58 protein-coding genes and 1 tRNA gene (2 of these 59 running past the window's edge) are annotated in these 54,650 nt (G+C 68.0%); 28 read left to right on the forward strand and 31 right to left on the reverse strand.

Annotated elements, in window-relative coordinates; genetic code table 11:
* The 3 genes in view from AC07Q9_RS28825 to AC07Q9_RS28835 are tightly spaced (at most 10 nt apart) and all read left to right on the forward strand, a layout consistent with a single transcriptional unit that may run on beyond the window.
* Positions 1-763: the 3' portion of an alpha/beta hydrolase gene (locus AC07Q9_RS28825; protein ID WP_495312654.1), read on the forward strand. Its footprint begins 80 nt before the window's first position; 763 of the gene's 843 nt are visible here — the last part of the coding sequence; its start codon lies beyond the left edge, outside the window; it ends in the stop codon at positions 761-763.
* Complete coding sequence (locus tag AC07Q9_RS28830) at positions 760-1,350, forward strand: malonic semialdehyde reductase (RefSeq protein ID WP_095950090.1); 591 nt, start codon at positions 760-762, stop codon at positions 1,348-1,350. The genes AC07Q9_RS28825 and AC07Q9_RS28830 overlap by 4 nt, the downstream gene beginning before the upstream one ends.
* Positions 1,351-1,360: 10 nt before the next feature.
* On the forward strand, positions 1,361-2,104 hold the full coding sequence (locus AC07Q9_RS28835) for a sulfite exporter TauE/SafE family protein (RefSeq protein ID WP_495312655.1): 744 nt from the start codon (positions 1,361-1,363) through the stop codon (positions 2,102-2,104).
* Between the two features lie 46 nt (positions 2,105-2,150).
* Here the strand turns inward: AC07Q9_RS28835 and AC07Q9_RS28840 are convergent, their stop codons facing one another.
* A complete protein-coding gene (locus tag AC07Q9_RS28840; protein ID WP_495312656.1) occupies positions 2,151-3,086 on the reverse strand; it encodes a LysR substrate-binding domain-containing protein in 936 nt (311 codons plus the stop codon).
* A gap of 68 nt (positions 3,087-3,154) precedes the next feature.
* On the opposite strand from AC07Q9_RS28840, the gene AC07Q9_RS28845 reads away from it, so the two are divergent.
* Positions 3,155-4,360, forward strand: coding sequence for a pyridoxal-phosphate dependent enzyme (locus AC07Q9_RS28845; protein WP_495312657.1), 1,206 nt, complete (start codon positions 3,155-3,157; stop codon positions 4,358-4,360).
* Complete coding sequence (locus AC07Q9_RS28850) at positions 4,357-5,325, forward strand: Bug family tripartite tricarboxylate transporter substrate binding protein (RefSeq protein WP_495312658.1); 969 nt, start codon at positions 4,357-4,359, stop codon at positions 5,323-5,325. The genes AC07Q9_RS28845 and AC07Q9_RS28850 overlap by 4 nt, the downstream gene beginning before the upstream one ends.
* Before the next feature lie 21 nt (positions 5,326-5,346).
* On the opposite strand, the gene AC07Q9_RS28855 is transcribed toward AC07Q9_RS28850, so the two are convergent.
* Entirely contained in the window at positions 5,347-6,048 is a 702-nt protein-coding gene (locus AC07Q9_RS28855) for a YggS family pyridoxal phosphate-dependent enzyme (protein ID WP_495312659.1), read from the reverse strand.
* Positions 6,049-6,099: 51 nt separating this feature from the next.
* On the opposite strand from AC07Q9_RS28855, the gene AC07Q9_RS28860 reads away from it, so the two are divergent.
* From AC07Q9_RS28860 to AC07Q9_RS28870, 3 genes are all read left to right on the forward strand, one after another.
* Positions 6,100-7,143: a type IV pilus twitching motility protein PilT gene (locus AC07Q9_RS28860; protein WP_056576373.1), complete on the forward strand. Its 1,044-nt coding sequence runs from the start codon at positions 6,100-6,102 to the stop codon at positions 7,141-7,143.
* A gap of 134 nt (positions 7,144-7,277) precedes the next feature.
* Positions 7,278-8,414, forward strand: coding sequence for a PilT/PilU family type 4a pilus ATPase (locus tag AC07Q9_RS28865; RefSeq protein ID WP_489062094.1), 1,137 nt, complete (start codon positions 7,278-7,280; stop codon positions 8,412-8,414).
* Positions 8,415-8,479: 65 nt separating this feature from the next.
* Positions 8,480-9,388: an NAD(P)-dependent oxidoreductase gene (locus AC07Q9_RS28870; RefSeq protein ID WP_319357697.1), complete on the forward strand. Its 909-nt coding sequence runs from the start codon at positions 8,480-8,482 to the stop codon at positions 9,386-9,388.
* A gap of 30 nt (positions 9,389-9,418) precedes the next feature.
* On the opposite strand, the gene AC07Q9_RS28875 is transcribed toward AC07Q9_RS28870, so the two are convergent.
* From AC07Q9_RS28875 to AC07Q9_RS28885, 3 genes are all read right to left on the reverse strand, one after another.
* Entirely contained in the window at positions 9,419-10,213 is a 795-nt protein-coding gene (locus AC07Q9_RS28875) for a BON domain-containing protein (protein ID WP_492682987.1), read from the reverse strand.
* Positions 10,210-10,860, reverse strand: a complete 651-nt coding sequence (locus AC07Q9_RS28880; protein ID WP_489062089.1) for an SIS domain-containing protein — start codon at positions 10,858-10,860, stop codon at positions 10,210-10,212. Before AC07Q9_RS28880 ends, AC07Q9_RS28875 begins: the two co-directional genes overlap by 4 nt.
* Before the next feature lie 85 nt (positions 10,861-10,945).
* A complete protein-coding gene (locus AC07Q9_RS28885; protein WP_095746991.1) occupies positions 10,946-11,317 on the reverse strand; it encodes a YraN family protein in 372 nt (123 codons plus the stop codon).
* Between the two features lie 47 nt (positions 11,318-11,364).
* Here AC07Q9_RS28885 and rsmI point away from each other — a divergent pair, with 47 nt between their 5' ends.
* Complete coding sequence (gene rsmI, locus AC07Q9_RS28890; RefSeq protein WP_495312660.1) at positions 11,365-12,327, forward strand: 16S rRNA (cytidine(1402)-2'-O)-methyltransferase; 963 nt, start codon at positions 11,365-11,367, stop codon at positions 12,325-12,327.
* 3 nt (positions 12,328-12,330) lie between these two features.
* On the opposite strand, the gene AC07Q9_RS28895 is transcribed toward rsmI, so the two are convergent.
* The 4 genes from AC07Q9_RS28895 to AC07Q9_RS28910 all read right to left on the reverse strand — a co-directional run bounded on the left by AC07Q9_RS28895 (position 12,331) and on the right by AC07Q9_RS28910 (position 14,329).
* On the reverse strand, positions 12,331-13,059 hold the full coding sequence (locus AC07Q9_RS28895) for a glutathione S-transferase (protein WP_495312661.1): 729 nt from the start codon (positions 13,057-13,059) through the stop codon (positions 12,331-12,333).
* An 89-nt stretch (positions 13,060-13,148) separates the two neighbouring features.
* The gene (locus tag AC07Q9_RS28900; RefSeq protein WP_307588173.1) at positions 13,149-13,376 is read right to left on the reverse strand and encodes a hypothetical protein; all 228 of its coding nucleotides are present in this window, start codon (positions 13,374-13,376) and stop codon (positions 13,149-13,151) included.
* A gap of 161 nt (positions 13,377-13,537) precedes the next feature.
* Positions 13,538-13,612, reverse strand: a tRNA-Arg gene (locus AC07Q9_RS28905).
* Between the two features lie 42 nt (positions 13,613-13,654).
* Entirely contained in the window at positions 13,655-14,329 is a 675-nt protein-coding gene (locus AC07Q9_RS28910; protein WP_495312662.1) for a TetR family transcriptional regulator, read from the reverse strand.
* A 179-nt stretch (positions 14,330-14,508) separates the two neighbouring features.
* On the opposite strand from AC07Q9_RS28910, the gene AC07Q9_RS28915 reads away from it, so the two are divergent.
* The 4 genes from AC07Q9_RS28915 to AC07Q9_RS28930 all read left to right on the forward strand — a co-directional run bounded on the left by AC07Q9_RS28915 (position 14,509) and on the right by AC07Q9_RS28930 (position 21,149).
* Entirely contained in the window at positions 14,509-15,804 is a 1,296-nt protein-coding gene (locus AC07Q9_RS28915; protein WP_495312663.1) for an efflux RND transporter periplasmic adaptor subunit, read from the forward strand.
* 15 nt (positions 15,805-15,819) lie between these two features.
* Positions 15,820-18,984, forward strand: coding sequence for an efflux RND transporter permease subunit (locus AC07Q9_RS28920; RefSeq protein ID WP_489062073.1), 3,165 nt, complete (start codon positions 15,820-15,822; stop codon positions 18,982-18,984).
* Entirely contained in the window at positions 18,977-20,401 is a 1,425-nt protein-coding gene (locus tag AC07Q9_RS28925; RefSeq protein WP_495312664.1) for an efflux transporter outer membrane subunit, read from the forward strand. The genes AC07Q9_RS28920 and AC07Q9_RS28925 overlap by 8 nt, the downstream gene beginning before the upstream one ends.
* A 115-nt stretch (positions 20,402-20,516) precedes the next feature.
* The gene (locus AC07Q9_RS28930; RefSeq protein ID WP_495312665.1) at positions 20,517-21,149 is read left to right on the forward strand and encodes a c-type cytochrome; all 633 of its coding nucleotides are present in this window, start codon (positions 20,517-20,519) and stop codon (positions 21,147-21,149) included.
* A gap of 101 nt (positions 21,150-21,250) precedes the next feature.
* Here AC07Q9_RS28930 and AC07Q9_RS28935 read toward each other — a convergent pair whose 3' ends face one another.
* The 4 genes from AC07Q9_RS28935 to AC07Q9_RS28950 all read right to left on the reverse strand — a co-directional run bounded on the left by AC07Q9_RS28935 (position 21,251) and on the right by AC07Q9_RS28950 (position 24,199).
* Positions 21,251-21,799, reverse strand: coding sequence for a DUF2946 family protein (locus AC07Q9_RS28935; RefSeq protein ID WP_495312666.1), 549 nt, complete (start codon positions 21,797-21,799; stop codon positions 21,251-21,253).
* On the reverse strand, positions 21,792-22,808 hold the full coding sequence (locus AC07Q9_RS28940) for a YheT family hydrolase (RefSeq protein ID WP_495312667.1): 1,017 nt from the start codon (positions 22,806-22,808) through the stop codon (positions 21,792-21,794). Before AC07Q9_RS28940 ends, AC07Q9_RS28935 begins: the two co-directional genes overlap by 8 nt.
* An 82-nt stretch (positions 22,809-22,890) precedes the next feature.
* Positions 22,891-23,343, reverse strand: a complete 453-nt coding sequence (locus tag AC07Q9_RS28945; protein WP_099793396.1) for a YybH family protein — start codon at positions 23,341-23,343, stop codon at positions 22,891-22,893.
* 52 nt (positions 23,344-23,395) lie between these two features.
* Positions 23,396-24,199: a Rossmann-fold NAD(P)-binding domain-containing protein gene (locus tag AC07Q9_RS28950; protein WP_495312668.1), complete on the reverse strand. Its 804-nt coding sequence runs from the start codon at positions 24,197-24,199 to the stop codon at positions 23,396-23,398.
* A gap of 47 nt (positions 24,200-24,246) precedes the next feature.
* On the opposite strand from AC07Q9_RS28950, the gene AC07Q9_RS28955 reads away from it, so the two are divergent.
* The 4 genes from AC07Q9_RS28955 to trxC all read left to right on the forward strand — a co-directional run bounded on the left by AC07Q9_RS28955 (position 24,247) and on the right by trxC (position 26,832).
* Positions 24,247-24,846: a LemA family protein gene (locus AC07Q9_RS28955; protein ID WP_180288586.1), complete on the forward strand. Its 600-nt coding sequence runs from the start codon at positions 24,247-24,249 to the stop codon at positions 24,844-24,846.
* Between the two features lie 12 nt (positions 24,847-24,858).
* A complete protein-coding gene (locus tag AC07Q9_RS28960) occupies positions 24,859-25,785 on the forward strand; it encodes a TPM domain-containing protein (protein WP_495312669.1) in 927 nt (308 codons plus the stop codon).
* A gap of 5 nt (positions 25,786-25,790) precedes the next feature.
* Positions 25,791-26,321, forward strand: a complete 531-nt coding sequence (locus tag AC07Q9_RS28965) for a TPM domain-containing protein (RefSeq protein ID WP_495312670.1) — start codon at positions 25,791-25,793, stop codon at positions 26,319-26,321.
* A gap of 61 nt (positions 26,322-26,382) precedes the next feature.
* Positions 26,383-26,832 carry a thioredoxin TrxC gene (gene trxC / locus AC07Q9_RS28970; RefSeq protein ID WP_070063801.1) on the forward strand — a complete coding sequence of 150 codons (450 nt, stop codon included), beginning with the start codon at positions 26,383-26,385 and terminating at the stop codon, positions 26,830-26,832.
* An 18-nt stretch (positions 26,833-26,850) separates the two neighbouring features.
* Here the strand turns inward: trxC and AC07Q9_RS28975 are convergent, their stop codons facing one another.
* From AC07Q9_RS28975 to AC07Q9_RS29060, 18 genes are all read right to left on the reverse strand, one after another.
* Positions 26,851-27,375 carry a DUF3617 domain-containing protein gene (locus tag AC07Q9_RS28975; protein WP_495312671.1) on the reverse strand — a complete coding sequence of 175 codons (525 nt, stop codon included), beginning with the start codon at positions 27,373-27,375 and terminating at the stop codon, positions 26,851-26,853.
* A 69-nt stretch (positions 27,376-27,444) separates the two neighbouring features.
* The gene (locus AC07Q9_RS28980) at positions 27,445-28,137 is read right to left on the reverse strand and encodes a phosphatase PAP2 family protein (protein WP_495312672.1); all 693 of its coding nucleotides are present in this window, start codon (positions 28,135-28,137) and stop codon (positions 27,445-27,447) included.
* 43 nt (positions 28,138-28,180) lie between these two features.
* Positions 28,181-28,921: a hypothetical protein gene (locus AC07Q9_RS28985; protein ID WP_495312673.1), complete on the reverse strand. Its 741-nt coding sequence runs from the start codon at positions 28,919-28,921 to the stop codon at positions 28,181-28,183.
* Between the two features lie 172 nt (positions 28,922-29,093).
* Positions 29,094-29,837 (reverse strand): hypothetical protein, encoded by a 744-nt coding sequence (locus AC07Q9_RS28990; protein ID WP_495303065.1) that lies wholly within the window; start codon positions 29,835-29,837, stop codon positions 29,094-29,096.
* Positions 29,838-29,978: 141 nt separating this feature from the next.
* Positions 29,979-31,109, reverse strand: coding sequence for a Gfo/Idh/MocA family protein (locus AC07Q9_RS28995; protein WP_495312719.1), 1,131 nt, complete (start codon positions 31,107-31,109; stop codon positions 29,979-29,981).
* 37 nt (positions 31,110-31,146) lie between these two features.
* Positions 31,147-32,112: a substrate-binding domain-containing protein gene (locus tag AC07Q9_RS29000; protein WP_495312674.1), complete on the reverse strand. Its 966-nt coding sequence runs from the start codon at positions 32,110-32,112 to the stop codon at positions 31,147-31,149.
* A gap of 54 nt (positions 32,113-32,166) precedes the next feature.
* A complete protein-coding gene (locus AC07Q9_RS29005; RefSeq protein WP_495312675.1) occupies positions 32,167-33,204 on the reverse strand; it encodes an ABC transporter permease in 1,038 nt (345 codons plus the stop codon).
* Positions 33,170-34,705 (reverse strand): sugar ABC transporter ATP-binding protein, encoded by a 1,536-nt coding sequence (locus tag AC07Q9_RS29010; protein ID WP_495312676.1) that lies wholly within the window; start codon positions 34,703-34,705, stop codon positions 33,170-33,172. Before AC07Q9_RS29010 ends, AC07Q9_RS29005 begins: the two co-directional genes overlap by 35 nt.
* Positions 34,702-35,871, reverse strand: coding sequence for an ROK family protein (locus AC07Q9_RS29015; protein WP_492683114.1), 1,170 nt, complete (start codon positions 35,869-35,871; stop codon positions 34,702-34,704). Before AC07Q9_RS29015 ends, AC07Q9_RS29010 begins: the two co-directional genes overlap by 4 nt.
* A gap of 250 nt (positions 35,872-36,121) precedes the next feature.
* Entirely contained in the window at positions 36,122-36,541 is a 420-nt protein-coding gene (locus AC07Q9_RS29020; protein WP_489062057.1) for a F0F1 ATP synthase subunit epsilon, read from the reverse strand.
* Positions 36,542-36,559: 18 nt separating this feature from the next.
* Positions 36,560-37,975, reverse strand: coding sequence for a F0F1 ATP synthase subunit beta (atpD, locus tag AC07Q9_RS29025; protein ID WP_062480184.1), 1,416 nt, complete (start codon positions 37,973-37,975; stop codon positions 36,560-36,562).
* A 43-nt stretch (positions 37,976-38,018) separates the two neighbouring features.
* Positions 38,019-38,894, reverse strand: a complete 876-nt coding sequence (gene atpG, locus AC07Q9_RS29030; protein WP_489062055.1) for a F0F1 ATP synthase subunit gamma — start codon at positions 38,892-38,894, stop codon at positions 38,019-38,021.
* Positions 38,895-38,927: 33 nt separating this feature from the next.
* The gene (gene atpA / locus AC07Q9_RS29035) at positions 38,928-40,541 is read right to left on the reverse strand and encodes a F0F1 ATP synthase subunit alpha (protein WP_095747008.1); all 1,614 of its coding nucleotides are present in this window, start codon (positions 40,539-40,541) and stop codon (positions 38,928-38,930) included.
* A gap of 47 nt (positions 40,542-40,588) precedes the next feature.
* Positions 40,589-41,119, reverse strand: a complete 531-nt coding sequence (locus AC07Q9_RS29040; RefSeq protein ID WP_095950109.1) for a F0F1 ATP synthase subunit delta — start codon at positions 41,117-41,119, stop codon at positions 40,589-40,591.
* Positions 41,120-41,126: 7 nt separating this feature from the next.
* Complete coding sequence (locus AC07Q9_RS29045; RefSeq protein ID WP_062480176.1) at positions 41,127-41,597, reverse strand: F0F1 ATP synthase subunit B; 471 nt, start codon at positions 41,595-41,597, stop codon at positions 41,127-41,129.
* Positions 41,598-41,630: 33 nt separating this feature from the next.
* The gene (gene atpE / locus AC07Q9_RS29050) at positions 41,631-41,900 is read right to left on the reverse strand and encodes a F0F1 ATP synthase subunit C (protein ID WP_056576471.1); all 270 of its coding nucleotides are present in this window, start codon (positions 41,898-41,900) and stop codon (positions 41,631-41,633) included.
* Between the two features lie 49 nt (positions 41,901-41,949).
* Positions 41,950-42,828, reverse strand: coding sequence for a F0F1 ATP synthase subunit A (atpB, locus tag AC07Q9_RS29055; protein WP_489062052.1), 879 nt, complete (start codon positions 42,826-42,828; stop codon positions 41,950-41,952).
* A gap of 26 nt (positions 42,829-42,854) precedes the next feature.
* Positions 42,855-43,325, reverse strand: coding sequence for an ATP synthase subunit I (locus tag AC07Q9_RS29060; protein WP_056576477.1), 471 nt, complete (start codon positions 43,323-43,325; stop codon positions 42,855-42,857).
* A gap of 137 nt (positions 43,326-43,462) precedes the next feature.
* Between AC07Q9_RS29060 and AC07Q9_RS29065 the strand changes: the two genes are divergently transcribed.
* From AC07Q9_RS29065 to AC07Q9_RS29115, 11 genes are all read left to right on the forward strand, one after another.
* The gene (locus tag AC07Q9_RS29065) at positions 43,463-44,356 is read left to right on the forward strand and encodes a D-amino acid aminotransferase (protein ID WP_495312677.1); all 894 of its coding nucleotides are present in this window, start codon (positions 43,463-43,465) and stop codon (positions 44,354-44,356) included.
* Complete coding sequence (locus AC07Q9_RS29070) at positions 44,353-44,670, forward strand: YbeD family protein (protein WP_489062048.1); 318 nt, start codon at positions 44,353-44,355, stop codon at positions 44,668-44,670. Before AC07Q9_RS29065 ends, AC07Q9_RS29070 begins: the two co-directional genes overlap by 4 nt.
* The gene (gene lipB / locus AC07Q9_RS29075; protein ID WP_101493840.1) at positions 44,667-45,341 is read left to right on the forward strand and encodes a lipoyl(octanoyl) transferase LipB; all 675 of its coding nucleotides are present in this window, start codon (positions 44,667-44,669) and stop codon (positions 45,339-45,341) included. The genes AC07Q9_RS29070 and lipB overlap by 4 nt, the downstream gene beginning before the upstream one ends.
* A 7-nt stretch (positions 45,342-45,348) precedes the next feature.
* Positions 45,349-46,332 carry a lipoyl synthase gene (gene lipA, locus AC07Q9_RS29080; protein WP_095747013.1) on the forward strand — a complete coding sequence of 328 codons (984 nt, stop codon included), beginning with the start codon at positions 45,349-45,351 and terminating at the stop codon, positions 46,330-46,332.
* Positions 46,333-46,752: 420 nt separating this feature from the next.
* A complete protein-coding gene (gene dxs / locus AC07Q9_RS29085; RefSeq protein WP_495312678.1) occupies positions 46,753-48,648 on the forward strand; it encodes a 1-deoxy-D-xylulose-5-phosphate synthase in 1,896 nt (631 codons plus the stop codon).
* Positions 48,649-48,682: 34 nt separating this feature from the next.
* Complete coding sequence (locus AC07Q9_RS29090) at positions 48,683-49,624, forward strand: SAM-dependent methyltransferase (protein ID WP_495312679.1); 942 nt, start codon at positions 48,683-48,685, stop codon at positions 49,622-49,624.
* 27 nt (positions 49,625-49,651) lie between these two features.
* Entirely contained in the window at positions 49,652-50,575 is a 924-nt protein-coding gene (locus AC07Q9_RS29095) for an SAM-dependent methyltransferase (RefSeq protein WP_369631537.1), read from the forward strand.
* Positions 50,576-50,577: 2 nt separating this feature from the next.
* The gene (locus AC07Q9_RS29100; RefSeq protein WP_495312680.1) at positions 50,578-51,660 is read left to right on the forward strand and encodes a terpene synthase family protein; all 1,083 of its coding nucleotides are present in this window, start codon (positions 50,578-50,580) and stop codon (positions 51,658-51,660) included.
* A gap of 56 nt (positions 51,661-51,716) precedes the next feature.
* Entirely contained in the window at positions 51,717-52,784 is a 1,068-nt protein-coding gene (locus AC07Q9_RS29105; RefSeq protein ID WP_495312681.1) for a terpene synthase family protein, read from the forward strand.
* 10 nt (positions 52,785-52,794) lie between these two features.
* Positions 52,795-53,916 carry a terpene synthase family protein gene (locus AC07Q9_RS29110; RefSeq protein ID WP_495312682.1) on the forward strand — a complete coding sequence of 374 codons (1,122 nt, stop codon included), beginning with the start codon at positions 52,795-52,797 and terminating at the stop codon, positions 53,914-53,916.
* Positions 53,913-54,650, forward strand: partial view of a Rieske 2Fe-2S domain-containing protein gene (locus tag AC07Q9_RS29115; RefSeq protein WP_495312683.1) — the 5' portion only. 387 nt of this gene lie beyond the right edge of the window; the window shows 738 of its 1,125 coding nt (coding positions 1-738); it begins with the start codon at positions 53,913-53,915; its stop codon lies off the right edge, out of view. Before AC07Q9_RS29110 ends, AC07Q9_RS29115 begins: the two co-directional genes overlap by 4 nt.

Raw genomic sequence — 54,650 nt, forward strand, 5'->3', positions numbered from 1 at the left:
CGACGGCTGGGCACGCACGTCCGCCGCAGCGCGCGAGCGCGCCCGCGCGCGGCTCGACATCGCCTACGGGCCGCACGCGGCCGAGCGCCTCGACCTGTTCCTGCCCGAGGGCCGCCCGCGCGGCACGCTGATGTACATCCACGGCGGCTACTGGCGCTCGCTCGACAAGTCGGACGCCTCGCTGGTCGCGCCGCCTTTCACCGCGGCCGGCTACGCGGTCGCGGTCGTCAACTACGCGCTGTGCCCGGCGGTGGACGTGGAGACCATCGTCGCGCAGGTTCGCCGTGCGGCCGCATGGCTCGCGTCGCACCACGCGCAATGGGATGCCCCGCCGGCACGCCTGTTCGCCTGCGGGCATTCGGCCGGCGGGCACTTGGCGGCGATGCTGCTGGCTACCGAACCCGAGGTGAAAGCCGCCGTCTGCATCAGCGCGTTGTACGACCTGCGCCCGCTGCTCGACGTGCCGTCGGTGATGGAGGCCACGCGCTTCACGCCGCACAGCGCGGCGGCCCTGAGCCCGGCCCTGTTGCGACCGATCTCTGCCGCGCCCGTGCTCACCGCGCTGGGCAGCGAGGAGAACGCCGGCTTTCACGAACAATGCGGGATCATCCGGCGCCAGTGGCACGACGTGCACGCCGGCCACATCGATTGCCCCGGCCACGATCACTTCTCGATCCTCGACGCGTTGACGCAGGCCGACGGCACCGTCGCCATCGCGGCGCTTCGCCTGATGCGGTCTTTCGACGACACACCTTCCCCATGATTCCAGACAGCGCCCTCGACACCCTCTTTCGCCAGGCCCGCTCGCACAACGGCTGGCTGCCCCGCCCGGTCAGCGAGGCGCAGCTGCGCCAGATCCACGAGCTCGTGAAGTGGGGGCCGACCTCGGCCAACTGCTCGCCGATGCGCGTGGTCTTCGTGCGCACCGACGAAGGCCGCGAACGCCTGCGGCCGCTGCTCTCGCCCGGCAACGTCGACAAGACGATGACGGCGCCCGTCACCGCGATCCTCGGTTTCGACACGGCCTTCTACCGCGAGCTGCCACGGCTCTTTCCGCACCGGCCGTCGATGCAGGACGACTTCACGGGGCCCGACAAGGAGGCGCACGCGATGCGCACGGCCTTTCGCAACGCGAGCCTGCAGGCGGCCTACTTCATGCTCGCAGCCCGCGCCATCGGTCTGGACTGCGGGCCGATGTCAGGCTTCGACGCGGACGGCATGGACGCCGCCTTCTGGCACGGCACCTCGGTGCGCACCAACTTCCTGTGCAACCTCGGCCACGGCGACCCCGCCAAGCTGTTCGAGCGCCACCCGAGGCTCGCGTTCGAAGAAGCCTGCCGCTTCGCCTGAGGGTCGCACGATGCTTGTCGATGCGACGTTGATCGCCGCCGCCTTCGCGGCGGGCACCCTGAACGCGGTGGCCGGCGGCGGCAGCTTCCTGACCCTGCCAGCCCTGGTGTTCGCGGGCGTGCCGGCCGTGAGCGCCAACGCCACGGGCACGCTGGCGCTGCTGCCCGGCTACCTGTCGGCGGCTTGGGGCTTTCGCGGCGACACCCAACCGCCGCCCGGACTGTCCATGAAGGCGCTGGTGCTGCTTTCGCTGCTGGGCGGCAGCACGGGCGCCGCGCTGCTGCTGATCACGCCCGACCACACCTTCCGCCGTGTCGTGCCGTGGCTGCTGCTGCTGGCCACGCTGCTGTTCGTGCTGGCGCCGCGGCTCACGGCCTCGCGGCAGGCGGGCGCGCGCAGTCCGGCGGTCGCGAGGGTCTCGGTGCTCGCCGTCACGGTCTATGGCGGCTACTTCAATGGCGGGCTGGGCATCCTGCTGCTCGCGCTGTTCGGCCTGCTCGGACAGACCCGCCTGCTGGCCGCCAACGGGCTCAAGAACCAGGTGTCGGCGCTGCTCACGCTGATCGCGGTCGCCCTCTATGCCTGGGGCGGCCTCATCGCCTGGCGCGAGGCCGCGATCATGGCCGGCGCCGCACTGCTCGGCGGCTACCTGGGCGCACGCGGCGCGCGGCGCCTGCCGCCGGCCTGGCTGCGCGCGGGCATCGTCGCCACGGGGCTGACGATGAGCCTGCTGTTCTTTCTTCGCTCCTCGTGAAGGCCCGATGGACGCTGGCACATCGGGTGGCGATGCGCCCACGCGTTCACACGCCGATGCGCTTGAAGGTGTTCGAGCGCAGCAGCCCGATGAAGGCCTGGCTCGCGCGGCTGGCGCGGTAGGTCGTCCCGAAAGCCAGGCAGGCACGGAACATGAGCGCCGGTTCGAAAGGCACGCTGGCCAGGCCCTGGTTGTGGAACTTGTGCGCCACGATGGGATTCGTGATCGCGATGCCCGCGCCGGCCAGCGCCAGTTCGCACTGCGTGAGGCTGTAGGGCGTGCTGATCGCGGGCTGCCAAGGCACGCCGGCTTCGACGAAGCTGCGCCTCATCTCGGCGCATGCGGGGGCCGGCGGAGAAAGCGCGATGACGGCTTCGCCCGCCAGGTCGGCCGGGGCCAGAACCGCTCGCCGCGCCAGGCGATGGCTGACCGGCATGGCGCAGACCGCGGGCACCTCGTAGAAGCTCGAGGCCGTCAGCCCGGCCAGGTCGACCTCGTCGCTGAGCACCGCGAAGTCCGCCTTCCCCGCCAACAGCGCATCGCGAATGCTGCGTGAACTCTCCACCATCAAGGTGAGGCGGATCGTGGGAAAGCTCTGCCTGAACTGTCCCACCGCTTCCGGCAGCACCGCGGTGGCCAGCGCATGCAGGCATGCCACCGTCAGTTCGCCCTTCGCCGGCGAGCGCAATGCATCGAGGCGCGCGCCGACGCGCTCCATGGCGCCGAACACCTCGTCGATGTCGCCCACCAGAGCCTGCGCGGCCGCCGTTGCGGCAACGCGGCCATGACGCCGGGTGAGCAGCTCGACACCGCAGTCGCGCTGCAGCTGCGACAGCGTCTGCGTCACCGACGGCTGGCTGACGTGCAGCGCCTGCGCCGCCCGGCTCAGCGAGCCCAGTTGCACCACGGCCCGCAGCACTTCGAGCTGGCGCAACGTGGGTGTCCAGTCGGGGGCCGGGGCGGAAGGGGTCTGGCGGGTCATAAGGCCAACTTATATACCCTAAGGCCCGCTGGCTGGCCGCGCTGCGGTGCGCTGCCTAGACTGCCCGCATGCCTTTTCCCGCCCCCCAAGACTTGCAGCCCGCGCATCGCAGCGGCTTGCGCTGGAACCCCGCTCTCGAGGGGCTGCGCTGCCTCTCGTGCGGAACGCTCTATCCCGTCTCACTGCGCCACGATGGCTGCGCGAAGTGCGCCACCGACGGCCGCCATGTGAGCCTGGCCGCCTCCTATGCGGGCGCTCCTGGCCAGGGCATCTCGCTGCCCTTTCTCGGTTTCGCGCAGCAGACACTGGCCGGGACCTCGCGCTCGCTGCCGGCGTTCGCCCAGGCCCTGGGCGTCGCGCAGCTCACGGTGCACGACGAAAGCGGCAACCCCTCGGGCTCGCACAAGGACCGCATGTCGGCCTTCGGCGTGGCGCACGCGCTGCTGGCCGGCGCCGACACGCTGGCGCTGGCCTCGAGCGGCAACGCGGCCCTCTCCGCAGCGGTCTACGCGCGCGCCGCCGGCCTGCGCTGCGAAGTCGCGACATACGCCGACATGCCGCAACCTTATGTCGACGCGCTGGAAGCGCAGGGGGCCGTGCGCTTCGTCTTCCCGGACAACCAGGGACGCTGGGACCACGTGGCCCGCCGCGCCGGTGACGCGGGCGTCCTGCCGTTGACCAACTATCACCTGCCCGCCCTAGGCGGTGCACCGCTTGCCATCGAGGGCTACAAGACGATCGCGGCCGAAATGGCTGCATGGAGCGCGTTGCCTGACCACATCGTGGTGCCGACGGCACGCGGCGATCTGCTCTGGGGGATCTATCGCGGCCTGTCGGAACTGCAAGCCGCGGGACACCTCCAGGCCATGCCGCAGCTGTGGGCCGTGGAGCCGTTTCCCCGTCTCTCCCTGGTCTTGAACGGCGCCTCGCTGCACGCCTCCCACCCCGGCCAGACCGTCCAGTTCTCGACCGCCGGCGCCACGACCACCTGGCTGCAGCATCAGGCCGTCACCGCAACGGGGGGCGGCGCGGTGGCGATCGACGATGCGACGGCCCGGCGGGCCAGGGTCAGCTGGCAGGCCGTGGGCAGCCAGCCCGAGCTTTGCGCGGCCGCGACCCTGGCTGCCGCACAGCAACTCGTCGCCACGCAGCGCATCGACCCGTCCTCACATGTGTGCCTGGTGCTGACCGCCAATGCCACGCGCGACCCGGCGTGGCCGGACCCGGCCACCACCCCTTCCTTGTTCGAACCCTCCCACGGAGTCCCCGCATGACGCTGCATCCTTCCCGACGCCAGGCCGTCCTCGCGCTGCTTGCCACCGGCCTCGCGGGCCAAGCGAGCGCCCAGGCCGCGCCGATCAAGATCGTGGTGCCCTGGGCGCCGGGCGGCAGCACCGACGCCATCGCACGGGTGCTGGCGCAGCGGCTGTCGGAAACCATGGGCCGCACCGTGCTCGTCGACAACAGGCCGGGCGCGGCCGGGCAGATCGGCACCGATTCGGTCGCCAAGGCGCCCCCCGACGGGAACAGCCTGCTGATCGTTGAGTTACCGCACGCCATCGCACCCGCGGTGACGGCGAAGCTTCCCTATGACCTCCTGCGCGACTTCGCCCCCGTCACGCTGCTGGGCACGACGCCCCTCGTTCTCTTCACCAGTGCCAATTCCGGGGCACCCACCGACTTCGCGAGTTTCGTGGCACGCGCCAGGAGCGAGCCGCCGCTCGCGCTGGCCCACAGCGGCGCCGGGACCATCAGCCACCTGTCGTCCGAATTGCTCGCCGCGCGCAGCGGATTGAAGTTCACCCTCGTGCCTTACAAGGGCTCCGCGCCGGCGCTGGTCGATGTCGCAGGCGGCATCGTCGCCGGGCACTTCTCGTCGCTGGCAGCCGGGGCGTCGCTCTACCAATCGGGCAAGCTGCGCGCCCTCGCCGTCACGTCCGCGAGCCGCATCCCCCTGCTGGCGAACGTGCCCACGCTGAAGGAACTCGGTGTGCGCGACATGGAGATCGACCAGTGGTGGGCCCTGGTGGCGCCGGCGCAGGCCAACGCGGACATGCTGGAGAAGCTGCGCTTGCAGGTGTCGACGGTCATGGCCCATCCCGGTGTGAAGGACAAGCTTTCGTCGCTGGGCATCGTGCTGCGCTTCTCCTCGTCCCGGCCCGAGTTGGCCGAGTTCATGCAGGGCGAAGTTCGACGCTGGGGCGCCGTCGCGCGCGGGCTCGCCTTGAAGCCGGAATAGGCTGGCGGGCTGCCGGCGGCTTCAGGCCGGCTTGCGCGCCCTGCCGCCGAAGATCGCCGTCCCGACCCGCACCATCGTGCTGCCGGCGCTGACCGCCGCTTCGAGGTCGGCGCTCATGCCCAGCGAGAGCGTGTCCAGCGCGATGCCCTCTGCGCGGATCGCCTCGAACACCGCGTGCGCACGCAGGCACAGTTCGCGCTGCGCCGCGAAATCCGCCGCCGGTTCGGGGATCGCCATGAGCCCGCGCAGCTGCAGCTGTGGCAAGGCCGCCACAGCGCGTGCCAGCGCCAGGGCTTCTTCCGGCGGCACGCCGGACTTGTTCGCGCCGCCGTCCACGTTGACCTGCAGGCACACCTGCAGCGGCGGCAGGTGGGCCGGCCGCTGCGCCGACAGACGCTCGGCGATCTTCAGGCGGTCGATGCTGTGGACCCAGTCGAACTGCTCGGCCACGGGCCGCGTCTTGTTGCTCTGCAGAGGGCCGATGCAGTGCCATTCGAGCCCCGCGCGCAGGTCGGCCAGCGCGGCGATCTTGTCCAGGCCCTCCTGCACGTAGTTCTCGCCGAACGCCGCCTGGCCCGCCGCGTGCGCCTCGCGCACCGCCTGCGGCCCGAAGGTCTTGGACACCGCCAGCAGGCGCACCGCCGACGGGTCGCGCCCGGCGTCTGCACAGGCCTTGTCGATCCGGGCCCTTACTTGCTGGAGGTCGTCGCCAATCATCGTCATAATCTTCCGAATTCGTATCAAAACGTCACTAAAGCCTGCCTGAGGAGCCCCGTGGACATCACCCAACTGCTGGCGTTCAGCGTCAAGAACAAAGCCTCCGACCTGCACCTGTCGGCCGGCCTGCCGCCGATGATCCGCGTGAACGGCGACGTGCGCCGCATCAACGTCGATGCACTGGACCACAAGGCGGTGCACGCCATGGTGTACGACATCATGAGCGACACGCACCGCAAGCACTACGAAGAGTTCCTGGAGGTCGACTTCTCGTTCGAGATCGACGGCCTCGCGCGCTTTCGCGTGAACGCCTTCAACCAGGCACGCGGCGCGGCTGCGGTGTTCCGGACCATTCCTTCGAAGATCCTCACGCTCGAGCAGCTCAACGCCCCGAAGATTTTCGGCGAACTCGCGCTCAAGCCGCGCGGGCTGGTGCTGGTGACGGGCCCCACGGGCTCGGGCAAGTCGACCACGCTGGCGGCGATGGTCAACTACCTCAACGAGAACGAGTACGGCCACATCCTCACGGTGGAAGACCCGATCGAGTTCGTGCACGAATCGAAGAAGTGCCTGATCAACCAGCGCGAAGTGGGGCCGATGACGCTGTCGTTCTCGAACGCACTGCGCTCCGCGCTGCGCGAAGACCCGGACGCCATCCTGGTGGGCGAGTTGCGCGACCTCGAAACGATCCGCCTCGCGATGACCGCGGCCGAAACCGGCCACCTGGTGTTCGGCACGCTGCACACCTCGTCGGCCGCCAAGACCATCGACCGGATCATCGACGTGTTCCCGGGCGAAGAAAAAGAAATGATCCGCGCGATGCTGTCCGAATCGTTGCAGGCCGTGATCTCGCAGACGCTGTGCAAGACCAAGGACGGCCAGGGCCGCGTGGCGGCGCACGAGATCATGCTGGGCACGCCGGCCATCCGCAACCTGATCCGCGAGGCCAAGGTCGCGCAGATGTACTCCACCATCCAGACCGGCCAGGGCTCGGGCATGCAGACGCTCGACCAGAACCTGACAGAGCTGGTGCGCCGCAATACGATCTCTGCCGCCGAAGCGCGCGGCAAGGCCAAGATCCCAGAAAACTTCCCCGGCTAGTCATGAGGCCCCCCGGCTTTTCACTTCGCTGCGCTTCGTGTAACTCCACCCCCCAAGGGGGAGGCGCGGCCGCCTTGGGGCGGCCCGGCGGTCGGCCGCCTGCAGATTCAATCTAGACATCAAGGAGCGCTCTCATGGAACGCGATCAAGCCAGCCAGTTCATCAACGACCTGCTCAAGCTCATGGTGAGCCGCAACGGCAGCGACCTGTTCATCACCGCCGACTTCCCGCCGGCCATCAAGGTCGACGGCAAGGTCACCAAGGTGTCGCAACAGGCGCTGGGCGCGCAGCACACGCTGGCGCTCACGCGCTCGATCATGAACGACCGCCAGACGGCCGAGTTCGAGCGCACCAAGGAGTGCAACTTCGCGATCTCGCCCACCGGCATCGGCCGCTTTCGCGTCAACGCGTTCGTGCAGCAGGGCAAGGTCGGCATGGTGCTGCGGACCATTCCCGCCAAGCTGCCGACCATCGACGGACTGGGCATGCCGCAGGTGCTGAAGGACGTGGCGATGACCAAGCGCGGCCTCACCATCCTGGTGGGCGCCACGGGTTCGGGCAAGTCGACCACGCTGGCCGCGATGATCGACTGGCGCAACGAGAACTCCTACGGCCACATCGTCACGGTGGAGGACCCGGTCGAGTTCGTGCACCCGCACAAGAACTGCGTGGTGACGCAGCGCGAAGTGGGCATCGACACCGACAGCTGGGAAGCGGCGCTGAAGAACACGCTGCGCCAGGCGCCCGACGTGATCCTGATGGGTGAAATCCGCGACCGCGAGACCATGGAACATGCCGTGGCCTTCGCCGAGACCGGCCACCTGTGCATGGCCACGCTGCACGCCAACAGCGCCAACCAGGCGCTGGACCGCATCATCAACTTCTTCCCCGAAGAGCGCCGCGCGCAACTGCTGATGGACCTGTCGCTGAACCTGCGCTCGCTGGTGTCGCAGCGGCTGGTGCCTACCGAGGACGGCCAGGGCCGCGTGGCGGCGGTCGAGATCCTGCTGAACACGCCGCTGATCTCCGACCTGATCTTCAAGGGCGAGGTGGGTGAGATCAAGGAGATCATGAAGAAGAGCCGCAACCTGGGCATGCAGACCTTCGACCAGGCGCTGTTCGACCTGTTCGAGGGCAACGCGATCAACTTCGAAGAAGCGATCCGCAACGCCGACTCGGCCAACGACCTGCGCCTGCAGATCAAGCTCAACAGCCAGCGCGCGCGCAGCTCCGACCTGGCGGCCGGCACCGAGCACTTCGCGATCGTCTGAGGCCGCCCCGCCGGTGCGTCCCTGGGGCGCGCCGGCGTTCTTTCTTTGGCTTTAAGCTGTCGGCCATGAGCAGCATCAACCCCCGCACCTACGAATCCGTTCCCGCCCAGACGGTGGCCTTCCTCGGCCTCGGCGTCATGGGCGGGCCCATGGCCGGGCACCTGGCCAAGGCCGGCCACACGGTCACGGTCTACAACCGCACGCCCGCCAAGTCGCAGGCCTGGGTCGCCGAGTTCGGCGCGCCCGGCCGCCACGCCCCCACGCCGCGCGAAGCCGCGGCTGGCGCGGACATCGTGTTCTGCTGCGTCGGCAACGACGACGACCTGCGCTCGGTGGTGCTCGGCGACGACGGCGCCCTGGCCGGCATGAAGCCCGGCGCCGTGCTGGTCGACCACACCACGGCCTCGGCCGACGTGGCGCGCGAACTGTCGAAGGCGGCGCTGGCGCGCGGCCTGCACTTCATCGACGCGCCCGTGTCGGGCGGCCAGGCGGGCGCGCAGAACGGCGCGCTCACCGTCATGTGTGGCGGCGACGCGGCGGTGTTCGAGCGCATCAAGCCGGTCGCGATGGCCTTCTCGCGCGCGGTCACGCTGCTGGGCGAGAGCGGCGCGGGCCAGCTCGCGAAGATGGTCAACCAGATCGCCATCGCGGGGCTGGTGCAGGGCCTGTCGGAGGCCATCGCTTTTGGCCAGCGCGCCGGCCTCGACATGGAAGCCGTGCTGGGCGTCATCGGCAAGGGCGCGGCCCAGAGCTGGCAGATGGACAACCGCGGCAAGACCATGATCGCCGGCAAGTTCGACTACGGCTTTGCCGTCGACTGGATGCGCAAGGACCTGGGCCTGGTGCTCGACGAAGCCAAGCGCAACGGCGCGCGCGTGCCGGTGACGGCGCTGGTCGACCAGTTCTATGCCGACGTGCAGCAGGCCGGCGGCAGGCGATGGGACACCTCGAGCCTGATCATTCGACTCAAATGAAAAAAGCCCGCGGAAGCGGGCTTTTCTGTTTCAGCGGACCGGCGCGGTGGTCGCACCACCGGACGGCGCCGGCAGCGGCTCCATCGGCGGCAGCGGCACACGCGAACCCGAGGCAGCACCCGGCGTCGACGGCGTCGCGTTGCTCACCGGTGCCGGGCCCGTGCCGCCACGCTGTGCCGCGGCCTGGTTGGCCGCCTGGCTTGCTGCGAGGTCGGCCTCGCTCACCACCTCGACCACGCGCACGACCTTCGCCACGCCGGTCACGCCGCGCGTGATCTCGGTGGCACGGTCGGTCTCGCGGCGCGTGGCGATGCCCATCAGGTAGACCGTGCCGCGCTCGGTCACGACCTTGAAGGAGTTGGCGAAGATGTCCTTGGCGTCGAGCAGCGAGGCCTTCACCTTGCCGGTGACGTACAGGTCGTTCGAGCGGTCCTGGAAGGTGCTCGGGGCGCCGATGGTGAGCTCGTTCACCACCGAGCGCACGTTGACCACGCGGCTCACTTCGTCCTCGACGCGGCGGCGGTCGGCGTCGTTGCCGACGGCGCCGGTCAGCAGCACCTGGCGGTTGAAGCTGGTGACGCTCACGTACATGTTGTCGTTGGCGATGTCGCGCACGCGGGCCGCGGCACGCAGCTCGATGCCCTGGTCGTCCAGCTGGGCGCCCGAGCTGCGGCGGTCGGTCGCCACCATGCCCACGCCCACCACCGCGGCGCCGCCCACGACGAGCGGCACGCAGGCGGACAGGCCGCCCACCAGAGCGGCGCCGAGGGTGAGCGCCAGAGCGAAACGTTGGGTCGAGGCCTTGGTCAGGGTCGTCATGGTCATGAGGAAACTTCCTGTTCTCCGAGTAACTGGGCATCCACACCGTCGCACAGGCAATGCAGCGCGAGCAGGTGGATTTCGTGAATGCGCGCCGCACGCTCGTGCGGCACGCTGATCTGGACGTCGGTTTCGCGCAGCGCGCGGCCGATGGTGCCACCTGTGCCGCCCGTGCCGCCGACGCCGGGCGCCGCCGTTGCCAGCCCCGTGGCCGCGTTGCCGAGCAGCGCCACCACCGTCATGTCGCGCTCATGCGCGGCGAGCACGGCGGCCAGCACCGCGGACGAATGCCCGCTGGCGCTGAGCACCAGCAGCACGTCGCCGGCCTGGCCGAGCGCGCGCACCTGGCGCGCGAAGCGGTCGGCATCCGCGGCCTGCGGGCTGTCGGCCGCCGGGTCGGTGGTGTCGCCGGGCAGCGCGATGGCGCCCAGCTCGGGCCGCTCGCGTTCGAAGCGGCCCACGAAATTCGAGGCGAACTGCGCGGCCAGCAAACCCGACACGCCGGCCCCGCAGGCCAGCACCTTGCCGCCGCTGGTCACGCAGGCCAGCAGGGCCTGCATCGCTTGAGAGATGGGTTTGCTGAGGACCGGGCCGGTCTGGTATTTGAGGTCGGCACTGTCAATGAAGTGCTGCTGAATCCGTTGCTCGAGCATGGGGCGCGATGATAACTGGGGGTCGTGAAACAAGACGTTTGAGTGGTGGAGCCTTCAGCAAGGCTTCAGTTCCCTGGCGGGTGCGTCAGCCGGCGTCGAAGGCGGCTTTCAGCCAGGTGATTTTCTCCTCGATCAGCACCACGTCGAAACGGCACGGCGGCAATGCACGCAACCGGCCCAGGTAGTGCCGCGCGGCCAGCACGATGCGCCGCTGCTTGCCCGCCGTGATGCTGCCGCCCGCGCCGCCGTGCGAGCCCGCGCTGCGCTGCCTCACTTCGACGAACACCAGCGTGCCGTCGCGCGGATCGCGCATGATCAGGTCGACCTCGCCGCCGCCGCGCCCCGGCGTCCGATAATTGCGCGCGACCGGCACGAGGCCGGCCCGGCGCAGGTGGTCGAGCGCGGCGTCTTCCGCCGCATCGCCGCGATGCTTCGTCGTCGTGGTGCTTGTCGTCATGGCTCCCTGCCCTGTTTCTTGTTTTCGCTGCCCTACGGAGAAACCCCTTGGCTTCACTCGCCCCTGCTTCCTTCGGCGCCGCCCTGCCGGCCGCGCACGACGCCGCGGGCGCGCAGCATTATCCGCAGGGCACGCTGTATGTCGTCGCCACGCCCATCGGCAACCTTGCCGACATCACGCTGCGCGCGCTGCATGTGCTGCAACTGGTGGACGTGATCGCCTGCGAGGACACGCGCCACACACAGACGCTGCTGCGCGCCTACGGCATCGACCGCCCCGGCGCACGGCTGCTCGCGGTGCACCAGCACAACGAGGCCGAGGCCGCGCAGGCCGTGGTCGCGCGGCTCGCGCAGGGCGAGCGCATCGCCTACGTGAGCGACGCCGGCACACCCGGCGTGAGCGACCCCGGCGCGCGCCTGGCCGCCGCCGCGCGCGCGGCCGGCCAGCGCGTGCTGCCGCTGCCGGGCGCCAGCAGCGTCGTCACGCTCGTGAGCGCGGCCGGGCTCGTGGCCGACGGCAGCGAGAGCAACGCGCACAACAGCAGCGCCTTCGTGTTCGCGGGTTTCATGCCGAGCAAGGCCGGCGAGCGCGACACCGCCGTGCAGGCCCTCGCGCAGGAGCCGCGCGCCGTGGTGCTGCTGGAAGCGCCGCACCGCATCGAAACCCTGGCCCGCGCCCTGGCCGTGCTGGGCGAGCGCCGCATCACCGTGGGCCGCGAACTCACCAAGCAGTTCGAAGAGATCGCCACCGTGGCCGCCAGCGCGCTGCCCGACTGGTTCGGCGCCGACCGCGACCGCACGCGCGGCGAGTTCGCATTGGTGCTGCACCCCGTGGCGGTGAGCGGCGACGGCGGCGCGGAAGGCGAGCGCGTGCTGCGCCTGCTGCTGGCGGAACTGCCGGTGAAGACGGCCGTGAAGCTGGCCGCCGAGATCAGCGGTGCGCCGCGCAACACGTTGTACGAGCTGGCGCTGCGCATCCGTAACGAAGCCGGCGACGATGACGGCGCGTAGCCCTCAACCGTCCAGCTCGGCGTAGCGCCGAAAGATCCCGTCCTCGTTGAACGCGATGCGGCGCGGGCTCTGCAGGTAATCGTGCACGCGCTGGCGTCGCCGGATGTTGGCGTGCAGCTTCACGACCGCGGGCGTATCGGCCAGCGCCCGCGCAGCGGCTTTCGGAAAGGCGTACTGCAACCCATCCACCAACTGGAACAGCGACAGGTCGGCATAGGTCAGCACGTCGCCGACCAGGTGCAGGTCGCCGGAAGGGTTGCGCTGCAGCACCTGCTCGAACCAGTTCAGGAACTTCGGGATGCGCGCCTCGCGGAAGGCACGCGCACGCTGCAGGGCCGCATCACGCTGGTCTTCGTAATAGTCGCCGGTCGAGATCGGATGGTGGGTGTCGTGCGCCTCGGCCACCGCGTCGGCGATGGTGAGTTGCAGCTGGTGGGTCCACAGGCCGTCGGATTCGCCGATGCCGGCCAGTCCGAGCTTGGGACCGAGGTACAGCAGGATCGCGGCGGTCTGGCCGACCACGATGTCGCCGTCGATGAGGAACGGCGGTGCGAACGCGGCGCGCGGGTTGTCGGGATCGCCGAGCCGTCGGCCCAACGCGGACTCGCCACCGCCTTGCGATGCGGGCAGCCGCGCGACATCGACGTAGTCGGCGCCCGTGGCCTCGAGTGCGAGCCGCACGAATTCGCCGCGGCCCTGGATCGAGGGCCAGTAATGAAGTTGGTATGCCATGCGGCCATGGTGTCAGGGCCGGCGGGGCGCTGCGACCGATGACCGGCTGCGAGGGATGTCAGATCAGGCGGCGAAGGCGCGCGGCCGGCTCACCAGAACTTCCACCACGGACGCGGTGGCTGGCGCAGGGCCAGGGGGCGGGTGTCCAGGTCGGCGCTCTGGCTCGGCGGCATCGAATCGCCGAAGCGGCGGCGCATCTCGGCCTCCAGGGCATGCGCGATGCCACGGGCCTGTTTCTCGCCGCGCAGCGCGCGCCGACGCCATTCGGCGGCGTGTGCTGCGAGGCTGGTTTCGTCCAGTTCGGAGAGCTCCATCATGCGGGGAATTTTTACATGCGTGCGTCCGGGTGACAGGGTGCAACGGCGTGTCACGGCCCGGTCGCGCGGATCTCCGGATCGGCCTTGTCGCGCAAGGCCGGGCCGGGTCGGGGAAGAAGTGAAAAAACCGGAAGCCCTTGCGGAATTTCCGGTCTTGAAGGTGGTCCCGCCGCCAGGAATCGAACCTGGATCTCAGCCTTCGGAGGGCCGAATTCTATCCGTTGAAATACAGCGAGAGGGGTGCTCCGGAATGCACCGGAGCCACACATTATGGCCTATCAGGCCGCGGCGGTTTCCGCGTCCTGCGCCGTCGGGACGCCACCGGCCGGCGTGCGCGGGAAACCGAGCCCGGCCAGGTAGACACGGAACGTACGCCGGCCGGTCGACACGAGGTCGAAGGCCGTGGGGTCGAGCAGCCAGTTCTGGATCAGCCCGCCCATCAGGGCGTGCATGCCCTGCGCCGCGACCGCGCCCGGCAACGGTAGCCGGATGCGGGCGCGCCGCGCGGCCAGCCGCAGGGCCTTTTCGAAATCGATCACGCAGGCGTTGCGCGCGTCCAGGTGGCGCTGCTGCACCGAGGCCATGTCATGTGTGTACTCGACCTTGTGGGTCGCGATGTCGAACACGCGCCGCACCTGCGGGTCGGCGACCATGAGCGTCAGCGCGTGGATCAGACCCTCCTCGATCTCGACCAGCGGATCGTCGCTGCCTCCAGGAGCGTCGCTCTTGGGCGGCGTCTCCAGCGGCAGGATCACGCGCTCCATCATGGCGTTGAACAGGTCGGCCTTGTCCTTGAAGTGCCAGTAGATGGCGCCGCGTGTCGCGCCGGCCTGCTGCGCGATCTGCTGCAGCGTGGTCTGCGAAACACCTTGCGCCTGAAACAGCAGCTCCGCGGCATCGAGCAATCGATTCCGCGTCGCCAGTGCTTCTTCCTTCGTACGACGTGCCACCAAGTCTCCTGATTTGTAAAGCGAACGCCCTTTGCGTATCGTGGGGCCATTGCATGGCTGTCACTATACATCCATGAATGTATGTAAACTAGCGCGCTTCTCGGATGGCCCACCTGCCCGTGCTGGTTTACGGATCTCTCCCGCAAACGCGCCATCTCCCGTCTTCGCATCAAAGGAATCACATGCCTCTTCTGCATGTCTCGCGTCAACCGTCCTTGTCGTTTTCGCCGCGTCTCGCGACCGTGGCCCTCGTCTCCCTCCTGTTCCTGGCCGCCTGCGGCAAGGGCGAGGCCCCGGCCGGACCGGGCGGCGGTGGCGGTGGCGCCCGTCCGGCGCCTGAAGTCGGCGTGGTGACGGTCAAGCCCACCGACGTGGGCCTCGTGACCGAGCTGCCCGGCCGCCTCGAAGCCTCGCGCATCGCCCAGGTGCGCGCCCGCACCCCCGGCATCCTGCTCAAGCGCGAGTTCCGCGAAGGCAGCGACGTGAAGGCCGGCCAGCTGCTGTTCCGCATCGACCCGGCACCGCTGGTGGCTGCCACGCAGAACGCCCAGGCCGCCCTGGCCCGCGCCGAAGCCAACGCCGTGCAGGCCAAGGCACTGGCCGACCGCTACAAGCCGCTGGTCGAAGCCAACGCCGTGAGCAAGCAGGAATATGCAACGGCCGTGGCCTCCGCCAAGACGGCCGAAGCCGACGTGGCCGCCAACCGCGCGCTGCTGCAGACCGCCAAGATCAACCAGGGCTACGCCGACGTCACCTCGCCCATCGCGGGCCGCATCGGCCGCGCGCTGATCACCGAAGGCGCACTGGTCGGCCAGGGCGACGCCACCGAGCTGGCCGTGGTGCAGCAGATCAACCCGCTGTACGTGAACTTCACGCAGTCGGCCTCCGACGTGCTCAAGCTGCGCCGCGCCGTGGCCGCCGGCCAGTACAAGCGTGCCAGCGGCGAAGAAGCCGCGAGCATCCGCGTGGTGCTGGAAGACGGCACCGACTACGGGCAGGACGGCAAGCTGCTGTTCTCCGACCTCACGGTCGACCCGACCACGGGCCAGGTCACGCTGCGCGCCGAGATCCCGAACCCCAAGGGCGAGCTGCTGCCCGGTCTGTACGTGCGCGTGAAGCTCGAGCAGGCCCAGGTGACGAACGCGATCACGGTGCCGCAACAGGCCGTCACGCGCACCCAGCAGGGTGACCACCTCACGGTGGTCAGCGCCGACGGCAAGCTGAGCCAGCGCACCGTGAAGATCAGCGCCGCCAAGGACAACCAGTGGGTGGTGCTCGACGGCCTGAAGGCCGGCGAACAGGTGATGGTCGACGGCTTCCAGCGCCTGCAGATGATGCCGCCCGGCACGCCCGTGAAGGCGGTGCCGTGGCAAAAGCCGGCGCCCAACGGCGCGGCTGCACCCGCGGCACCGGCAGCGTCTGCTGCCGCAGCGGCACCCGCCGCCAGCCCGGCTTCGGCCCCGGCTGACAAGAAGTAATCAGGAGCGCCTCGCATGGCCAAATTCTTTATCGACCGACCGATCTTCGCGTGGGTGATCGCACTGTTCATCATCGTGGTGGGCGGCGTCGCCATCACGCAGTTGCCGATCTCGCAGTACCCGCCGGTGGCCCCACCGGCCATCGTGATCAACGTCGCCTACCCCGGTGCCTCCGCGCAAACGCTCGAGGACAGCGTGCTGTCCGTGATCGAGCGCGAGATGAACGGCTCGCCCGGCCTGATCTACATGGAATCGGTGGCCCAGGCCGACGGCACCGGCGCCATCACCATCAGCTTCGAGGCCGGCACCAACGAAGACCTCGCGCAGGTGGACGTGCAGAACCGGCTCTCGCGCGCCACGCCGCGGCTGCCCTCGGCCGTGACGCAGCAGGGCGTGCGCGTGGACAAGTCGCGCAACAACTTCCTGCTGTTCGCGATGCTGTCTTCGGACAACCCCGACTTCGACCCGGTGGCGCTCGGTGACTATGCCGCGCGCAACATCGTGCCGGAACTGCAGCGGATCGACGGCGTGGGCCAGGCCCAGCTGTTCGGCTCCGAGAACGCGATGCGCATCTGGATCGACCCGGCGAAGCTGCAAGGCTTCAACCTGTCGTCCAACGACGTGAATACCGCGATCCGCGCGCAGAACGCGCAGGTGGCTTCGGGCACGCTCGGCGACTTGCCGAACATCCCCGGCCAGGCGATCTCCGCCACGGTCACGGTGAACGGCCAGCTCAACAGCGTCGAGCAGTTCCAGAACATCGTGCTGCGTGCCAACACCGACGGCTCGACCGTGCGCCTGAAGGACGTGGCACGCGTCGAACTCGGCGGCCAGAACTACGCCACCTCCGCGCGCCTGAACGGCGTGCCGGCGGTCGGTATCGGCGTGCAGCCCACGCCCACCGGCAACGCGCTGAAGTCGGCCAAGGCCGTGCGCGCCAAGATGGCCGAACTGGAACGCTACTTCCCCAAGGGCGTGAAGTGGGACATTCCTTATGACAGCTCGCGCTTCGTGCAGATCTCGATCTCCGAAGTGGTGAAGACGCTGTTCGAGGCCATCGCGCTGGTGTTCCTGGTGATGTTCCTGTTCCTGCAGAACTGGCGCTACACGATCATCCCGACGATCGTGGTGCCGATCGCGCTGCTGGGCACCTTCGCCACGCTGCTCGCATTGGGCTTCTCGATCAACGTGCTCACCATGTTCGGCATGGTGCTGGTGATCGGTATCGTGGTGGACGACGCCATCGTGGTGGTGGAGAACGTCGAGCGCATCATGAGCGAAGAGGGGCTGTCGCCACTCGACGCCACGCGCAAGGCGATGCAGCAGATCTCGGGCGCCATCATCGGCGTGACCGTGGTGCTGATCTCGGTGTTCGTGCCGCTGGCCTTCTTCGCGGGTTCGACCGGCAACATCTACCGCCAGTTCTCGGCGGTGATGGTGGCCTCGATCGGCTTCTCGGCCTTCATGGCGCTGTCGCTCACGCCGGCGCTGTGCGCCACGCTGCTCAAGCCTGTGGAAGCCGGCCACCACCATGAGAAGCGCGGCTTCTTCGGCTGGTTCAACCGCGGTTTCTCGCGCACGGCCAAGGGCTACGAAGGCGTGGTCGCGCGCATCCTGCGCCGCGCCGCACGCTACCTCGTGATCTACGCCGCGATCATCGGCGCCGTCGCGTACTTCTACTCGCACCTGCCGAGCTCGTTCCTGCCCGAGGAAGACCAGGGCAACATCATCGTGAACGTGCAGCTGCCCCCGGGCGCAACGCAAGAGCGTTCGCTGTCGGTGATGCAGCAGGTCGAAGGCTTCATCCTGAAGCAGCCTGAAGTGCAGAGCATCGTGAGCGTGATGGGCTTCAGCTTCTCCGGCCAAGGCCAGAACGCGGGCCTCGCCTTCGTGACGCTGAAGGACTGGGAAGAACGCAAGGACCCGGCCCACTCGGCCAGCGCGCTGGCCGGCCGTGCCTTCGGTGCGCTGTCGGGCATCCGCGACGCCTTCATCTACCCGCTGAGCCCGCCGCCGATTCCCGAGCTGGGCAACGCCAGCGGCTTCAGCTTCCGGCTGCAGGACCGTTCGGGCGCAGGCCACGAGGCGCTGATCAACGCGCGCAACCAGCTGCTGGGCATGGCCTCGCAGAGCAAGATCCTCGCGCAGGTGCGCCCTGACGGCCTGGAAGACGCGCCGCAGCTGGAGATCGACATCGACCGCGACAAGGCCAACGCCCTGGGCGTGAGCTTCGACGCGATCAACAGTGCGCTGTCGACCTCGCTGGGTTCGAGCTACATCAACGACTTCCCGAACCGCGGCCGCCTGCAGCGCGTGGTGGTGCAGGCCGATGCGCCGGCACGGATGCAGCCGGACGACCTGCTGCGCCTGAACGCCGTGAACACCAAGGGCCAACCGGTGCCGCTGTCGGCTTTCGCGACCACCAAGTGGGTCTCGGGCGCCACGCAGACCGTGCGCTACAACGGCTACCCCGCCATCCGCATCAGCGGTGACGCGGCGCCGGGCCAGAGCACGGGCGCGGCCATGGCCGAGATGGAAAAGCTCGCCGGCCAGCTGCCGCAAGGCTTCGGCTTCGAGTGGACCGGCCAGTCGCGTGAAGAAAAGCTCGCCGGCTCGCAGGCCATGATCCTGTACGGCTTCGCGATCCTGGCGGTGTTCCTGTGCCTGGCCGCGCTGTACGAGAGCTGGTCGATCCCGCTGTCGGTGATCCTGGTGGTGCCGCTGGGCGTGCTGGGTGTGCTGGTGGCGACGATGCTGCGCGCCTATTCCAACGACGTGTACTTCCAGGTGGGCCTGATCACGATCATCGGCTTGTCCGCGAAGAACGCGATTCTGATCATCGAGTTCGCGAAAGACCTGCAGGCGCAGGGCCGCGGCGTGGTCGAGGCCGCGCTCGAGGCCGCGCACCTGCGGTTCCGTCCCATCATCATGACCTCGCTGGCCTTCGGCCTGGGCGTGCTGCCGCTGGTCCTGGCTTCGGGCGCAGGCTCGGCGAGCCAGCGTGCCATCGGCACCGGCGTGCTCGGCGGCATGGTGACCGGCACGATCCTGGCCGTGATCTTCGTTCCAGTGTTCTTCGTGGTGGTGCGCACGCTGTTCAAGGGCAGCGCGCGCCAGCACGAGGCCGACAAGCGGCATGCAGCCGCGGCCGGCATCACGGGAGACCAAACACATGACTAAGAAACCTCTGATTCCTACCGTGCTGGCGGCCGCGATGCTGCTGGCAGGCTGCTCGCTGATCCCGACCTACGAGCGCCCTGCAGCGCCGGTGCCGACCACCTTCCCGGGTGACCCGGCGCAGCCGTCGGGCCCCGCCGCAGCCGCCCTGCCCTGGCAGGACTTCTTCACCGACCCGCGCCTGGCGGGCCTGATCCAGACGGCGCTGGCGAACAACCGCGACCTGCGCGTGTCGGTGCTCAACATCGAGCAGGCGCGTGCGCAGTTCCAGATCGAACGCTCGGCGCTGTTCCCGGCACTCGGCCTCACGGGCACGGGCTCGCGCTCGAGCCCCAACGCCTACCAGGCGATCGATCCGACGCAAGGCAGCGTGGCCTCGCAGTACGCGGTCAACTTCGGCTTCACCGCGTGGGAGCTCGACTTCTTCGGCCGCATCCGCGCGCTGAAGGACCAGGCGCTGTCGCAGTACCTGGCCACCGAAGAGTCGCGCAAGGCCGCGCAGATCAGCCTGATCGCGGCCGTGGCCAGCGGCTGGCTCACGCTGCTGGCGGACGACGAGCTGCTCGAGATCACGCGCCAGACGATGGTCACGCGCGACGAGTCGGTGCGCCTGACCAAGCTGCGCTTCGACAACGGCGTGTCGTCCGAGATCGACTTCCAGGCCGCGAACTCGCAGGCCGAGACCGCGCGCGCCGCCTATGCGCAGCAGCAGCGCGCCCGCCTGCAGGACGAGAACGCACTCGCCCTGCTGCTCGGTGCGCCGGTGCCGGCCGAGGCCACCGCCGGCGGCACCAAGGGACTCGCGGGCATCCGCCCGATGCCCGACGTGCCGGCCGGCCTGCCCTCCGACCTGCTGACCGAGCGGCCCGACATCCGTGCGGCCGAGCAGCAGCTGATCGCGGCCAACGCCAACATCGGCGCGGCGCGTGCGAACTTCTTCCCGCGCGTGTCGCTCACGAGCTCGATCGGCACCGCGAGCAGCGAGTTCTCGGGCCTGTTCGACCGCGGCAGCAAGGCCTGGAGCTTCGCGCCCACGGTCACGCTGCCGATCTTCGATGCAGGCCGCAACATCGCGGGGCTCAACTCGGCCAAGGCCGGGCGCGAGATCGCGGTGGCGCAGTACGAGAAGTCGGTGCAGACCGCCTTCCGCGAAGTGGCCGACGCGCTCGCGGGCCGCGCCACCCTGGGCGAGCAGGCGCGCGCGCAGACCGCGCAGGCCGACGCCGAGGCGGTGCGCTACAAGCTCTCCGACCTGCGCTATCGCAACGGCATCGCCAGTGCGCTCGACCTGCTCGACGCACAGCGTTCGCTGTTCACGGCGCAGCAATCGGCCGTCGCCACGCGCCTGCTGCAATTGCAGAACCAGGTCACGCTGTACAAGACGCTGGGTGGCGGCTGGACCACACGCAACAACGGTTGAGACACCTGCGCGTCCGATATGGAGAGGTCAATTGCCCGCGCGGGCAAAGGGCCTCTCTATAATCGCCGGTTGGTTAGAAAAAGCCCCCGACGAGCCCCCCGTTATTGAGGACGCCATGAGCGCAGACCCGCACAACCAGGCCACAGAAGAAGCCCATACCGGCCCGATCAAGAACCCGAAGCAACTGCTGCTCGCGGTATTTTTCTCTTTCATCATTCCGATCCTGATCATCGTGGGCCTCGTGTCCTATGTGGTCTCGGGCACCAAGCCCGCCGGTACCGCGGAGGGCGACAACATGGCGCTCTACGGCGTGACCAAGGAATCGCGCGACCGTGAAGTGGCCGAGCGCCTGAAGAAGGTCGGCTCCATCGAGATCCGTGACGCCAACCGGCCGCTGGCCCTCGGCGAAGCCGTGTTCAAGGCCCAGTGCGTGGCCTGCCACGGCGCACCCGGCATCCCCGGCGCCCCGCACCTGAACGACGCCGCAGCCTGGGGCCCGCGCATCGGCCAGGGCTACGCGACGCTGCTCGAGCACGCGCTCAAGGGCAAGGGCGCGATGCCCGCCCAGGGCGGCGGCGACTTCGAAGACATCGAAATCGGCCGCGCCGTGGTGTACCTGGCCAACGCCGGCGGCGCCAAGTTCCCGGTGCCGGACCGTCCGGCAGCGGCTGCCGCGCCGGCCGAAGGTGCTTCGGCTGTGGCCAGCGCACCTGCTGCTGCTGAAGCAGCCAGCGCGCCCGCCAAGTAAGCAATTCATTGATCGACGGCGCCTCGCGCGCCCACAAAAAAACCGGCTTCGAGGTCGGTTTTTTTATGCCCGGATGGCCCGGATTGCTATCTTTTCAATAGCTATGCAGCCGCAGTGATGTGGCGTTCTGCCGGACTCAGCACATGCCCGAAGCGCCCCGGCAGGTCGGCCGCCTGTACCGCCTCCGGCGTCCAGATGCCTTGCTCGATCGCTTCGGCGGCGATGCCCACGTCCTGCGTGTGCACCAGCCCGAGCCCTGCCGGCGCAACCAGATAAAGCCGGCCATGCTCGTCGAGCAGGCAGCCGGTCACCTCGGCCGCCGCGCCCGTGTGGGCCGTGACCGTGAACGCGTTCGCGCCCTGCTGCGCCACGCGCCACACCAGCGGCGCCGCCTCCACCTCGACGTACACGCGCTGCGGCCCGTTCTGGAAGAACCACTGGCCGTCGGCGTCGTGCTCGTAGTTGCGGTGAATGAAGTCGATCAGCTTGTCGTGCCGGAGCATAGAGCCCTTGGCGCTGCGAAACGGCCCCTGCGCCTGCGTGCGGTCGTCGCGCATGTACCAGTTGCCGCGCGCGTCCAGGCCCAGCCAGCCGTAGCAGTGCGGCACGTTCGGCCACTTGGCCAGTGCCTGTTTGACGATGTCATCCATGGACCGTATTTTGCGCCCGCGTCGACGAGAGATGGTGGGCCAGCCACCCTCCCACGCGCTCGGGCATTCCGCCCACATGCCCCGGCGGCAGGCCGAGCGGAAAGCCCACGTGGCCACCACCCGCGGGCTGCCACAGCGTGACGTGCGACCCGACCTCGCTGGGCCCCGGCAGGCTGCGGGCCGGAATGAAGGGGTCGTTGCGGGCGTTCACCACCAGCGCGGGCACGCGGATCGCGCCCAGCAGCGGCTTGGACGAGCCGCGCGCCCAGTAATCGTCGGTGTTGCGAAAGCCGTGCAGCGGCGCCGTGAACACGTCGTCGAAGTCGTAGAGATCGCGCGCCGCCATCAGCCGGTCGCGGTCGAACAGGCCCGGGAACTGCGCCAGCTTGGCCAGCGCCTTGGGCTTCATGGTCGCGAGGAACATGCGCGTGTAGACCAGCCGGTTGAAGCCGCGCCCGATCGCCTCGCCGCCCGCGGCCAGGTCGAGCGGCGCACACACCGATGCCACCGCATCGACCGAGGCGCGCGCAGTGTCGCCCGCCTCGCAGGCCCAGCGCAGCAGCGCATTGCCGCCCAGCGACACGCCGGCCGCCAGCACCGGCCCGCCGCCGCCCTGCACCACGTGCTGCGCGTGCATGCGCCGCAGAATCCAGTCGATTTCCTCGTGGTCGCCCGAGTGGTAGGCGCGCGGTGCGAGGTTCAGCTCACCGCTGCAGCCGCGAAAGTGCGGCACCGCGAAGGCCATGCCGCGCGACGCGGCGAAAGCCGCGAAGGCCTCGGCGTAGTGGCTGCGCGACGAGCCCTCGAGCCCGTGGAACAGCACCAGCAGCGGCCGGGGGCCGGGCTGCGGCGCGTCGGCGAAGTCGACGTCGACGAAATCGCCGTCCGGCGCGGTCCAGCGCTCGCGGCGGTACACCGGCGTCGGCCCGTCGAAGCGGCGCGCCCACAGCGCGGCCCAGATGGTCTGCAGGTTGCCGCCGGGCAGCCAGCGCGGGGCGTCGTAGCCCATTGCGTCGTATGCGACGGGCGACGCGGAATCCGGTGAGAAAGAGGAAGAAGGAAAGGGAGAGGCCATCGCTCGAGGGCAGGACTCAGTGCAGAACCTGCGGCGTATCGTTCGCATCGTCCGGCTCGCGCGCGCTGCCGGGGCTCGCGTGGTGCGCCACCAGGCGCCAGCCCTGCGCGGTCTTGTGATACACGTTGGTGGCCAGCACGAAGGCATGGCGCGGCCCCTCGGCCGTGAGCACCTCGATGCGCTCCAGCACGTTGTGCACGGCGCTCGCCAGCGACTCGATCTTGCGCACGCGCGCCGGCGTCGCATGGATCGCACCGTTGCCGAACATCTGCTCGAAGGCCGCACGGATCGCCACCGCGCCCACCAGCCGCGGGCCGCCCGGGTGGACGCAGAACACCTCGTCCTCGTCGGCCCAGCAGGCCATCAGTGCATCGACATCGCCGCGTTGCAGCGCTTCATAGAAGGCGGCCTCGACATCGTCGGCAGTGCCGCCGATGGCCGCGGCGGCGCGGAAAGGGGTCTTGGGCATGGCGGTGAAGGGCGAGAGCGAAGGGGGTACGGCAGATTTTGCCCTGCCCGCGTCACGGCCATGTGGCAGCAGGTGACTGGGCCGCGGGGGCTTCGGGGACGGACGCGGGAATCAGCCACGCGCGCGCCGCCGCCTCGGTGGCGCCCTGCGCGGCCTGCCACACCATCTCGGGCGCGGCCACGTGCACGCCGGGCGGCGCCACGCGCAGCGCGAGGTCGACCAGCTCGGCCATCTTGGGCGCGCGCACCGGCTGCTCGTTGGCCGGCACCATGAACCGCATGATCGACAGCATCCACGCCGCCAGCCGCTCGCCCATGTTGGCCAGGCGCACGGCGGTGGGCTTGCGCGCCGAGCGCAGCAGGATCACGCGCTCGAAGCCGCAGGCGACCACGGCCTGCTCGTCGAGGCTGGCCAGCCCGCGCTTGAGCGCCTCGGGCAGCCGGCCGCGGTCGTGCGGCTGCACGATGGCCAGCGTGCGCACGCCGCTGGCGCGCAGCCAGCGCGCCAGTTCGGGCAGGTCGGCGGGCTCGGGGTGCCACAGCGCGCGCTCGCGGCCGTGGTACAGGCGCGGCGGGTCGAAGGCGACCACCGCCACGTCGGCCGCGATCGGCGGCCACTGCGCGATCGGCAGCGCCGGGCACAGAACACTTTCGACGCCGGGCAGCCCGTCGTGCATGGGCTCGCGCGCCAGCACGCGCGTGCGCTGGAAGCGGTGGCGGCCCGCGAGCCGGTGCAGCAGCTCCTGGCCCAACGCGCCGGTCGCGCCCGCAATCAGCAGGGTGCCGGTGGGCGGCGCGGCAGCGGTGGGCACCCCGCGGTTCGCGGCTTGCAGGGCGTGGAGGGGATCGAGGGCCATGACCCCATCTATGCTAACTTCGGCCTCCTTCTGCGGAGGTAATGCAAATGATGATGAAGCGCTGGTTCCTGATTCTCGCGGCCGTCCTGTCCCTCAGCGGATGCGGCTACAACCAGTTCCAGTCCCTCGACGAGGCCAGCAAGTCGGCCTGGAGCGAGGTCCTCAACCAGTACCAGCGGCGTGCCGACCTCGTGCCGAACATCGTCGCCACCGTGAAGGGCGAAGCCAGCTTCGAGCAGGACACGCTCACCAAGGTGATCGAGGCGCGCGCCAAGGCCACCTCGATCCAGGTGACGCCCGAGACGCTCAACAACCCCGAGGCCTTCAACAAGTTCCAGCAGGCGCAGGGCGAGCTCTCGTCGGCGCTGTCGCGGCTGATGGTGGTGTCGGAGCGCTACCCCGAGCTCAAGGCCAACCAGGCCTTCCGCGACCTGCGCGTGACGCTCGAGGGCACCGAGAACCGCATCACCGTGGCGCGCAACCGCTACATCGAGAGCGTGCAGGAGTACAACGTGCTCGCGCGCAGCTTCCCGACCAACCTCACGGCCATGGTCTTCAGCTACAAGCCGAAGGCGAATTTCTCGGTGCAGAACGAAGCCCAGATCTCGACGCCTCCCACGGTCGATTTCAGCGCACCGAAGAAGTAAGAAGCGGCGCCGATGGCCGCTGCCCTGATCCGCCGCGCACTGGCTGCGATCTTCATCGCAGCCCTCGCCTGGGCCGGCCTGCCCGCACTGGCGCAAGCCCTGCTGCCGATCCCCGCGCTCACCGCGCGCGTGATCGACCAGACCGCCACGCTCGACGCCGCGCAGCGCTCGGGCCTCGAAACCAAGCTCGCGGCCTTCGAGCAGCGCAAGGGCTCGCAGATCGTGGTGCTGCTGGTGACGACCACGGCGCCCGAAGACATCGCGAGCTACGCGCAGCGCGTGGGCGACGCCTGGAAGATCGGCCGCAAGGGCGTGGGCGACGGCCTCCTGGTCATCGTCGCCAAGGACGATCGCAAGATGCGCATCGCCACGGCCAAGACGCTCGAAGGCGCGGTGCCCGACCTTGCGGCGGTGCGCATCATCGACGAGGAGATGAAGCCGCGCTTTCGCAACAACGACTTCGCGGGCGGCCTGAACGCGGCGGTGGACCGGCTCATCGGCCTGGTCGACGGCGAGCCGCTGCCCGAGCCTTCGCGCAACAGCCAGAGCGGCAGCAGCAATGACGGCTTCGACTGGGAGAACCTCGCGATCTTCCTGTTCGTCGGCGTCTTCGTCGGCGCGCCGATCGCGCGCGCCATCCTGGGCAAGACGATGGGCTCGGTCGCCATGGGCGGCGGCATCGGCGTGGTCGCGTTCTTCCTCACGACCAGCACCGTGATCGCGGTGATCGCCGGGATGATCGCGCTCATGGTCTCGCTGTTCTCGGGCCTCGCCGGCTTCGGTCCAGGCCGCGGCGGCCGAGGAGGCGGCGGCGGTGGCGGCTGGAGCAGCGGTGGGGGAGGCGGTGGCTGGGGCGGAGGCGGCGGGGGTGGTGGCGGCGGATTCAGTTCCGGCGGCGGTGGCAATTTCGGCGGCGGCGGCGCCTCGGGAGACTGGTGAACGACATGGCAACTGCAGACCCCACGCTCCTCTCGAAGCTGGGCCGCATCTGGCGGCATCGCTGGACCGACGAAGCCGCGGTGCGCCGCGTGCTGCCGGCCGATGCACTGGAGCGCCTGGCCGGCCGCGTGGCCGCGAGCGAGCGGCGCCACAGCGGCGAGGTCCGCATCTGCGTCGAAGCCGGCCTGCCGATGTCCTACCTGTGGCGCCACGCGTCGCCTCGCGAACGCGCCGTCATGCTGTTCGGCAAGCTGCGCGTGTGGGACACCGCGCACAACAACGGCGTGCTGATCTACCTGCTGCTGGCCGAGCACGCCATCGAGATCGTGGCCGACCGCGGCATCGACGCGCATGTGGACAGCGCCGAATGGGCCGCGATGACGCAGCGCATGGGCACGGCCTTCCGCGAAGGCCGCTTCGAGGACGGCATCACGCTGGCGCTGGAAGAGGTGTCGGCGCTGCTGATGACCCACTTCCCGCTGGCCGAGAACCAGCCCAACACCAACGAGCTGCCCGACGCGCCCGTGGTGCTCTGAGGCCCGGCGCCCTCGGCGCCCGTGCCTTGCAATCCGTGTACATGGCCCCTATTTTTCGGGCATGACCGAATCCGAATCGCTGCACATCGTCTGCCCGCATTGCCACACGACCAACCGCGTGCGCACGGCGCAATTGGGCAGCGCGCCCGACTGCGGCAGCTGCCACCGCCCGCTGTTCACCGGCCACTCCACCGCACTGCCCGACGTGGCCACCTTCGACCGCCACATCGCGCGCAACGAGATCCCGGTGCTGGTCGATTTCTGGGCGCCCTGGTGCGGCCCTTGCCGCCAGATGGCGCCGGCCTACGAACAGGCCGCGGCCCAGCTCGAACCACAGGTGCGGCTGGCCAAGGTCGACACCGAGGCGGTGCAGGCGCTGGGCGCGCGCTTCAACATCCGCAGCATCCCGACGCTGGCCCTGTTCAAGGGCGGGCGCGAAGTCGCGCGGCAGGCCGGTGCGATGGGCGCGGCCGACATCGTGCGGTGGGTCAAGGCGAACGGCGCGGGCTGATCCGACCGCCGGCGGCGCTCACTTGCGCGGCGGCATCTTCGCCATCGCATCGAGCATGTTCATCTTCATGCCGTTGCCCATGACCATGTCGCCCGGCTTCTGACCGGGCTTGCAGGGGCCGACCCACTTGGCGTCGACGACGCTCGTGCCTTCGGTGCGGCCCATCAGCGGCGGGCTGTAGGTCGACTTGCTTTCGACGCGGTAGGCGCTGCTGAAGTCGCCACTCATCACGGCGCGCGAGGTCGCGGTGGTCGGGCCGATCTTGCAGACCGAGTCGATGACCAGCTTCACGCCTTCGAGGCGCAGGTCCTGCTTGGAACACATGTCCTTGCCCATGCCCTGGCCCATCTCGCGCATCGCCTTGTCGGTGGCCGCGTCGATGCATTGCTGGATCGTCTGGCCCGGCGCCTTGGCCGTGGCCGCACCGCCCTCGCCGGTCTGGATTTCCCACAGGCCCGGCTTGCGCGCCGGGTAGTCGATGGCGAAAGCGGGGCCGGCCAGGAGGCAAGCAGCAGCGGCGATGGAGAGCAGGCGAAAGGGCATGGCGGGCTCGGTGAACAGCGATGCCGCTTTGTACCGTCGGCGCCCGCGCGGCGGAATACCGCGATCGGTCTACGCCGCGGCCGGCGCCAGGGCCGCCACTGGGCGCTCGCGCAGTGCAAAGCCCAGCGCCAGGCCCAGCCCGAGGCCGCCCAGCACATCGATCAGCACATGCTGGCGCACCGCCATCGTCGAGTACACGATGGCCACGGCCCAAATGACATTGAGCAGCCGCAGCCAGCCCGGCGCGCCGGCTTCGCGCAATTGCCGCGCCAGCACCATGCAGGCGAAGACCGAGAACGACACATGCAATGACGGAAAGGCGTTGCCCGCCGCATCGAAGGTCTTGAGGAAGTGCAGCGAGGAGCCCGGCGCGGCCTCGATCGCGAAGTTCGGGATCGCCGTCGGCATCCACCAGAACACGGCCAGCGCGATCGCCGTCATCACGGCGCAGCCGATGGCGATGGTGTTCAGCTCGCGCCGGTCCTTGGCCAGCAGCACCGGCAGCGCGATGTAGGCCCACAGCGTGAGGTACACCGGCAACATCGCCGGCCAGAACGCGATCAGCCGGTCGATGGCCGTGAGCGGCAGCACCCACGCCGGCCCGGCGTTGTGCATGACCCAGAAGTACAGCGGGAAGAAGCCCAGCGTGGCGACGGTGTTGCCAGCGAGCTTGAGCAGCCACAGCGTCCGGCAGCGCTGCCAGAGGGCCGCGGGCCAACGGTGGGTGCCCGCAGCGACGGGTTCGGAGGAGGCGAGGGTCATGGATGGCAGAGGCGTGCGCCCGTGTGCATCCACTGTATTCGCTTCAGCGCACCTCCGACGTGACCACCGTGGCCGGGCATGCGCCCGAAGCAGCACCGCTCGGCACAGACATCAGCGTCTCTCTCAGGGTGAGCAACACCCGGCGCGAGCACTGCTCCGACACCAGCGCCGCACGCTCCACCTTCTCCGTCTTGCCTTCGAAGTAGCGGAAGGTTCTCTGAGGAGTCGCGCCACCTGGCATCGTCTTCGCGGCCATGGACACGGCAAGCTCCACGGACTCTCGCATCAGTGCCCCCGCCATCTGGCGCAGCGGTGCACCGTTGTCGCGACGCCAGTACCCGAGGATGTCGGGCTCGTCGAGCGGCGACGACACGACGCGGATCACGCTCTCGTACGCAGGCGCGCCCTGAGTACCCGCACGCCGCACGCTCACGGCGTTGTCGAGCACGAGTGCGGCCTGATCCTGCGTGAGCGCGAACACGGGCGCGCTCTGCACAGACCACGTCTCGCCCGTCGAATCGGCGGGCGCCTGCACGCTCGATGCCAGCTCGGCGTGCGTGTAGGCCGAGAGCATCGGGCGGTAAGGCAGCAGGACGCGATCGGCCTCTTCCTGGAGCTTGGTCTTCTGCGCGTTCTTGGCGGATTCGTTCATCAGGCCGTGCACGATGATCGCGGCCAGCAGGCCCGCGGCATTCGGCGCGGGGTACACCATGGGCGCGCTGCCCACGCCGGCACTGTCGAAATTCTCCAGCCCCCTGAAGGCCACGGGATCGCTGGTGGGCAACTGGATCGCCCATCGCGGCGACGTGGCCACGGCCGATGGCGGCGCAAGAGGCGCCGGCGGTGCTGCCGGCTCTTCCTGCGCACAGACGCTGGAACCCCCCAGGACGGCGCATGCGATGGCAGCCCGCCACACGGCGATCGGCGCCCGGGCGCTCGGTGACGCGCGCACAGGCCTACTGCCCGTCGGGTGCGGTGGCGGCAGACGCGCCCGCGGCACGAAGCGCGGCGCTGCCGAGCGGCTTGAGCACGCTGTCGCGGCTGGCCTCCACGACCTGGAAGTAGGCATTGGTCAGGCCCGGGAACTTGGGCGGCTCGTCCCATTTCTCACCTGCACTGCGGCTGACGTCGATCGGCAGGTACCAGAGGTAGGTGTTGGACTTCAGGTCGACCAGGTAGGCGGCGCCGGTGACGACGGCCTTGGGGTCGCTGGTGGGCACATAGGACGAATACGTCCGCACGTAGCCGACCAGGGGCATGTCGATGACCAACAGCTTGTCGATGGCATGCTTGGTGCGCAGCGAGGCGAAGTCCTTGCGCGACGCTGTGGGCACCTCGGTGCGGATGTCGGGCAGCGACTTGAGATCGATGGGTTCCTTGATGACCACGACCTCGACGTTCTTCTTGCGCAGCGCAGTCGCCGCGTCCTCCTTGAGTGCACCCAGATCGTCGTGCGCCAGGGTCTCGGAGTGCTTGGTCAGCGAGGCGTTGGATGCGCTGGCAAACGCGTAGCAAAGCAGGCAGCCTGCGCCGGGGAAGTAGGTGTCGACCTTGGGCAGCGCCGACATCGCGACGCCGACCCGGGCCCCCTTCGAGCTCAGCGCCTCCGCTTCCAGGGGCACCGGCTGTTGCGGCTTGATCGCGCACCCGCTCAGAAAAATGCCAAGCACCGCGGTGGCGGCCATCAGATTCCATCTCATCTTCTTCTCCTCGTTTGTTATGGACGGCAGAACTGACGGGATTAAACCTGCGCCCGCGGAAGCGCCGCCACGCCTTTGAGAAGGCGCGGCTCAAATTGTGACATTTTGTGAACTAGTTGCGAAACTTTCGATGCCGCGCCGTCACCACGACGTCCACTTCAGCTCGCTTCCAGCCGATGCCACCGTGCGCTCGATGAAGCGCACGCCGCGCGCCCCGTCTTCCACGCGCGGATAGTCCGCCGCCAGCGGATCGGCCGCCTGCCCCGCGAGCCGCGCGCGGATGTCCGCCGCCACGCCCGCATAGACGTTCGCAAACGCCTCGATGAAGCCTTCGGGATGGCCGGCCGGCAAACGGCTCGCGCGCCGCGCCGACTCGCACAGCCAGGGCGCGCCGCGCGTGAGCAGGCGCCGGGGCCCGTCGTGCGGCAGGTGCACCAGTTGGCTCGGCTGCTCCTGACGCCATTCGAGCGTGCCCAGCGTGCCGGAGACGCGCAGGCGCAGGTCGTTCTCCAGCCCGGTGTTGATCTGCGAGGCCACCAGCACGCCGCGCGCGCCGCCCTGGAAGCGCAGCAGCAGGCTGCCGTCGTCGTCGAGCAGGCGGCCCGGCACCAGCGCGCCGAGGTCGGCGCACAGGCTCTCGATCTCCAGGCCGGTGACGGTGGCCACGAGGTTCTCGGCATGCGAGCCGATGTCGCCGATGGCGCCCGCCGCGCCGCTGCGCGCGGGGTCGGTGCGCCAGTCAGCCTGCTTGTTGCCGCCCGCGGCTTCCACGTGGCTGGCGAGCCAGCCCTGGTTGTATTCGACGACGACCTTGCGGACCTCGCCGATCTGGCCTGTGCGCACCATCTCGCGCGCCTGCCGCACCATCGGGTAGCCGGTGTAGTTGTAGGTCACGCCGAACACCGTGCCCTGCTTGGCCACGGTGGCGACCAGCGCATCGGCCTGGTCGCGCGTGTGCACCAGCGGCTTGTCGCACACCACATGGAAGCCCGCCTCGGCGAAGGCCTGCGCCACTGGGTAGTGCACGTGGTTGGGCGTGACGATCGAGACGAAGTCGATGCGCTCATCGGCCGGGCGCTTCAGCTCGTCGGCCAGCAGCGCCTGCCAGTCGCCGTGGTTGCGGTCGTCGGCCAGGCCGAGGTCGCGGCCCGAGGCGCGCGCCTTGTCCGGGCTCGACGACAGCGCGCCGGCGACCAGCGCGATCTGGCCGTCGAGCGCCATGGCCTTGCGGTGCACGGCGCCGATGAAGGCGTCGCGACCGCCGCCGACCATGGCGCAGCGCAGGGGACGTGAAGCGATCTCGGTCACCTTAAAACGGCGAATTGGGATGGTAGAAATCTTTCGCGTTTTCCTTGGTGATCAGCACCGACGGAATGATCGTCGTCGCCGGCAGCTTCTCGCCCTTCAGGCGCGCCTCGGCCGTGAGCTTGATCGCGTCGTAGATGAACTTGGGCGAGTAGCTCACGTCGGCGCCGATGCGCTTGTCCTTGCCGTCCATGATGGTCTTGACCATGTCCTTGGCGCCCGCGCCGCCGAACACGATCTTGATGTCATCGCGCTTGGCCTGCGAGATGGCCTTGAGCACGCCCACGGCCATGTCGTCGTCGGCCGCCCAGATGGCGTCGATCTGCTTGAAGCGCGTCAGGTAGTCCTGCGTGACCTTGAAGGCGTCGTCGCGGTTCCAGTTGGCGTACTTGGCATCGAGCAGCTTGATGTCGGGGCTGCCCTTGAGCACCGCGTTGAAGGCGTCCATGCGCTCGTTGTCGAGCGTGGTCGCGATGCCGCGCAGCGCCACCACATTGCCCTTGCCGCCGAGCTGCTTGACGATGTACTCGGCCGGGATCTTGCCGAAGGCCGTGTTGTCACCGGCCACATACGCATCTTGCGCGCTGGTGTCGGTCAGGCCGCGGTCGACCACGGTAACGTACGCGCCCTTGGCCTTGACCTGCGCGACCGGCTTGGTCAGTGCGGCCGATTCAAAGGGGAACACGACGAGCGCGTTGATCTTCGTGACCGTCGACAGGTCCTGCAGCTGGTTGGCCTGCTCGGGCGCATTGGCGGCGGTCTTGATCGTGATCTTCAGGTCTTTGTGCTCTTTCTCGAGGTCCTTCTTCGCCTGGTTGGCCCAGTAGTTGATGCCGCCCATGAAGCTGTGCGTGGCCGCGGGAATCGACACGCCGAGGTTGACCTTGTCCGCGGCAAGCGCGGGCAGGCTGGCGGCGAACGCTGCGGTGGCAACCGCCGTGAGCGCGAGGCGTCGGGTGAAAGTCGTCATGCTGGATGTCTCCTCTTTGGTGGGTGGAACGGGAACGGAACGAACAACGAAAAACTAGCGGCGTCCGCGCTGCAGGAACGCGACGACGATGATCACGAAGCCCTGGACGGCTGCGTTCAGGTACACGCTGATGATGCTGGTGAGGTTCAGGATGTTGCTGATGACCGAGAGCAGGATCGCGCCCACCACCGTGCCGGTGATGCTGCCCGCGCCGCCCTTCAACGCGGTGCCGCCGACGATCACCGCGGCAATGGCTTCGAGCTCCCACAGCAGGCCCGTGGTCGGCGAGGCCGAGCCCAGGCGCGGCACGTACAGCAGCGTCGCAATGCCCACGCACACGCCGAGCAGCACGTAGGTGAGGATCTTCACGCGGTCGACGTCCACGGCTGCGTAGCGCGCCACCTGCTCGTTGGAACCGATGGCCTGCACGTAGCGTCCGTAGGCCGTGCGGTTCAGGATGACGCCGCCGATGATCGCGACGATCACGAACACCCACACCGGCACCGGGATGCCTGCAAGGCTCGCGTAGTACACCGGCGCGTAGAGGTCCGACAGCTCGTTGTCGAGCGTGAGCGCGCCGCCGTCGGCAAAGTACGTGAGGTACGCGCGGAAGATGCCCAGCGTGCCCAGCGTCACGATGAAGGGCTCGATGCGCCCCTTGGTGATGAGCAGGCCGTGTGCCAGGCCGAACAGCGCGCCGAGCACCACGGCGAGCACCGCGCCCATCATCACCGCCATCAGCGGCGAGCCCGAGGCGGGTCCGGCCCAGTTGATGAACATGATCACGCTGCCCGCGATGAGCGCGGCCATCGAGCCCACCGACAGGTCGATGCCGCCCGAGATGATCACGAAGCACATGCCCACCGCGATGATGCCGATGAAGGCGGTGCGCGTGAGCACGTTCATCGCGTTGTCGACGGTCGCGAAGTCGCTGTTGAGCAGCGTGCCCGCGATGCACAGCAGCACGAGGCCAATGACCGGGCCGAGGCCGTGCAGGCGCTCGGTCCAGCGCGGCGTGCCTTCGCTGCGGTGTTGCTGCTGCGGCTGCCGTGCGGCGTCAGGCTGCGTGGGTGTCTGCGGTTCCAGTGGCATGAGCGATGAGCTCCTCTTCAGTCAGGTGGGTCGCGTCCAGCGTGGCAACGAGCCGGCCCGCGCGCATCACCGCGACGCGGTGGCACAGGCCGATCAGCTCCATCAGCTCGGACGAGACGACGATCACCGCGAGGCCTTCGCGGGCGAGTCGCTGGATCAGGAAATAGATGTCGCGCTTGGCGCCCACGTCGACACCGCGCGTGGGCTCGTCGAGCACCACCACCTTCGGCTGCGGCTGCAGCACCTTGGCGAGCGCGAGCTTCTGCTGGTTGCCGCCCGACAGCGACGAGGCGCGCACGTCGAGAGAGCCGGTGCGGATGCCGTAGTCCTTCACAGCCTCGCCGAGCGCCGCGCGTTCCGCGTCGGGCTTGAGCCAGGGCTGCGCATAGCGCTCGAGCGCCATCAGCGTGAGGTTCTGGCGCAGGCCGAAGTGCACGTGCAGGCCCTTGCCCTTGCGGTCTTCGCTGAGGTAGGTGAGGCCGTGCTTCGCGGCATCGCGCGGGTTGCGCCAGCCCTTGCCATGCGGCACGGGCTCGCCGCGCATTTCGACCGTGCCGCTCGCGGGGCGCAGCCCGAGCAGGCCTTCGAAGAGTTCGGTGCGGCCCGCGCCGACGAGGCCCGCGAAGCCGAGGATCTCGCCGGGGCGCACCTCGAAGCTCGCGTCCTGCGCCCAGCCGGGCACGCTGAAATTGCGCACGCGCAGGGCAGGCTTGTCGGCGGCCACGACGAGGTCGCGCGGCGGGTACAGGTCGGCGAGTTCGCGGCCCACCATGAGGTTGGCCATCTGCTGGCGCGAGACCTCGGGCGTGGGTGCGCGCGCCACGAAGCGGCCGTCGCGCATCACGATCACCTCGTCGGTGACCTGTTCCACCTCGTCGAGCTTGTGCGAGATGTAGACGATGGTCACGCCGTCGGCGCGCAGCTGCGCGATGAGCTTGAACAGGCGCTCGGTTTCGCCGGGCGTGAGCGTGGCGGTGGGCTCGTCCATGACGAGCAGGCGCGCGCGGCGGGCGATGGCCTTCGCGATCTCGACGAGCTGCTTCTCGGCGACGATGAGCCGACGTACCTTGGTGCGCGGGTCGATGGCCAGGCCCACGGCGGCGAGCGCGGCGGCGGCGTCGCGTTCCATTGCGGCGTCGTCGAGCAGCCAGCCCTTTTTCTTCTCGTGACCCAGGAAGATGTTCTGCGCCACGCTGAGGTCTTCGGCGAGGTTGAACTCCTGGTGGATCAGCACGATGCCCAGCGCCTCGGCATCGCGCGAGCTCGTGAAGCTTTGCGGCTGGCCGTTGATGCGCAAGGTGCCGCTGGTCAGCGACTCGTAGCCCGACAGGATCTTCATCAGCGTGGACTTGCCTGCGCCGTTCTCGCCGAGCAGGCCGTACACGCGCCCCGGCGCGAGCGCGAAGCTCACGCCGTGCAGCACCTGCACGGGGCCGAAGGCCTTCACCACGCCGTCGAACTCGACGGCCACGCTGCCCTTGGTTGTCACGGCGTTCGTCATGGCGCCACCCCGCGGGCCTTGAGCGTTTCCTGCATCGCCAGCACGCCCGCGCCGACGAGGCCGCCCTGCGTGCCCAGCGGCGTGTACTGGATCTCCAGGTGCCGCGTCGACAGCGCGAGCGAGCGCTGGTAGACGCTCTGGCGCACGGCCGCGAGAAACAGCGGCCCGATGCGCGTGATGCCGCCGCCGATGAACACATGCGACGGATTGAAGAAGTTGACGACCGACGCGAGCATCTGCCCGATGAGGCTGCCCGCGCGCTGGATGATGGCGTTGGCCGCCGGGTCGCCGCCGCGGCTGGCCTGGCCCACATCGAAGGCATCGATGCGCCCGCGCGTGCGCAGGCACTCGGCGAGCGTTTCGCTTTCGCCGGCTTCGGCCGCCTGCATCGCCATGCGCGTGATCGCGGGGCCGGCCGCCATCGCCTCGACGCAACCCAGGTTGCCGCAATGGCAGCGCGGGCCTTCCTGGTCGACGCAGATGTGGCCCACGTCGCCGGCCGAGCCGGCCGCGCCGCGGTACACCTCGCCGTGGCAGACGATGCCGCAGCCGATGCCGGTGCCGATCTTGATCACGAGGAAATTGGAGAGCGAGCGCCGCAGCCGCCACAGCTCGCCGAGCGCCATCAGGTTGACGTCGTTGTCGACGAACACCGGCGCGGCATAGTCCTCGCGCAGGTAGTCGCGGATCGAGAAGCTGTCCCAGGCCGGCATCAGCGGCGGGTTCACGAGCTGACCGATTTCGAAGTTGACCGGGCCGGGCACGCCGATGCCGATGCCCAGGACGTTGCGTGCGCCCTGCCCGCAACGCGCGAGCAGTTCGCGCATGAGCACGCGCACACGGGCCAGCACCACGGCCGGGCCTTCGCGCACGTCGGCGGCTTCCTCGTGCTGGGCGAGCACCGTGAGGTCGGGGCGCAGCACCGCGACGTCGAGGCTGGTGGCGCCGATGTCGATGCCGACGAGCACGCCGAGTTCGGCATTGAGCTGGAGGTTTTCGGCGCGCCGCCCGCCCGAGGAGCGCTGCAGGCCGGCCTCGGCGAGCAGGCCCTGGTCGACCAGGCCGGCGATGAGGCCGTTGGCCTTGCTCTTGGAGAAGCCGAGCTGTTCGGCCATGGCATGGCGCGAGCCGCCGGCCGACCAGAAGGTCGATTCCAGCAACCGCATTTCGTCGGTCGTGATGCCGCTCCAGGGTGCCACGCGTTTGTCTCCGCTCTTTTTGGAAAGGCGCCGGTCGAACGATCGGGTGATCGGCCGCCGGGCGAAGGCGAATACTAGGAGGGCACCTTCAGCCGGGCAAGGCTTAACTTCGACCTATTTCAAATCAAACTTGCCCGCAACCTGGACTGGACGGACGAAAAAAAAGCCGCCCGGAGGCGGCTTCTCGTTGCGTCTGCCCGAAGGCAGAGGCGTTGATTTACTTCTTCTGGCGGTACTTGCGCAGCGCAGCGATCTGCGCAGCCATCACGGCCAGTTCCGACTGCGCCATCGCGATGTCGATGTCGCTCTTCGCGTTCTTCAGCGCTTCCTCGGCGGCCGCCTTGGCATGGTTGGCCTTCTCGTCGTCGAGGTCCTTGCCGCGGATCGCGGTGTCGGACAGCACGGTGACGGCGTCGGGCTGCACTTCGAGAATGCCGCCGGCCACGAAGACGAACTCTTCGCCGCCATCGGCCGTTTCGATGCGCACGGCACCCGGGCGGATGCGCGTGATCAGTGGCGTGTGACGCGGATAGATGCCGAGCTCACCGGCTTCACCGGGCAGCGCGACGAACGTGGCTTCGCCCGAGAAGATCGACTCTTCCGCGCTGACCACGTCGACGTGAATGGTGTTGGCCATCTGAGTTCCTATGCCGCCTTAGGCGACCTTCTTGGCTTTTTCGAACGCTTCGTCGATGGTGCCGACCATGTAGAACGCTTGTTCCGGCAGGTGGTCGGCTTCGCCGTTCACGATCATCTTGAAGCCGCGGATGGTTTCCGACAGCGGCACGTACTTGCCCGGCGAACCCGTGAACACTTCGGCCACGTGGAACGGCTGCGACAGGAAACGCTGGATCTTGCGGGCGCGGGCCACGGCGAGCTTGTCGTCGGGCGCCAGTTCGTCCATGCCCAGAATCGCGATGATGTCGCGCAGTTCCTTGTAGCGCTGCAGCGTGCCTTGCACGGCGCGGGCCACGTTGTAGTGCTCTTCGCCGACCACGTTCGGGTCGAGCTGGCGCGAGGTCGAGTCCAGCGGGTCCACGGCGGGGTAGATACCCAGCGAAGCGATGTCACGCGACAGCACCACGGTCGAGTCCAGGTGGGCGAAGGTCGTGGCAGGCGACGGGTCGGTCAAGTCGTCGGCAGGGACGTACACGGCCTGGATCGAGGTGATCGAGCCGACCTTGGTCGACGTGATCCGCTCTTGCAGACGGCCCATTTCCTCGGCCAGCGTCGGCTGGTAGCCCACGGCGGAAGGCATGCGGCCCAGCAGTGCCGACACTTCGGTACCGGCCAGCGTGTAGCGGTAGATGTTGTCCACGAAGAACAGCACGTCACGGCCTTCGTCGCGGAACGACTCGGCGATGGTCAGGCCGGTCAGGGCCACGCGCAGACGGTTGCCCGGGGGCTCGTTCATCTGGCCGTAGACCATGGCGACCTTGGAGTCTTCGAGCTTCTCGAGGTTCACGACGCCGGAGTCGGCCATCTCGTGATAGAAGTCGTTGCCTTCACGGGTACGTTCACCCACACCGGCGAACACCGACAGACCCGAGTGGGCCTTGGCGATGTTGTTGATGAGTTCCATCATGTTCACGGTCTTGCCCACGCCGGCACCACCGAACAGGCCCACCTTGCCGCCCTTGGCGAACGGGCACACCAGGTCGATCACCTTGATGCCAGTTTCCAGCAGGTCTTGCGACGGCGACAGTTCGTCGTACGCGGGAGCCTTGCGGTGGATGGAGGCGGTCAGCGTCTGGTCGACCGGACCGCGCTCGTCGATGGGCGCGCCCAGCACGTCCATGATGCGGCCCAGCGTCGCCTTGCCCACGGGCACGGTGATGGGGGCTTGCGTGTTGGTCACGATCAGGCCGCGGCGCAGGCCGTCGGAAGAACCCAGCGCAATCGTGCGGACCACGCCGTCGCCGAGCTGCTGCTGGACTTCGAGCGTCAGTGCGCTGCCTTCGAACTTGAGGGCGTCGTAGATCTTGGGCATCTTGTCGCGCGGGAATTCCACGTCGACCACAGCGCCAATACACTGAACGATCTTGCCTTGAACTGCTTCTGCTTGAGCCATGTCTGCTCCGATAAAAATTTAAATCTGTTGAGGTCCGAAGGGCTCAGACACCGGCGGCCGCCGCAGCGCCCGAAACGATTTCCGAGAGCTCCTTGGTGATGCCGGCCTGGCGGGTCTTGTTGTAGACCAGCTTCAGCTCGCTGATCACGTTGCCTGCGTTGTCGGTGGCAGCCTTCATGGCCACCATCCGCGCCGAATGCTCGGACGCCATGTTCTCTGCCACGCCCTGGTAGACCAGCGACTCCACATAGCGAACCAGCAGCTCGTCGATCACGCTTTGCGCATCGGGCTCGTAGATGTAATCCCACGAATGCTGGCCTTCCTCGACTTGCAGCGAGTCAGCGGCCAGCGGCAGCAGCTGCTCGACGAGCGGCTCCTGCTTGATCGTGTTGATGAACTTCGTGTAGCACAGGTACACGGCCGAGAGCTTGCCTTCCGCGTAAGCGTCGAGCAGCGTCTTGACCGGACCGATGAGCTTGTCCAGATGCGGCGTGTCACCCAAGTGGGTGACGTGTGCCACCACGCGGGCGCCGATGCGGTTCAGGAAGCCGAGGCCCTTGCTGCCGATGGCGACCGACTCGATGGCCACGCCAGCGGCCTGCGCTTCGCGCAGCTTGGTCGTCACGGCGCGCAGCAGGTTGGTGTTCAAGCCACCGCACAGGCCCTTGTCGCTCGTCACGATGATGAAGCCGATCGCCTTGGCGTCGTTCTTCTTCATGAAGGCGTGCGTGTACTCGGGATTCGCCTTGCCAAGGTTCGCCGCAATGTTGCGGATCTTCTCGCTGTAGGGGCGTGCGGCACGCATGCGCTCTTGCGCCTTGCGCATCTTGGAAACCGAGACCATTTCCATGGCCTTGGTGATCTTCTTGGTGTTCTCCACCGATTTGATCTTGCCGCGGATTTCCTTACCAGCTGCCATATGAGCTCCTTCTTGCGTCGGTCAAAAGGTCGCTCAGGCGAACGACTTCTTGAACGAGGTGGCTGCGGCCAGCAGTTCGGCTTCGGCGTCCTGGCACACCTTCTTGAAGGCCTGCTTTTCTGCGCTGTCGTCCGGCTTGGCGGGCTTGGCATCCCACTTGGCACCGTTCTTTTCCATGGTCTCGAGCAGCGCAGCATGGCTGGTCTTCAGGAGCTGGTGGAAGCCGTGTTCGAACGGGAGCACCTTCTTGACTTCGATGTCGTCCATGAAGCCCTTGTTCACTGCGAACAGCGTGGCATTCATCAGCGAAATCGGCAGCGGGCTGTACTGGGTCTGCTTGAGCAGTTCCGTCACGCGCGCACCGCGGTCGAGTTGCTTGCGGGTCGCTTCGTCGAGGTCGGAAGCGAACTGCGCGAACGCGGCCAGTTCACGGTACTGGGCCAGGTCGGTACGGATACCGCCCGACTGGTTCTTGATCAGGTTGGTCTGCGCCGACGAACCCACGCGCGACACCGAGATACCGGCGTTGATGGCGGGGCGGATGCCGGCGTTGAACAGGCTGGTTTCCAGGAAGATCTGGCCGTCGGTGATCGAGATCACGTTGGTCGGAACGAAGGCGGACACGTCGCCGGCTTGCGTTTCGATGATCGGCAGTGCGGTCAGCGAACCGGTCTTGCCCTTGACTTCACCCTTGGTGAAGGCTTCGACGTAATCGGCGTTCACGCGGGCTGCGCGCTCGAGCAGACGGCTGTGGAGATAGAACACGTCGCCGGGGTAGGCTTCGCGGCCTGGCGGGCGGCGCAGCAGCAGCGACACCTGACGGTAGGCCACGGCCTGCTTGGACAGGTCGTCATAGACGATCAGGGCGTCCTGGCCGCGGTCGCGGAAGTACTCGCCCATCGTGCAGCCCGAGTAGGCCGACACGTACTGCATGGCAGCCGATTCGGAGGCCGAAGCAGCCACGACGATGGTGTAGTCCATCGCGCCGGCTTGTTCCAGCGAGCGCACCACGTTCTTGATCGACGAAGCCTTCTGGCCGATCGCAACGTAGACGCAGGTCATGTTCTGACCCTTCTGGTTGATGATCGCGTCGATCGCCACGGCGGTCTTGCCGGTCTGGCGGTCGCCGATGATCAGCTCGCGCTGGCCACGGCCGACGGGCACCATCGAGTCGATCGACTTCAGGCCGGTCTGCATCGGCTGGTCGACGGACTTCCGTGCGATCACGCCGGGAGCGACCTTTTCGATCACGTCGGTCATCTTGGCGTTGATCGGACCCTTGCCGTCGATCGGCTGGCCCAGTGCATTCACCACGCGGCCGATGAGCTCGGGGCCCACGGGCACTTCCAGGATGCGGCCCGTGCACTTCACGGTGTCGCCTTCGGAGATGTGCTCGTACTCGCCCAGAATCACGGCGCCGACCGAGTCGCGCTCGAGGTTCAGCGCCAGGCCGAACGACGGCGTGCCGTCAGCCGTGGGCGGGAACTCGAGCATTTCGCCTTGCATCGCATCCGACAGGCCGTGCACGCGCACGATGCCGTCGGTCACCGAGACCACGGTGCCCTGGTTGCGGATGTCGGCGCTGACGCCAAGGCCTTCGATACGGCTCTTGATCAGTTCGGAAATTTCTGCGGGATTGAGTTGCATGACTCTTTCCTTCTTTCAATAAATAGGGCCAACCGCGGCTCGCCGCCTCAGGCGGTGAGCGCTGCTTTCATTTGTTCGAGACGCGCCTTGACGGAGGTGTCGAGGACTTCGTCCCCCACCACCACACGGATGCCGCCGATCAGCGAAGGATCGGATTCCACACGCGTGTTCAGCGTGCGACCGAAACGGCGTTGCAGCGCGACGGCGACCTCGGCGAGACTCGCCGCGTCGATCGGGAAGGCGCTGTAGATCACCGCGTCGGACGTGCCGCCCTTGGCGTTCTTGAGCTCGCGGTACTGAGCCGCGACTTCGGGCAATGCAGCGAGCCGGCCGTTGTCGATCACCGTGCGCAGGAAGTTCTTGCCGGCGTCCGGCAAGGCTTGCGGCAGCAGACCGGAGATCAGGTCGAAGACCTGTTCCGGCGACACCTTCGGGTCGGCAGCGAACTGCAGGAGCTGGGGATCGGCAGCGAGAGCGGCCAGCTGGCCGATCCAGCCGGCCGTGCCTTCGAGGTCGCTCGAAGTAGCCTCGAAGAGCGCGTCCGCGTAGGGGCGGGCAATGGTCGCAAGTTCGGCCATATCGTCCTCAGAGCTCGGTCTTCAGGCGCTGGAGCAGGTCGGCGTGGACACCGGCATTGACTTCCTTGCGGAGAATCTGCTCGGCACCCTTGACGGCCAGTGCAGCGACCTGCTCACGCAGGGCTTCACGGGCACGCACGGACTGCTGTTCGGCTTCGGCGTGCGCGTCGGCCACGATCTTGTTGGCCTCCACCGTTGCACGGCCCTTGGCCTCTTCGATGATCTGCTGGGCGCGGCGCTCGGCATCGGCCAGGCGGCTGGTGGTCTCGTTGCGAGACTGAACCAGTTCCTGCTCGACGCGCTGGTTGGCGGAAGCGAGTTCAGCCTTGGCCTTCTCGGCGGCCGCCAGGCCCGCAGCGATCTTTTGTGCGCGTTCATCCAAAGCCTTCGCGATGGGCGGCCACACGAATTTCATCGTGAACAGCACCAGCAGCAAGAAGACGATGGCCTGAACGAACAGGGTCGCGTTGATACTCACGGCAACACCTTTCTGGAGTGGCGTTGAACCGGCTTACTTGGGCAGGTTGGCCAGCAGGGTCGCGGCGAACGGGTTGGCGAAGGCGAACAGCAGGGCGATGGCCACGCCGATCAGGAAAGCCGCGTCGATCAGACCAGCCAAGATGAACATCTTGGTCTGCAGGTCGTTCATGAGCTCAGGTTGACGGGCCGACGATTCCAGGAACTTGCCACCCATCAGCGCGATGCCGATGGAAGCACCGATGGCGCCGAGACCGACGATCAGACCACAAGCGAGAGCGACGAGACCGAGAATGTTTTCCATGATGACTCCTTAGAACAGATTTAAAGCAAACGAAAAGAAAAAGGGAAACTCAATGCGCCTCATGCGCCTGGCCCAGATAGATCAGGGTCAGCATCATGAAGATGAAAGCCTGCAGCGTGATCACCAGGATGTGGAAGATCGCCCAGACAGTGCCGGCAATGATGTGCCCGATGGGCAGCAACACACCGGAGAACGAGGCCGCCATGGCACCGCCCATGAGGGCGATGAGCATGAAGACGAGCTCGCCTGCATACATGTTGCCGAACAACCGCATGCCGTGCGAGACCGTCTTGGCCAGGTACTCGATGACCTGCATCAGCAGGTTGATGGGCCACAGCAGAGGGTGGGCACCGAAGGGCGCGGTGATCAGCTCATGGCCCCAGCCGCCCAGGCCCTTGACCTTGACGCTGTAGAAGAGGCACAGGAGCAGCACGGAAGTCGAAAGACCGAGCGTGGTCGAGAGGTCGGCGGTCGGCACGGCACGCATGTAGGCGTGGTGCGGATCGTGGCCCAGGGCCGAGTAGACCTGGGTCCAGATGGCCGGCAGCAGGTCGACCGGCAGCATGTCCATCGCGTTCAGCAGGAAGATCCAGACGAACACGGTGAGTGCCAGCGGCGCAATGAACTTGCGGCTCGCGGCGTTGTGAATGTTGGCCTTGGCCTGGTTGTCGACCATCTCAACCAGGATTTCGACCGCCGCCTGGAAACGGCCGGGCACGCCGGGCGTTGCCTTGCGGGCAGCCAGCCACAGCACGAAGCAACCCAATGCGCCAATGATCAGCGCGTAGAGCACCGAGTCAAGGTTGATGACGTTGAAGTCAACAATGGCGGATTGAACGACGGGCTTGAGGCTCCAGTCGACTTGCCAGTGCTGGAGGTGGTGAACGATGTATTCACTCGCGGTCGGGGCGTGTCCTTCGGCGGCCATCTTTCAGCGTCTCTCTTCCAAAACAGTCAAATCCGGTTCAAAAATTTGGGCCGCACCAACAGTGCCACCCAGTACATCTTCATGGCGACCACCACGCCAGCCACCATGGCCAGCCAGACGAGCCCCCCGATCAGCCACGGCGCCGCAGCCAGCAAGGCAACGGTCAGCGCGATCTTGATCATCTCCCACACAAAAAACCTCAACATGACAGCCTGCGACGGCATGCCCGGTTTGCGCCGGACACCGCGGACAAACAAGGCCGCGGGGATCGCTACTGTCATGGCTCCGTAAAACGCCGAGATTGCAGCCTCGGATCGCGCCGTCCAGATCCACGCCAGGCAAGCTACCACCACACCTGCAGCCACTTGGGCTGCGATCACCCACCAGGGTGACAGCTCGGGGTTTTGCTCGCGCAACTTCTGGGCCTCTTCGGCCGTGAGTGGCTTGAAATCTGATTCTTCGGCGTCAACCTCAGGGACAGGGGCGTTGGTTGTCATTCGAATGCACCCCGTGTTTGTCCCCGGAGAATTTTACAAAGCCATTGATTATAAGTAAAACCTAGCGGGGTCCCGACATAACGTGACACTTCGTCGACAGTTCTGCACCGAGTGTGGCGTCCGCCCATAATTTGCGGATGCAAGACATCACCTCGGCACTGCCCGACACGCCGTGCTTTCTCAACGGCGAATTCACCCCCCTGCGCGACGCGAAGATCAGCGTCCTCGACCGCGGCTTCATCTTCGGCGATGGCATCTACGAAGTGATCCCCGTCTACTTCGGAGCGCCCTTCTGCTTCGACGAGCACATCGCGCGCCTCGAGCGTTCGCTGGCTGAGTTGCAGATCGACAACCCCTACACCCGCGACGAATGGCGCGCCATTGCAACGCAGCTTGCCGCGCCGCTGGGCCAAGCACCGCAGGCCGTGTACTTCCAGGTTTCGCGCGGCGTCGCACCCCGTGACCACGCCATGGTGCGCGGCCTGCGCCCCACGGTGTTCGCGATGGTGAACCCCCTGCCGCCGGTGGCCGATGCGGTGCGCGCCAAGGGCGTGGCCTGCGTCACCGCCGACGACTTCCGCTGGCAGAAGGCCCACATCAAGAGCACCAGCCTGCTGGGCGCCGTGCTCGCGCGGCAGATCAGCGTCGAGGCCGGCGCGACCGAAACCGTGATGTTCCGCGGCGACTGGCTCAGCGAGGCGTCGTCGAGCAATGTGTGGATCGTGAAGGACGGCACACTCATCGGCCCGCCCAAGGACAACCTCGTGCTGACCGGCATCCGCTATGGCCTGCTCGAGCGCCTGTGCCGGGATAGCGGCATTCCCTTCGCGCTGCGCCGCGTGTCGCGTGACGAAGTGTTCGGCGCCGACGAGCTGCTGCTGTCCTCGGCCACCAAGGAAGTGTTGCCCGTCATCACACTCGATGGCCAGACCATTGGCAATGGCCGTCCCGGCCCCATCTACCAGAGCTTGTATGCCGCCTACCAACAGGCCAAGCAACGCAACGCTGAGAAGCCAGGAGCCCTTGCATGACCGACAACACCACGCCCCCGACCGACGACACCACCGCCCCGATCCCCGACCCGCGCAAGGAATCGCTGATCGAGTACCCCTCGCAGTTCCCGATCAAGGTGATGGGCGCCAAGACCGACGGCCTGGTGCACGCCATCACGCAGATCGCCGAGCGCTTCGACCCGGCCTTCGACGCCACCACCGTCGAGCTGCGCGACAGCAAGGCCGGCAACTACCTGGGCGTGACCATCACCGTCACCGCCACCAGCCGCGAGCAGCTCGACGACCTGTACCGCGCCCTGTCGTCGCACCCGTCGGTCAAGGTCGTTCTTTGACCATCGAAGCGCAGTCGCTCGGCCGGGCCGACTACCTCGCCACCTATGCGGCGATGCAGCGCTTCACCCAGGAGCGTACGCCCGAGAGCCCCGACGCGCTATGGATTTGCGAGCACGACCCCGTGTTCACTCAAGGGCTGGCGGGCAAGACCGACCACATCCTGGCCCCCGGCCCGATCCCCGTCGTGCAGACCGACCGGGGCGGGCAGGTCACCTTCCACGGCCCCGGCCAGGTGGTGGCCTATCCGCTCATCGACCTGCGGCGCGCGGGCTACTACGTCAAGGAATACGTCTACCGCATCGAGGAATCGGTGCTGCGCACGCTCGCCCATTTCGGCGTGACCGGCCATCGCGTGCCGGGCGCCCCGGGCATCTACGTGCGCCTGGACGACCCGTTCTCGCATGCCGCACTCACCGGCCCGATGCCCGGCGCCGACCCGTTCCGGGGCCTGGGCAAGATCGCCGCGCTGGGCATCAAGGTGAGCCGCCACGCCACTTACCACGGTGTGTCGCTCAATGTCGCGATGGACCTCGAACCCTTCTCTCGCATCAACCCTTGCGGCTACGCGGGGCTGAAAACGGTCGACCTTTCTACAATCGGCGTCCAAACCACATGGGAAGAAGCTGCCGGCGTGCTGGGCCAGAAGCTCATCACCTTCCTGGCACCGTAGCAATCCAATGAGCACCACCGAAGTCGTCCGCGACGCCCAGAGCGCCGAAAACTACAACCCCCTGGCCAAGCAGAAGGCCGCGGCCAAGCTGTCGCGCATCCCCGTCAAGGTGGTGCAGACCGGCGAAGTGCTCAAGAAGCCCGAGTGGATCCGCGTCAAGGCCGGCAGCCCGACCACGCGCTTCTACGAGATCAAGCAGATCCTGCGCGAAAGCAACCTGCACACGGTCTGCGAAGAAGCCTCGTGCCCGAACATCGGCGAATGCTTCGGCAACGGCACGGCCACCTTCATGATCATGGGCGACAAGTGCACGCGCCGCTGCCCGTTCTGCGACGTGGGCCATGGCCGCCCCGACCCGCTGGACAAGGATGAGCCGCTCAACTTGGCCAAGACCATCGCCAAGCTGCGCCTGAAGTACGTGGTGATCACCAGCGTCGACCGCGACGACCTGCGCGACGGCGGCAGCCAGCATTTCGTCGATTGCATCGCCAACATCCGCGAGCTCTCGCCGATGACGCAGATCGAAATCCTGGTGCCCGACTTCCGCGGCCGCGACGACCGCGCGCTGGAAATCCTCAAGGCCGCGCCGCCGGACGTGATGAACCACAACCTGGAAACCGCGCCGCGCCTGTACAAGGAAGCGCGCCCCGGCAGCGACTACCAGTTCAGCCTGAACCTCTTGAAGAAGTTCAAGGCGCTGCACCCGAACGTGCCGACCAAGAGCGGCATCATGGTCGGCCTGGGCGAAACCGACGAAGAGATCCTGCAGGTGATGCGCGACATGCGCGCCCACGACATCGACATGCTGACCATCGGCCAGTACCTGTCGCCGTCGGGCTCGCACCTGCCGGTGCGCCGCTACGTGCACCCCGACACCTTCAAGATGTTCGAGGAAGAGGCCTACAAGATGGGCTTCAGCCACGCGGCCGTGGGCGCCATGGTGCGCTCCAGCTACCACGCCGACCAGCAGGCGCACGCCGCCGGCGTCTGACGCCCCCTGCCCGACCGCCCGCCACGCGCGGGCGTCGGCGCACACCCCTCTGTCCCGACCCCATCGACCTCGCCCCCGCAGCCGTTTCCCGACGGCCGCGGCGACGGTCGTGCGCGCCTGCCGCGCCATCCAAAAAACTGATTAAGACCTTCGGGGGAAATAACCCGGGGTATCAAAAAATTTGCGGCGGCATTCGCTTGCGCCTGCCAAATTCATCCCCTACGCTGACCTCCTTATTTCGCCCGGCCTGGAATTAAAAAACCAGAGCCGACGCGATTTCAAGAACCCTCGGAGGCTTTGACAAGGAAATTGAACCGTCAATTTCCAAGGCATTGTTTTGCCAAAAATTAATTAAAACCTCATCGCACGAAGAATTCAGTCGCCACGGCCCGCGCGTTTCCATCTCACGGAGAAACCGGAATGCATGCCCTGCTCGAAGCCATCGATTCGCCCCATTCGCTGCGCCAGCTCGGCGTTGCGCAATTGCCGGGCCTTGCGGATGAATTGCGCGCCTTCATCGTCGACAGCGTGTCCCGCACAGGCGGCCACTTCGCCTCCAACCTCGGCACGGTCGAGCTGACGGTCGCCCTGCACTACGTGTTCGACACCCCGCGCGACCGCATCGTCTGGGATGTCGGCCACCAGAGCTACGCCCACAAGATCCTGACCGGCCGGCGCCAGGCCATGCCCACCTTGCGCCAATTCGGCGGTATTTCTGGATTTCCGAGGCGCACCGAATCCGAACACGATCATTTCGGCACCGCGCATTCCATCACCTCCATTTCCGCCGCCCTGGGATTTGCACAGGCCGCGCGCATCTCCAATTCGACCGACCACGCCATTGCGGTGATCGGCGACGGGGCCTTGAGCGCCGGCATGGCTTTCGAGGCCATGAACAATACGCAGGCCTGCGGCCGTTTGTTGGTGATATTGAACGACAACGACATGTCGATTTCGCCCCCCGTCGGCATGCTGCGCCTTTATCTGGGCGGATTGATTTCAGAGCGCGCCTATGCCAGCGCCAATGAAGCCAGCCGGCAAAGATTGCGCGCCATGCGCCCGGCACTGGCCCCCTGCGAGCCCTCGGAGCTCGGCCTGTCGCCCGCCACCCTGTTCGAGCAGTTCGGCTTCCACTACACCGGCCCCATCGACGGCCACGACCTGGGCGCGCTGATCCCGGCCCTGCAGAAGCTGCAGGCGCAGCCGGGCCCGCAGCTGCTGCACATCGTCACGCAGAAGGGCCACGGCTACCGCCCGGCCGAGCAGGACCCGGTCCTGTACCACGGCCCCGGCAAGTTCGACCCCGCCGCCGGCATCAAGACCGCCCCGGCCGCCGCCCCCGCCAAGCCGACCTACGCCCAGGTCTTCAGCGACTGGCTCTGCGACGAGGCCGAGGCCGATGCGCGCGTGGTCGCCATCACGCCGGCCATGCGCGAGGGCTCGGCGCTGATGGACTTCGAGCGCCGCTTTCCCGAGCGCTATTTCGACGTCGGCATCGCCGAGCAGCACGCCGTGACCTTCGCCGCGGGCCTCGCGGCGGCGGGGATGCGGCCGGTGGTCGCCATCTACTCGACCTTCCTGCAGCGCGCTTACGACCAGCTGATCCACGACGTGGCGCTGCAGAACCTGCCGGTCGTGCTCGCGGTCGACCGCGCCGGCATCGTCGGCGCCGACGGCGCGACGCACATGGGCGCCTTCGACGTCGCCTACCTGCGCTGCATTCCGAACATGGTCGTGATGGCCGCATCCGACGAGGACGAGTGCCGCCAGATGCTGCACACCGCCCTGCGCCACGACGGCCCGGCCGCCGTGCGCTACCCGCGCGGCGGCGGGCCCGGCGCGCTGCCCGTGCGCGCGCTGCAGCCGCTGCGCATCGGCCGCGGCCAGGTGCGGCGCGAATCGACGCAGCCCATGGGCGCGCGCATCGCCATCCTGGCCTTCGGCACCATGGTCGCGCCCAGCCTGGCCGCCGCCGAGCGGCTCGACGCCACGGTCGCCAACATGCGTTTCGTGAAGCCGCTTGACGCCGACCTGGTGCTCTCGCTCGCCGAGACGCACGACGTGCTCGTCACCGTCGAGGAAGGCTGCGTGATGGGCGGCGCCGGCGCCGCCTGCCTCGAATCGCTGGCCGCGCAGGGCGTGCTGATTCCGTCGCTGCAGCTGGGCCTGCCCGACCAGTTCGTCGAGCACGGCGACTGCGCCCGATTGCTCGCCGCCCACGGCCTGGATGCCGACGGGCTGGTGCAGTCGATCCAGGCGTTCTTCGATGCCAACGCCCCCGCGTTCCGCACGGCTCGCATGAGCCTCGTTTCCTGAAACCCACCGTGACCGCCAGCCACAGGAGAACCCGATGAGCACAGCCACCGCACGCCGCATCGACGCGCCCGCCCCGCCTTCGCTTCAAGTGATCCGGGGTGCCGAGGCCAACCCGTACCACGCCAAGGTCGAGTACACCTACCAGGACGACCCCGAGGACTGGCGCAAGGCCATCGGCGAGGACCTGATGTTCCAGTTCGGCGTCTACGACGACCCGCGCTCGGTGCCGCCGATCTCGCTCAACGAGTCGGGCCTGCGCTACTTCGACCAGCAGATGGAGATCGCGGGCCTGGACAAGCCCCCGCCCTTCCCCATCCGCCGCATCCTCGACGTGGGCTGCGGCTGGGGCTTCGGCCTGCGCTACCTCGCGGAGCACTTTCCGCAGTGCCGCCAGCTCGACGGCATCAACATCAGCGAGACGCAGCTGGCGCACTGCGCCCGCTACCACGCCCAGCAGCACCTGAGCGACCGCGTGAACCTGTACCTGTGCGATGCGCAGGACGTCGCCCTGCTGCCCAACCCCGACACGCCCTACGACCTGGTGACGATCCGCGGCGTCATCTCGCACTTTCCCAACGACCTGTACGAACGCTCGATGAAGCAGGTCGCCGCGCGCATGCGCCCGGGGGCCAAGGTCGTCATCTCCGACAACCTCTACAACATCCCGCTGGACAACTACCGCTCCGACATCGAGGACGAGGTCGACCGCCTCGCCTGCAAGCACCGCAAGACACCGGCCTACTTCCGCCGCGTGCTCGAGGAGAGCGGCTTCATCGTCGAAGACATGCGCGTGCTCCCGCGCAACATCGACGTGGCGCGCTGGTTCACCGACGTGAAGGAAAACATCGAGAAGAACTTCACGCCCGACACCATCCCGCCGCCGCTGGAAGAGCTGCGCGTCATGGCGGTCAGCCTCTCGGTCGCGCTGATCAAGGACAAGTTCTCGACCTACAGCGTCATCGCGCGACGCCTCTGAATTTCCCCCACAAGGAGCGCCCACACCATGCAAGCATCCGCGCAAGCCGTCGGCATCGACGTCATCCACAGCCGCAGCCTCGACCACTACCAGGACAAGATCGAGCAGGTCTATGCCGACACGCCCGACCAGTGGCGCAAGGCGATCGGCAACGAGCTCTGGTACCAGTACGGCGTGTTCGACGAGAAGATGGACCCGCACGACCTCCCGCTCGACGCCTCCGGCCGGCGCCACATGGAGCACCAGTTCGAGCTCGCCGAGCAGGCCGGCGCCGACCTCTCGCCGGCCACCGTGCGCCGCGCGATCGACATCGGCTGCGGCTGGGGCCCGGTGCTGAAGTTCATCGCGCAGCGCTACCCGCAGTGCGCGCGCATCGACGGCGTGAACGTGAGCCGCCCGCAACTGGAATGCGCGCGCGAACTCATCGCGCACGAAGGCCTGGCCGACCGCGTGCGGCTGTACCAATGCAACGCCAAGGACATCGGCGAGCTGCCCGAGCCGCAGGTGCCTTACGACCTGGCCATCCTGCGCGGCAGCCTGATCCACTTCACGCCCGAGGTGCTGGAGCAGGCCATGGCCTCCCTGTCGGCGCGCATGCGCACGGGCGGCACGGTCATCATTTCGGAGAGCCTCTACAAGGTGGACCTGGCGACCTACAAATCGCACATCCCCGACAAGGTCGACCGCGCCGCGTCGGGCTACCGCAAGACGCCCGACGGCGTGAAGCAGGTGCTCGAGCGCCACGGCTTCGCGGTGCTCGACCAGCGCGTACTGCCGTCGAACGCGGAGGTGATCCGCTGGTACGGGCTGGTCAAGGACAACCTGGACGCCCACCACCCGACCAGCAAGACCGCCACGTTCACCGAGCTGCGCGACATCGCGGTGAGCTTCTCGGACGCGCTGGCCAAGGACAAGGCCTCGTCGTTCAGCTTCATTGCGCGGCGGACCTGAGCATGCCCGAACCGACCCCGTTCGCCCAAACCCTGGCCCGCATGCCCGAACTGGGCAGCAAGGTCCACCTTCCCGACCCGGGCCTCACGCTCAAGCCCATCTGGCACCCGCAGAACGACGCCATCGAGGCGCGGCTGGCGGTGGACGACCGGCCCTATGTGCTGGCGCACTTTCGCAGCGAGAAGGCCACGGCCGCCTACCTCGGGCAGCGCGTGCCGGCCTACGGCGGCCTGTGCTACCCGCATGCGAAGCCGGACCGGATCTATTCGGTGATGCGCATGATGAATGCCGGCACCCTGATGGACGATGCCTTCACGCCCCTGGAGCTGAGCGCCGACCAGCGCCCGCGCGACGAACTCCTGCGCCACTACCTCGATGCCCTGGAAGGCATCCTGCCGCCTGCCAGTGCGCCGCTGCCCCGGCTCCTGTTCGACACGCTGCCACCCATCCAGGCGCAGCTGGCGCCAAAGCCCCGCGTCTGGGAACGCATGAAGGCCGGCATCCGCAGCCAGCTGGTGCGCATGGCCGATCCGCTGGCCTACCAGATGGACACGCTGACGCTGGATGGCTACATGGACCTGCGCCGCGACAACGCGTTCGGCGAGTACCTGACCATGCTGACCGAGTACGCCCTGGACGTGGACATGACCGATGCGCTGGCCGAAGACGCATCGCTGCGCGCGGTCCGCACCGCGGCCATGGACGCGGTGATCCTGGTGAACGACTTCTTCTCGTTCCGCAAGGAGGTGCCGGCGAGGGATTCGCTCAACGCCATGTGGGTGCTGATGCGCGAGGAAGGCCTGGACCTGCAGCAGGCGGTCTACCGCCTGGCCGCGCTGTGCGCGCGCAACGAGCAGGCGCTGATCCGGTCGCGCGACGCGGTGCTCGCCGGCCCCCTTGGGCAGCGCCCCGACGTGCGCGCCTACGTGCGCGAGCTGGCATACATCAGCTCGGGCAACGCGGAGTGGTGCGTCATCACGCGGCGCTACCACCTCTCGGACCAGCGCTTCGTTTCCGGCGAAGTGACCATCGCGGCGGCTCCGACGCTGGACGACATCGCGGCGGCCGACGCGCGCGCCGCCTGACCCTGCGCCACACCGACATCCCCACGCACTTCGATCCATTTCACAGGAGCAGATGCATGAATGCCGTTCTCGAAAGCACCACGCCCGCGGCGCTGGAGCCACCCCCGAAATTCGTGATCCCCGAGATGTTGAAAGCCATCCGGCCGCGCATCAACACGAGCTACCCGTACATCAAGCGGCTGCATGCGCAATGGCTGTACGAGAACTACGGCAAGCCGGAGCCGGGCAGCCTGCATGGCGCGATCGAACGCATGGATTCTCTCTACGACGCCAGCGTGTTCCCGGACGGCATTCCGGAGCGGGTCGCGCACCACGCGAGCATCCTGACGTTGATCTTCCAGTGCGACGACCTGACGACCAGCGACCCCGAGCAGTGCGCAAAGATCATCGCCGAAGACCCCGACGCCCACGACGCGCGCGTCATGGAAGGGCTCTGGCAGACCATCCGCCAGCATGCGCCCAGCGACGCGGTGTACCAGCGCCTGCGCGGCCGATGGACCCGCTGGATGCACCACCTCAAGGTCGAGAAGGAATTTCGCGACAACTGGGCCAACGAAGACATGGAGAGCTTCCTCAAGGTGCGCCTGATGTCCAGCGGCATGCAGCCTTACATCGCCGCCATGGAATACGTGCTGGACATCGACGTGTCCGACCTGATCGAAGACCCCGACATGAAGCGCGCGGTGGACCTCGTCAGCTGGCACTGCGCGTTCACGAACGACGTGTATTCCTATGCCGTCGAGTACTACTCCACCGAGGACACGCTGAGCTCGGTCCTCATCATGCGCAACACCCGCGGCCTCGATGCGCAGCAGGCCATCAGCGCCGTCTGCGACATGATGGAAGAGATGTACGCGGAGCTGGCCGGCCTGATCGCCCGGCTGCACGAGCGCTATGCCAATCACCCGCTGGGCGCGCGCCTGCACCTGTACCTGGACACCTACCTCCTGATGGTGGTGGGCACGCTGCAGTGGCACATCGAATCGCCGCGCTACGGCGGGCACGGGCACATCTGGAACGGGCTGCCCATGCGGCATGTGGACGTGAGCCTGGCGGGCACCGACAAGATGGAGGGCGCGGGCGCCCCGCAGCAGGCACCGGTCGGCTCTGTCTACGTGTCGTAGAGACCGCGCCATGAAGCTGCCGTATTTCGAGTGCCCCATTCCCAGCGCCATTCATCCCGGGGCGGCGCACGCGGATGCGCAGTCGGTCGCCTGGATGCGGCGCTTCTCCCTGTGCCTGAACGACACCGAACGCGAGCGCATGGCCCGCTCCGGCTGCGGCGAACTCGCGGCCCGCATCGTGCCCGACGCCACGCCGCAGACCTTGCAGATCCTGTCGGACTTCTTCATCTGGAACGTCTCGTTCGACGACGAGTACTGCGACGAAGGTCCGCTGAGCCGGCAACCCGGCCGGCTGGCCGGCGTGCTGGCGATGATCCACCGGGCGATCGAGACGCCGGAAGACAGCGCGCAGGTCGACGACCGCTATGCCGCCGCCATGTGCGACATCCGCCGCCGCCTGGACGCGCACGCCACCGCCGACCAGATGGCCCAGTGGCTGGCCGCCATGCGGGGATGGTTCTTTGCCGAGGTCTGGAAGGCGGGCAACGTGGCCTCGGGCCATGTCCCCTCGCTGAACCAGTACGGGCTGCTGCGCCTGTACAGCGGGGGCGGCCTGGCCTTTCCCACGCTGGCCGCGATCGCCGAAGGCTATGCGGTGCCCACCGACCTCCTGGAGGATCGCCGCGTCAGGGCGCTCGCGGAAATGGCGCTCACGCTGGCCACCTGGAGCGCCGACATCGTGTCGTACGAGAAGGAGGTGGCGCGCGAGCAGGGCGGGCACAACCTGATCAGCGTGATCCAGCACGGGTCCCAATGCTCGCCCGCGGCGGCGGGTGCACGGGCCGTCGCCATGTACATGGAGATCATGCAGCTCTTCCTGGGCCTGCGCGGCGAACTCATCGCCGCCGGCACCTCGCCCGCGCTGCAACGCCACGTGCAAAGCCTGGGCCGCATCGTCAAGGCCACGTTCGACTGGTGCCACGGCTCCGAGCGCTACGTGCAGGACGGCGTGCCCGACGAAGCGGGGCCGGAGGGCGCCCCTGCACCGAAGGCGGCATCCACCGCCTCCGCCATCCCGTGCATCGCCTGGTGGTGGACGCACGACCCCGCGGCCCAGGAAGCCCGCCGGGGCACGCCGGCCCAGCACGTCTCAGGCCAGGGTGAACGCGCCCGTGCGGGAGCGCTCCCATGAACCCACCCACGATGCCGCGCGTGATCGATGCGTCCTTCCAGGAAGCGGGCGACCTTGCGACGCCCGCCGCGGCAAGCTGCGGCCCGGCCGCGCACACCATCGGCCTGCAGCAATTTCGCAGCATCGTGGGTGAAACACGCCGCCCGCTGCCCTATGCCGAGGGCTGGTTCCTGGGGTGCTTCTCCAGCGAGCTCGCGCGCGGGCAGGTGCTGACGGTTCCGTTCATGGGGCAGGAGCTCGTCCTGTACCGCACGCACGCCGGGCTCGCCCGTGTCGTCGAGCCGTACTGCCCGCACCTGGGCGCTCACCTGGGCCACGGCGGCAAGGTCGACGGCGAGAACCTGGTGTGTCCGCTGCACGGGCTGGCCTACGGGCCGGACGGCGGCTGCGTGCGCACCGGGCATGGCGAGCGGCCGCCGCGCGCCGCGCTGACCGCGCGCCACGCCCGAGAAATCGACGGTGCCGTCCTGGTGTGGGTCGACCATGCGGGGCGCCCTCCCCAGTGGGACGTGTCGCACCACGACCTCGGCGACTTTTCTTCCGCCTGCTACATCCGCAAGACGCTGGACGGCTACGCGCACGATGCGGTGGAGAACGGCGCCGACATGGTTCATTTCGGCTGGCTCCACGGGCTCTCGGACATGACCATGTCCCACCGGGCGGAGGACTGCCGGTTCGAGATCTCGCTGTCGGCCCGCTGGAAAGGGCTGCACATCCGTGGCGAATTCATGAAC

Source organism: Variovorax sp. GW821-FHT09A10 (assembly GCF_059418385.1).

Excerpts from the sequence above, each read along its gene's own strand:
- AC07Q9_RS28920 (WP_489062073.1), top strand. The coding sequence starts at position 15,820 with ATGGCCAAATTCTTTATCGACCGACCGATCTTCGCGTGGGTGATCGCA.
- AC07Q9_RS28930 (WP_495312665.1), top strand. The coding sequence starts at position 20,517 with ATGAGCGCAGACCCGCACAACCAGGCCACAGAAGAAGCCCATACCGGC.
- AC07Q9_RS28875 (WP_492682987.1), bottom strand. The coding sequence starts at position 10,213 with ATGACCATGACGACCCTGACCAAGGCCTCGACCCAACGTTTCGCTCTG.
- dxs (WP_495312678.1), top strand. The coding sequence starts at position 46,753 with ATGCATGCCCTGCTCGAAGCCATCGATTCGCCCCATTCGCTGCGCCAG.
- AC07Q9_RS28965 (WP_495312670.1), top strand. The coding sequence starts at position 25,791 with ATGGCAACTGCAGACCCCACGCTCCTCTCGAAGCTGGGCCGCATCTGG.
- AC07Q9_RS28835 (WP_495312655.1), top strand. The coding sequence starts at position 1,361 with ATGCTTGTCGATGCGACGTTGATCGCCGCCGCCTTCGCGGCGGGCACC.
- AC07Q9_RS29020 (WP_489062057.1), bottom strand. The coding sequence starts at position 36,541 with ATGGCCAACACCATTCACGTCGACGTGGTCAGCGCGGAAGAGTCGATC.
- AC07Q9_RS29060 (WP_056576477.1), bottom strand. The coding sequence starts at position 43,325 with ATGACAACCAACGCCCCTGTCCCTGAGGTTGACGCCGAAGAATCAGAT.
- trxC (WP_070063801.1), top strand. The coding sequence starts at position 26,383 with ATGACCGAATCCGAATCGCTGCACATCGTCTGCCCGCATTGCCACACG.
- AC07Q9_RS28980 (WP_495312672.1), bottom strand. The coding sequence starts at position 28,137 with ATGACCCTCGCCTCCTCCGAACCCGTCGCTGCGGGCACCCACCGTTGG.
- AC07Q9_RS29015 (WP_492683114.1), bottom strand. The coding sequence starts at position 35,871 with ATGCGGTTGCTGGAATCGACCTTCTGGTCGGCCGGCGGCTCGCGCCAT.
- atpA (WP_095747008.1), bottom strand. The coding sequence starts at position 40,541 with ATGCAACTCAATCCCGCAGAAATTTCCGAACTGATCAAGAGCCGTATC.
- AC07Q9_RS28845 (WP_495312657.1), top strand. The coding sequence starts at position 3,155 with ATGCCTTTTCCCGCCCCCCAAGACTTGCAGCCCGCGCATCGCAGCGGC.
- AC07Q9_RS28935 (WP_495312666.1), bottom strand. The coding sequence starts at position 21,799 with ATGGATGACATCGTCAAACAGGCACTGGCCAAGTGGCCGAACGTGCCG.
- AC07Q9_RS29070 (WP_489062048.1), top strand. The coding sequence starts at position 44,353 with ATGACCGACAACACCACGCCCCCGACCGACGACACCACCGCCCCGATC.
- AC07Q9_RS28885 (WP_095746991.1), bottom strand. The coding sequence starts at position 11,317 with ATGACGACAAGCACCACGACGACGAAGCATCGCGGCGATGCGGCGGAA.
- AC07Q9_RS29065 (WP_495312677.1), top strand. The coding sequence starts at position 43,463 with ATGCAAGACATCACCTCGGCACTGCCCGACACGCCGTGCTTTCTCAAC.
- AC07Q9_RS29110 (WP_495312682.1), top strand. The coding sequence starts at position 52,795 with ATGAAGCTGCCGTATTTCGAGTGCCCCATTCCCAGCGCCATTCATCCC.
- AC07Q9_RS28995 (WP_495312719.1), bottom strand. The coding sequence starts at position 31,109 with ATGGTCGGCGGCGGTCGCGACGCCTTCATCGGCGCCGTGCACCGCAAG.
- atpG (WP_489062055.1), bottom strand. The coding sequence starts at position 38,894 with ATGGCAGCTGGTAAGGAAATCCGCGGCAAGATCAAATCGGTGGAGAAC.
- AC07Q9_RS28915 (WP_495312663.1), top strand. The coding sequence starts at position 14,509 with ATGCCTCTTCTGCATGTCTCGCGTCAACCGTCCTTGTCGTTTTCGCCG.
- AC07Q9_RS28865 (WP_489062094.1), top strand. The coding sequence starts at position 7,278 with ATGGAACGCGATCAAGCCAGCCAGTTCATCAACGACCTGCTCAAGCTC.
- AC07Q9_RS28940 (WP_495312667.1), bottom strand. The coding sequence starts at position 22,808 with ATGGGCTACGACGCCCCGCGCTGGCTGCCCGGCGGCAACCTGCAGACC.
- AC07Q9_RS29100 (WP_495312680.1), top strand. The coding sequence starts at position 50,578 with ATGCCCGAACCGACCCCGTTCGCCCAAACCCTGGCCCGCATGCCCGAA.
- AC07Q9_RS28945 (WP_099793396.1), bottom strand. The coding sequence starts at position 23,343 with ATGCCCAAGACCCCTTTCCGCGCCGCCGCGGCCATCGGCGGCACTGCC.
- AC07Q9_RS29040 (WP_095950109.1), bottom strand. The coding sequence starts at position 41,119 with ATGGCCGAACTTGCGACCATTGCCCGCCCCTACGCGGACGCGCTCTTC.
- AC07Q9_RS28955 (WP_180288586.1), top strand. The coding sequence starts at position 24,247 with ATGATGATGAAGCGCTGGTTCCTGATTCTCGCGGCCGTCCTGTCCCTC.
- AC07Q9_RS28850 (WP_495312658.1), top strand. The coding sequence starts at position 4,357 with ATGACGCTGCATCCTTCCCGACGCCAGGCCGTCCTCGCGCTGCTTGCC.
- AC07Q9_RS28900 (WP_307588173.1), bottom strand. The coding sequence starts at position 13,376 with ATGATGGAGCTCTCCGAACTGGACGAAACCAGCCTCGCAGCACACGCC.
- AC07Q9_RS29005 (WP_495312675.1), bottom strand. The coding sequence starts at position 33,204 with ATGCCACTGGAACCGCAGACACCCACGCAGCCTGACGCCGCACGGCAG.
- AC07Q9_RS29105 (WP_495312681.1), top strand. The coding sequence starts at position 51,717 with ATGAATGCCGTTCTCGAAAGCACCACGCCCGCGGCGCTGGAGCCACCC.
- AC07Q9_RS28990 (WP_495303065.1), bottom strand. The coding sequence starts at position 29,837 with ATGAGATGGAATCTGATGGCCGCCACCGCGGTGCTTGGCATTTTTCTG.
- AC07Q9_RS28960 (WP_495312669.1), top strand. The coding sequence starts at position 24,859 with ATGGCCGCTGCCCTGATCCGCCGCGCACTGGCTGCGATCTTCATCGCA.
- AC07Q9_RS28950 (WP_495312668.1), bottom strand. The coding sequence starts at position 24,199 with ATGGCCCTCGATCCCCTCCACGCCCTGCAAGCCGCGAACCGCGGGGTG.
- AC07Q9_RS29095 (WP_369631537.1), top strand. The coding sequence starts at position 49,652 with ATGCAAGCATCCGCGCAAGCCGTCGGCATCGACGTCATCCACAGCCGC.
- AC07Q9_RS28830 (WP_095950090.1), top strand. The coding sequence starts at position 760 with ATGATTCCAGACAGCGCCCTCGACACCCTCTTTCGCCAGGCCCGCTCG.
- AC07Q9_RS28855 (WP_495312659.1), bottom strand. The coding sequence starts at position 6,048 with ATGACGATGATTGGCGACGACCTCCAGCAAGTAAGGGCCCGGATCGAC.
- AC07Q9_RS28895 (WP_495312661.1), bottom strand. The coding sequence starts at position 13,059 with ATGGCATACCAACTTCATTACTGGCCCTCGATCCAGGGCCGCGGCGAA.
- AC07Q9_RS28840 (WP_495312656.1), bottom strand. The coding sequence starts at position 3,086 with ATGACCCGCCAGACCCCTTCCGCCCCGGCCCCCGACTGGACACCCACG.
- AC07Q9_RS29090 (WP_495312679.1), top strand. The coding sequence starts at position 48,683 with ATGAGCACAGCCACCGCACGCCGCATCGACGCGCCCGCCCCGCCTTCG.
- AC07Q9_RS28925 (WP_495312664.1), top strand. The coding sequence starts at position 18,977 with ATGACTAAGAAACCTCTGATTCCTACCGTGCTGGCGGCCGCGATGCTG.
- AC07Q9_RS28870 (WP_319357697.1), top strand. The coding sequence starts at position 8,480 with ATGAGCAGCATCAACCCCCGCACCTACGAATCCGTTCCCGCCCAGACG.
- atpD (WP_062480184.1), bottom strand. The coding sequence starts at position 37,975 with ATGGCTCAAGCAGAAGCAGTTCAAGGCAAGATCGTTCAGTGTATTGGC.
- AC07Q9_RS28975 (WP_495312671.1), bottom strand. The coding sequence starts at position 27,375 with ATGCCCTTTCGCCTGCTCTCCATCGCCGCTGCTGCTTGCCTCCTGGCC.
- atpE (WP_056576471.1), bottom strand. The coding sequence starts at position 41,900 with ATGGAAAACATTCTCGGTCTCGTCGCTCTCGCTTGTGGTCTGATCGTC.
- atpB (WP_489062052.1), bottom strand. The coding sequence starts at position 42,828 with ATGGCCGCCGAAGGACACGCCCCGACCGCGAGTGAATACATCGTTCAC.
- AC07Q9_RS29000 (WP_495312674.1), bottom strand. The coding sequence starts at position 32,112 with ATGACGACTTTCACCCGACGCCTCGCGCTCACGGCGGTTGCCACCGCA.
- AC07Q9_RS28880 (WP_489062089.1), bottom strand. The coding sequence starts at position 10,860 with ATGCTCGAGCAACGGATTCAGCAGCACTTCATTGACAGTGCCGACCTC.
- AC07Q9_RS29010 (WP_495312676.1), bottom strand. The coding sequence starts at position 34,705 with ATGACGAACGCCGTGACAACCAAGGGCAGCGTGGCCGTCGAGTTCGAC.
- lipA (WP_095747013.1), top strand. The coding sequence starts at position 45,349 with ATGAGCACCACCGAAGTCGTCCGCGACGCCCAGAGCGCCGAAAACTAC.